This window comes from Streptomyces aurantiogriseus (assembly GCF_014649375.1).
Taxonomy (GTDB): domain Bacteria; phylum Actinomycetota; class Actinomycetes; order Streptomycetales; family Streptomycetaceae; genus Streptomyces; species Streptomyces aurantiogriseus.
Map to the genome: position 1 here is coordinate 1 of NZ_BMSX01000009.1, position 57,671 is coordinate 57,671.

Sequence of the window (57,671 nt, forward strand, 5' to 3'; positions counted from 1 at the left end):
CTCCGCCCCCAAACCCCCGCTGCGTGCCGCCTGGGGCGGCACGGGTGGGCGCAGGCGGCGCCCCGTCAGCGCCGGGCTGCGCGACCCACCCCCCGGCACCGACCCCGGGCAACCAGACACCCACACCGCACCCCCACCCTCACCTCACCCACCCTCACCCCACGCCCGCTACCCCACCAACGCCTTCTCCACCGGCGTCCGAAACCGAGGCGTCACCCTCGTCGACCCCACCCACCCCCGCAACCGCTCCGCCTCCGCTGCGATCGCCGTCTCCGCGTCCCGCCCGACACCTTCCCCGTCCAGAATCCGCCAGACGATCTCCCCGTCGGCCCGCTGGGCCCAACCGCCGACCACCCGCCCGTCCCACCACACCGTCGGCCCCACGTTCCCGCTCCGGTCGAACAATGCGGACCGCAGCTCAGGGGCGAGATACCAGTCCCGCTCCTGCCACCCCATCGCTGTCGGGTCCAACCCGGGCAGGAGAGCCGCCCAGGGCTCGTCCGGCGGGGGCACGGGATCGACGTCGCCCGCGACGACGTACCCCGTGCCCTCGTCCAGCGACACCGCCCGTGCCCCGATCGCCGCCAGTGCCCGCCGTACGTCCGTCACCCGCCATCCCGTCCACCACTTCAGGTCGGCCTCGGTGGCCGGCCCGCAGGCGGTGAGCCAGTGGCGCAACAACTCCGCCTGGGCCTCGGCCGGGTCGAGTTCGGGGTGTTCGGGGGCGAGGGCCCAGCGGAACTGGCTCGACGTCCAGGAACCCAGCGGGCGCCCCCGGACCACCTTCCCCTCCACGCCCAGCACCTTCAGCAGCCGCGTCGAGACCGAATGAAGCCCCTCGTAGCTCTTCCCGGCGGCGTACACGAACTGCTCCCGCAGCCGCGGCTCCTCCCGCGCCAGTTCGGACGCCGTCGCCTGCCCCAGCCGTCCCAGCGCGGCCAGCGTCGACTCCTCGACCTCCTTCAGCCAGGTCGCGTCCGGTGCGCCGGCCTTCGCCATGTCCTTCACCAGCGTGGCCCGTTCCCGCGCGGCGACGGCGAGGCCGGTCGAGGCGTGCACGACCGCGGTCAGCGCCGTGGGGAACACGAACACCGTGTGCCGCATGCCGTGCATGCGGACGAGTCTTCGGTCGTCCCCGTACAGCGCCCGGTCGGTCGCCGCCACCGTCCCCGACGCCTCCGCGAGCCGCGCCCCGATCGCCAGGTACACCGTCGCCGGGTCCGAGCCGTGCAGCGCGACGAGTGCGTCGGCCACCTCCTCCGGGCTCGTGGCCCGTGCCGCCGGCGTCAGCCGGTGCCGCAGGGCCAGCCGGGCCCGCCGCTCCGCCACGCCGATGTACCGTTCCTCGCCGCCCATCCCCGCCTCCAACCGTCGCGCCGGTCGCACCCGTCGCACGGGTCGCGTCCGTCTGTTGCTCGTCCCTGCCCGCCATCCTCCTCGACCCCACTGACAATCGGCCCCCCGCCCGGAAACCGGCTCAGGCGTACGCCTCCAGCAGGCCCGCCACATACGCCTCCAGCCGTCCGCCCAGCACCTGAGCCGTCAGGTCGGTCCGGCCCAGCTCGCGCCACGGCCCGGCGAGCTTCGCCGCGTCGGGGGAGTAGCCCAGGGCATCCAGGAGCCGCCAGTACAGGTGATCGGGGCCGTCGGCCAGGCGGCGGCCGCCCTGTGCCTCGTAGCGCTCGCGGAAGCCGAGGCCGTACTCCGGGCCGTGGAGCAGCGCCAGGGCCGTCGAGCAGTGGGCGACGTCCAGGTCGGCGGGGCCCCACGACGTCTCGACCCAGTCGACGACGCCCGTGATGCGGAGCCGGTCGTCATCGCCGTCGCCGCCCGCCCCGTCGCCGTCGAACAGCACGTTTCCCGGGTGGAAGTCCCGGTGCAGGAAACAGCCCTCGTAGGACGGGGGGTCGCGGCGGATCACGTCCACCGCACGCTCCCACAGCGGTCCCGCCGGCGTCCGTACGCGCTCTGGTGACGTCCACGCCTGGTAGGGGCGCGGGCGTGCGTCCGGTACCACCTCGTGGATCCGTACGAGCTGGGCCGCCAGCAGGTCCAGGCGGTGATCCAGGTCCTTCTCGTCGACCCGCACCCGGCCGGGGAGCGAGGTCATCAACAGACAGGGGTGGTCGCAGTGTTCAGCAGCCGCGTCCACGGCGACCAGCCGTGCGGACGGAATGTCCTGCTGCCCGGCGAGCAGTGTCAGCACGGACGCCTCGCGGGTCAGCAGTCCCGGGGCGTGCCCGCGGAAGAACGGCTTCACGAACGTCCGCAGCACCAGCTCCGTGTCGTCGTCGAGGGTCAGCCGGCGCATCTGCGAGCTCCAACCGCCCTTCAGCCGACGGGTGTCGCGGACGGTACGACCTTCCGGCAGCTGCTTGGCCAGCCAGGCGCGGGTCGCCGTCCAGCCCCGCTCACCCAGGCCGGTCAGCACGGAGCTCACGAACTCCCGCCGGTCCTCGGCGTGATCGCGGAACCAGAGTCCCAAACGGTGCTCAGCGTCCGGCAGTTCGAGACGGGTGAACTGGGCGCGGGCCGCCAGTGCGTCCTGGACGGCCTCCGTCACCTCCGGCGGGATCACCGTGTCCGTGCCCGGCACGGCCAGCACCGCCCGGCCTTCGTACGCCCGCAGCACGTCCAGCGCCGGCGCCTCCCGCCAGCTGTCCGGCGTACGGATGATCGTGCTGAACCGCCCTTCCCCCTCTCCGAACGGCACGTCCCACGCCCGTGCCGCGTACACCGCGGGCGCGCACAGTCCCAGCGCGGCCACCCGCTCCCCGTAGTGCCCGGCGAGGTCCGCCACCGTCTGGCCGCTCATGCTGAAACCGACCAGCACCAGCGGCCCGTCCGCCGGCACATACGCGTCGATCACCGCCACCGCCTGCTCGAAACGCCGCCGCAGGCTCAACTCCGGCAGTGTGCCGGTGCTTTCGCCGTGTCCGGAGAAGTCGAAGGCGAGTGCGGGGCAGCCCTGCGCCGCGAACTCGGCGAGCAGCGGCAGCAGCCGCTCCTTGCTGCCGTTGCCCGCGCCGTGCAGCGCGACGGCGGTGGCCGCTCCCGGGCCACCGCCGCCGTCGCCGTACACGCCACTGAGGCGTTCACCGTCGTACTCGTGCGTGAAGGGGGACAGCTCGATCATCTCCCCATTCATTCACGGCACTTGCGCCGGGCGGGCGGAAAACGAGATGCACGGGGAGTGACGGCCTCCCTACTCTGAAGAAGCCACCCCATCCACACCACACCGCTCAGTCACCCATCCATGCCCAGGAAGGAGGCACGCCATGGGCACCGTCGTTCTCTCCGGGACCGTCGTCCTGGTGGTCCTGGGATTCGGAAACCCCCTCTACTGGCTCGCCGCGGTCGCCGTGCTCTACCTGTACGTGCGGTACGGGCGCGACTCGACCTCGGCGACCACGCCGGGCCCCGTCGGGGGCACCGCGCCGACCTCGTACAAGGCCTACCGTGAGCGTCGCGACCAGCAGGCCAAGTGGGAGCGCCGCTACCGTCGCGAGCGCCCCCTGGAGTACCGCCGGCAGGAGCACGAGCGCAGCAAGTAAGGAAGGCGCCCCCGGTTCCTCACAGGCCGGGGGCTCCCCACACCGGGAACCAGCGGCTCAGGTCCGGCTCGATCCGCAGGTCGCCGGCGAGGGCGGCCTTCACCTGCAGCTCCAACGCGTTGTCGCGCCGCTGTCCGGCACCGGGCAGCGGCGCGAACGGGTAGAAGGAGCCCCGCTTGTACAGGTACACCAGAGCCAGCCGCCGGCTGACCCCGCCCCCCGGCCCCTGCTTCTCGAATCCCGCCAGGGAACACAGCAGCTGGGGCCCGAACCCGTTGACCTCCATCGCGCTGTTCACCGCGTGCAGGTCGTTGACCAGAAGGTGGAGTTCGTCGGGGGTGCGGTGGGAGAGCAGCCAGGAGTAGCCGTAGTCGTCGCGCAGGAGCCGCACCGGGGGGCCGGTGCGCTCGGAGTCGGCGTCGAGGAGGGCCTGGACCTCGCGGTGCGTCTGCTCGAAGGCCCCGCCCTCGACCGTCGCGAAACACACCGCACCCTGCCCGGTCGGCGTGAACCCGGCCGCCGCCTGCAGCGTCACCGCCGCCGACGGCAGCGCGAACAGCTGGTCCAGGTCGGGCGCGACCGGCTTGGTCCGGCCGAGCAGGATGTCCAGCAGCCCCATGATCAGCCCGCCTTCCCGGGGGTCGCCGCCTCGCCCAGTTCCGTGGAGATCCGCCCCAGCTGGTCCAGCCGCTGCTCCAGGCTCGGGTGGCTGGAGAAGAGGCCCGCGATTCCGGGCTCGGAGCCCAGCGCCGGGGTGAAGTAGAACGCGTTGAACGCCTGCGCGGTCCGCAGGTCCTTCGAGGGGATCCGGGCGATGTCACCCGTCACCTTCGTCAGCGCGGACGCCAGCGCCGAGGGCCGCCCGGTGAGCAGCGCGGCCGCCCGGTCGGCGGCCAGCTCCCGATACCGGGACAGCGCCCTGATCAGCAGGAAACTGATCGCGTACACGGCTGCCGACACGCCCATCACGGCGGCGAACACGACGGCGGTGTTCTGATCCCGTCGCCCCCCGCCGAACAGCTGACTGTAGAGGGCGAACCGCACGATCAGCCCCGCGATCACGCCGAGGAAGGACGCGACCGTGATCACGGCGACGTCCTTGTGCGCCACGTGCGACAGCTCGTGCGCCAGCACGCCCTCCAGCTCGGCGGGCTCCAGCCGCCGCAACAGCCCTGTGGTCACGCACACCACCGCGTGGTCGGCGTTCCGCCCGGTCGCGAACGCGTTCGGCATGCCCATCTCGGACACGGCGACGACCGGCTTGGGCATGTCCGCGATCGCACACAGCCGGTCGACGACGGCATGCAGCTCGGGATACGCCTCCCGCTCCACGACCCGCCCGCGCATCGCGAACAGCGCGACCCGGTCGGAGAACCAGTACTGCGCGCCCAGCATCCCGGCCGCGACCACGACCACCAGCACCCACGACTTCAGCAGCGCGACCAACGCGGCGACGAAGCCCACGTACAGGAGACCGAGCAGGAACATGGTGACCGTCATCCGCACGGTCAGCCGCCGGTCGCTCTGGAAACGGCTCTGCATCTGCATCACCCCGCAGTTCAGGCACTCGCCCCACTGCCATTGTGCGCCCGGGCCTCCCATAGGCAGATCCCGATCAGTCCTACGGGGAGCAAAGGAATGCGCACACCCCTTCCATCCCGTCGGGACGCCGCCCGGCCGTCAGAAGTTCGAGATCACGCTGGTGATCACCTGCTCGATGGTCTCGGCTCGCTTGGCGTCGTACGCCTGCCCACCGCCGGCCTGCGCGATCTCCTGGAGCACGGTCCTGCCGCCCTTGTCCTTCTCGTCGGCCTCGCTGCCGTACGCGATGGTGAAGATGCGGATCTGGGGCTTCGACGGATCGTTGATCCGCCGCAGCAGCTCTTCCTTGGACAGGCTCCTGCTGTCCTCGTTGCGGCCGTCGGTGAGCAGGACGATCGCGTTGATCGCCCGGCGGTCGTAGTCGTCCCGCATGGCCTGCACCGCGGCGTCGAGGGTGTCGTACAGCCCGGTCGCCCCCTCCGGCTCCAGACTCCTGACGTTGCTGGACAGCAGCTCCGCACGGGTGCCTCCGGGCAGCTTCTCGGTGTACGGGCCGAGCGCCACCAGTTCCTTGTAGTCGCGCTTGCCGCCGAGGGCGTAGGCGTCGGAGAACTTCCACAGACCGACATGATCGGTGCCGGTGAACTCGCCGAACAACTTCGGTTCCGCCTGCTTCAGACGCTCGATCTTGGTGTCGCCAGTGCCGGGGATCTCGCCGTTCATCGACTCCGAGGTGTCGATGACGATGCGCACGTTGGCCCGTCGGCGCAGCGTGGGCCACACCTCGGTCAGATGGCCGAGCACCTCGCCCCGGGGCATCGGCATGCTGATGAACTGCCCGTCGGGCAGGACGCCGTTGCGCTCGGTGAGCACCTTGGAGCCCGTGACGACCGTCCCCTCATGGGTGCGGAAGCCGTACGGGGCGAACTGCTCGGCGTAGACCTCGGGGTTGTGCAGGTACCGGAGGAAGTCGTCGGCCACCGCCTTCCGGGCGGCGCTCATCCCGTTCAGCTCGATGTACGGATGGTCGGAGAACGGGACGCCGTCCTTCGGATAGAACGAGACCAGCGGGGTGTCCGGCGCACTGGTCTGCGCACACGCCTGGTCCGCGTTGAGCGCGCCGCAGGGATAGCCGGCGTTGTAGGCCGCCACGGTGCTCTCCTCCAGTGTGACGGCGGAGATGTACGACATGGCCTTCTGCGGGCTGCTGCGATCCGCCTGGCGCAGGTTGGAGGTGAAGGTCAGCGTCGTGTCGCCGTAGTGGACCGCGGCCTGCTCGATGCTCTTGACGAACGCCCGGTTGCCGGCGTCGTCGATGTGCGCGGTGCTCAGCTCCGCGGAGGTGCCCGTGGTGGCGAAGAAGGCGGCGACGGTCGCGTTGAGCCCGGAGGTCGAGTAGCCCGGATTGGTCTTGCCGAGCTTGAACGCCCCCCACTCCGGTCTGCCGTGCTGCGCCCAGAAGCCGTCGGCGTTCTTTGCCCAGTCGGCCAGCTGGCTCCAGGTGAACCGCCGCTCGGGCCAGTCGAGGGCCTCGGCCATCGGCTTCGGCATCGCGATGGTCAGCGGGCTCTGCACGATCGGTTCCGCCTTCTCGGGGAACTGCTCTGCGTTCTTCCCCGTCGCGGCGGCCTTCGCCAGGGACAGCCAGGAGCTTCCCGCAGGTGCCCATACGTCCGGCTTCGTCCCGTCGGACTCGTCCCAGCCGTCGACCAGCGTGCGCATCGCCTCGCCCGAGTTCCGGTCCTCGACCTTGACCTGCACGCACTTGCCGTCCGCGGCCCGGTTGCCGAAAGCCTTGGCCGCGCGCCGCAGCGGCTCCGACTTGTCGACGGAGGCGGCGATGGTCAGGCGGGTGTCCGCCTGGTCGCAGACCGCCAGTGATGAGGAGGGGGCGCCGGTGGGCGGCTCGGGGTCGCGGGGGCCGGGGCCGTCGCCGGCGCACGATTGCAGGACGGTCCCGAGGGCCACCGCCGCCGCGACGAGCGGCAGCCAGGTTGTCTTCGCGCGGCCCTTCCACCAGGGACTCCCGGTCGCCGGCGGGGGAGTGCGGCGGGTCGGCGGCGGACTGCGGCGGGCCGACAGTCTCGGGTTGCGGCGCGGAGGCCGGGAGGCGCCCGTGCCGTCGGGCTGATGCTCCATGAGGACGGCGACCGCCACCTCGGCCGCGTTCTCCGCCGCCGGTTTCTGGCCGCCGGCCGCGTCCGCCGCGCCCTTCTCACCGTCGGCCCGGTCGCTGATCCCGCGGATGACCAGCGCCTCCGTGCGGTGGCGCTGCGCCGCCTTGCAGAAACCGAAACCTTCCATCTCCAGGGCGGCGGCATCCTCGTAGGTGTTGCTGAGCCGGGTGCGGATGTCACCGGTCCTGGTGTCGAGCACCACATCGCCGGAGGCGATCGGTTTGAAGTGGGTCCTGCGCCGGACCTCCGCGTGCAGAGCCGTCTGCCACAGGGCGAGCGAGGTGTCCACCGCGTCGGGACGCGCGCCGCGGCCGGCGGTCGTCACCTTGGCGCCGTGGATCTCGTACACCTTGGTGGCGACCACGACATCCCCGGGCAGGACGTCGTCCTTCAGGCTGCCCGCGATCCCCACCAGGAGCGTGACATCCGGATCCAGCACCGCCAGCAGGCCGTGCGTCCCCAGAGCGGCGACGACGTTCGTCATGCCCACCTGGGCCACATGAATGGTCCAGGAGGCGTAGGCGCCGTCGAGCCGGAACGTCTGCACCACGGTGGCGTTGACCCTCCGCCGACCGATGTGCTTGGCGTTCTCGGCCGTGAGACGCTCCTTCAGAGCGTCGAACTCCACCGGAAGCGCTGTCACCACGACTGCGGTGCGCGAAGGACGGGCTGTTGTCACCAGACCAACCGTTCTTGTGTCGACCTCGATACCGACGGTGAGCCAAGAGGCACAACGTAGCACCGCAGACCCCAACGGCCTTGGCGGAAAGGCGTATTGCCACCCAATCTCGGGGGACGGCTAGTACGGCGCCATGAACCGCGTGTACCCCAGCCCCACGATCACCGCGGCCACGCACCCCAGCACGATCACCGTCGACAGCCACGACGACCTGCGCGGCGCGACCGGCCCCGGATCACCCCGGAACGGCACCGGCTCCGGAGGGTTCTCCTTCCACCGCGCCGCCAGCATCCGGGCCCGCGCGGAGGGCTCCTTGTGCTCGGCGCTGTCCGCCCACCTGAGGTCGAACTCCCGCTGGTCGTCGTCCTGTTCGGGCATCCCCGTCTCTCCCCGTCACCTCTGTCGAACAGCTGTGCAAGAAACCATACGACGGCGCCCCCGCCCTGAGAAACAGGAAACGGGGGCGCCGCAGGCCTCACGCGTGCAGCACGCGCGGTCCGATCACACGTCGAAGTACAGCTCGAACTCGTGCGGGTGCGGACGCAGCTGCAGCGGAGCGATCTCGTTCGCGCGCTTGTAGTCGATCCAGGTCTCGATCAGGTCGGCCGTGAAGACGTCCCCCGCGAGCAGGAACTCGTGGTCGCGCTCGAGGGAGTCGAGGACGGCCGGGAGGGAGGTCGGGACCTGCGGGACGCCCGCGTGCTCCTCGGGGGCCAGCTCGTAGAGGTCCTTGTCGATCGGCTCGGCCGGCTCGATCTTGTTCTTGATGCCGTCGAGGCCGGCCAGCAGCAGCGCCGAGAAGGCCAGGTACGGGTTGCCGGAGGAGTCGGGCGCGCGGAACTCGACGCGCTTGGCCTTCGGGTTGGAGCCCGTGATCGGGATACGCATGGCCGCGGAGCGGTTGCGCTGCGAGTACACCAGGTTCACCGGCGCCTCGAAGCCCGGGACCAGACGGTGGTACGAGTTCACCGTCGGGTTGGTGAAGGCCAGCAGCGACGGGGCGTGCTTGAGGATGCCGCCGATGTAGTAGCGGGCGGTGTCCGACAGGCCCGCGTAACCGGCCTCGTCGTAGAACAGCGGGTCGCCGTTGGCCCACAGCGACTGGTGGACGTGCATGCCCGAGCCGTTGTCACCGAAGATCGGCTTCGGCATGAAGGTCGCGGTCTTGCCGTTGCGCCAGGCGACGTTCTTCACGATGTACTTGAAGAGCTGGAGGTCGTCGGCGGCGGCGAGCAGCGTGTTGAACTTGTAGTTGATCTCGGCCTGGCCGGCGGTGCCCACCTCGTGGTGCTGGCGCTCGACCTGGAGACCGGCCTTGCCCAGCTCCAGGGAGATCTCGGCGCGCAGGTCGGCGAAGTGGTCGACCGGCGGGACCGGGAAGTAGCCGCCCTTGTAGCGGACCTTGTAACCACGGTTGTCCTCGAGGGCACCGGTGTTCCAGGCACCCGCCTCGGAGTCGATGTGGTAGAAGGACTCGTTCGCGCTGGTGGCGAAGCGAACGGAGTCGAAGACGTAGAACTCGGCCTCGGGACCGAAGTACGCGGTGTCCGCGATACCGGTCGACGCGAGGTAGGCCTCGGCCTTCTTCGCCACGTTGCGCGGGTCACGGGAGTACTGCTCGCCCGTGATCGGGTCGTGGATGAAGAAGTTGATGTTCAGCGTCTTGTCGCGGCGGAACGGGTCCACCCGCGCGGTGGACAGGTCCGCGCGCAGCGCCATGTCGGACTCGTGGATGGCCTGGAAGCCACGGATCGACGAACCGTCGAAGGCGAGCTCCTCGTCCGGGTCGAACGCCTCGACGGGCACCGTGAAGTGCTGCATGACGCCCGGCAGGTCGCAGAACCGGACGTCGATGAACTTGACGTCCTCGTCCGCGATGAACTTCTTGGCCTCGTCGGCGTTCTGGAACATCCAGCTCCTCCTACTCCCGGCGGTCGGGCCGGGGTGGTAGTTCGTTCGTGCGGCCAGTGCGGTGGCACACGCTGACCCCGACCCTAGGGACGGGTGATTTCTCGTGCGTGACCCATTTGTTTCGCAGAAGTTAACCGGCCTGGGTTCCACGGTAGCTCCGACACCCCCCGCCGCACCCCCACCGTCCGCCGGGCATATGGGTGCGCAGTACCGTGGACGGGTGGACAACAGGCAAGCAATCGGATCGTGGCTCTCCGGCCCCCGCGCGGCCATGGAAGAAGCCGGTGCCGACTTCGGATACCGGGGCCAGCAGCTGGGTCTGCCGGAGGAGGGACCGGGCTCGATCGCCCGCCCCGGCCGACGGCTCGGAGCGCTGGCCGTGGACTGGGGTCTGTGCCTCTTGATCGCATACGGTCTGATCACCGACGGCTACGGCCAGGCGACCAGCAACTGGGCGCTGCTGATCTTCTTCGCGACGAGCGTCCTGACCGTCGGCACCGTCGGCTTCACCCCCGGTAAGCGCCTCTTCGGTCTGCGCGTGCTCGACCTGGGGACCGGCACGGTCAACCCCCTGCGCGCCCTGCTGCGCACGGTCCTGCTCTGCCTCGCCCTCCCGGCTCTGATCTGGGACCGCGACGGCCGCGGCCTCCACGACCGGCTGGCCCGCACGGTCGAGGTGCGGATCTAGCACCCTCGTAGCCCATACGACGACGCCGTCGTAGCCGATACGACGAAGGGGGCGCCCGGCATGATCCGGGCGCCCCCTTCGTGTGTCATAGGGGTCAGCGGGCCTTCGGCCCGCCCTTCGGCAGGCGCATGCCCTTGGGCATCGGCCCCTTCGGCAGGGGCATGTTGCTCATCAGGTCGCCCAGGGCGCGCAGCCGGTCGTTGGTGGTGGTCACCTGGGGGCCGGTCAGCACCCGCGGCAGCTTCAGCATGGTGGTCCGCAGCTTCTTCAGCTCGACCTGGCCCTCGCCGGTGCCGACGATCAGGTCGTGCACGGGGACGTCCGCGACGATGCGGTTCATCTTCTTCTTCTCGGCGGCCAGCAGGCTCTTCACCCGGTTCGGGTTGCCCTCGGCGACCAGGACGATGCCGGCCTTGCCGACCGCCCGGTGCACCACGTCCTGGCTACGGTTCATCGCCACCGCGGGGGTCGTCGTCCAGCCCCGGCCGATGTTGTCCAGCACGGCCGCGGCGGCGCCCGGCTGGCCCTCCATCTGACCGAAGGCGGCCCGCTCGGCCCTGCGGCCGAACACGATCGCCGTCGCGAGGAAGGCGAGCAGGAAGCCCAGGATGCCGAGATAGATGGGGTGGCCGATCAAGAAACCGATCGCGAGGAAGACACCGAAGGTGACGATTCCGACAGCCGCGAGTACAAGACCGATCTTCTTGTCGGCCTTGCGGGTCATCTTGTAGGTCAGGGCGATCTGCTTCAGTCGCCCGGGGTTCGCGGCGTCTGCCGCCGTGTCCTTCCTCGCCATGCCACGCAGTCTACGTGGCCCCCGGGAGTACCGACGACGGCAGTCCCGGGCCGGGGAGGGAGGGCGGGTCAGGAGCGGGCGGAGGTGACCTCTTCGAGGACGCGCTGCGCCTCGACACGGTCCTTGGCGCGGCGGCGGTCCTCCAGCACGGAGGTCCAGGCGTTGCGTCGGGCGGTGCGCTGGCCGCCGCTCATGAGCAGGGACTCGACGGCGCGCAGGGCGTCGGTGACGGACGGGATCGCGGTGGCGCGAACGGGCGCGGCCTGCATGTGGAGGTCCCCCTCGGGCGGCATTGGGCACGGATCTACGTGGTGTGACACCAGCGTCACTGATTGGTGTTACCAGGGCGTGACCGACCGGTCAAACACCAATGAAGCCTTGATGCAGGGGGCCGAAATGCTGACGCGGCCCTGACGTACGCCCTCATCTGCGAGGACGGTCAGGACCGCGTCATATCGGCCGCTACTGGCGGGTAGCTGCTTGTGCGCGAATTCACACGCTTGCCTCGCCGAGTGCGGGGCAAGGCGGTTGACGGAGTGTCAGACGGCCTGGGCGGCGATGAAGGAACCGCGCTTCTCGACGGCCATCTGGTAGAGACGCCCGGCACGGTAGGAGGACCGTACCAGCGGGCCGGACATCACGCCCGAGAAGCCGATCTGCTCGGCTTCCTCCTTCAGCTCGACGAACTCCTGCGGCTTGACCCAGCGCTCCACGGGGTGGTGGCGCACGGACGGGCGCAGGTACTGCGTGATGGTGACCAGCTCGCAGCCGGCGTCGTGCAGCTGCTTCAGCGCGTCGCTGACCTCCTCGCGGGTCTCGCCCATGCCGAGGATGAGGTTCGACTTGGTGACCAGACCGAAGTCGCGGGCGGCCGTGATGACCTTCAGGGAGCGCTCGTAGCGGAAGCCGGGCCGGATCCGCTTGAAGATCCGCGGGACCGTCTCGACGTTGTGCGCGAAGACCTCGGGCCGGGAGGAGAAGACCTCTTCGAGCTGCTCCGGGACGGCGTTGAAGTCGGGAGCGAGCAGCTCCACCTTCGTCCGCCCGCCCTCGCGCCCGGCGGTCTGCTGATGGATCTGCCGCACGGTCTCGGCGTACAGCCACGCGCCGCCGTCCTCGAGGTCGTCGCGCGCGACACCGGTGACGGTGGCGTAGTTCAGATCCATCGTGACGACGGACTCGCCGACCCGTCGCGGCTCGTCCCGGTCCAGCGCCTCGGGCTTGCCGGTGTCGATCTGGCAGAAGTCACAGCGCCGGGTGCACTGGTCGCCACCGATGAGGAAGGTCGCCTCGCGGTCCTCCCAGCACTCGTAGATGTTCGGGCAGCCGGCTTCCTGGCATACGGTGTGCAGCCCCTCGCTCTTCACGAGGTTCTGCATCTTCGTGTACTCGGGACCCATTTTCGCCCGCGTCTTGATCCACTCGGGCTTGCGCTCGATGGGGGTCTGGCTGTTCCGGACCTCCAGGCGCAGCATCTTGCGTCCGTCGGGTGCGACTGCGGACACATCGGCTCCCTGTAGCTTCGATTCTTCGGCGTACACCAGGGTACGCCCGTGGTTGTCGGCCTCTGCTTCCAGGCCAACCTGCGGGCCCGCGGGCCCATTCCCCCGTCAGGCGGTCGCCTTCTCGATCTCCCGCGGCTTCAGCTCGGCGTTCCCCAGTACGTCGGCCAAGTGCCGTTCGACGACCGGCAGCACCTCGTCTATGGTGATGTCCCGCCCGAGTTCGTCGGCGAGTGAGGCGACGCCCGCGTCACGGATCCCGCACGGGATGATCCGGTCGAACCACTTGTTGTCGGGGTTCACGTTCAGCGCGAAGCCGTGCATGGTGACGCCCTTGGCCACGCGGATGCCGATCGCGGCGATCTTGCGGTCCTCGCGGCGCTGGCCGGCGTTGGAGGGGGCGTACTCGGGGCCGTTCAGGCGCGGGTCGAACTCCTCGTCGTGCAGACGGGGGTCGAAGTCCAGGGACAGCCCGCCGAGGGACGGCCGCTGCTCGACGGGGTCACCGAGCACCCACACCCCGCTCCGGCCCTCGACCCGGGTCGTCTCCAGACCGAACTCGGCGCAGGTGCGGATCAGCGCCTCCTCGAGCCGCCGGACATGCGCCACGACGTCCACCGGGCGCGGCAGCTTCTGGATGGGGTAGCCCACCAGCTGGCCGGGCCCGTGCCAGGTGATCTTGCCGCCGCGGTCCACGTCCACGACCGGTGTGCCGTCCAGGGGCCGCTCGCTGTCGGCCGTCCGCCGGCCCGCCGTGTACACCGGCGGGTGCTCCAGGAGCAGCACGGTGTCGGGGACCTCGTCGGCGAACCGCGCCGCGTGCACCCGGCGCTGCTCGTCCCACGCCTCCCGGTACTCGACGGCGTCAGCTCCGAAGCCCATGCGAACGAACCGCAACTCACTCACGGCAAGCGCCTCCCCAGTCGACAACTGCGTCAGGCACGTAACGCGCCCACGCCACTGTACGTCCGTCCGCCACGCGTCAGCCCGGCGGCCAATCCTCACACGATCGGATGAATGAGGGTCGAGATGTGCGACCGCCCGCTTACGCTCCGCTACATTCGCGCCGTTCACGAGGCCATTAGGGCTGCTCACAGGCAATCCGGGCACCACGCGGTCTCGCGTGGGGGCCCGGGCAGGCAGGAGACCGCACCGCAGATGACGGAACGACCCGCGCAGCGCACTCCCAACCGCCAGCTCGCCGCGCTCATCGCAGAAGCGGGCTTCTCCAACGCGGGTCTGGCCCGGCGCGTCGATCAGCTCGGTCTCGAACACGGGCTGGATCTCAGATACGACAAGACGTCCGTCACGCGGTGGCTGCGCGGACAGCAGCCCCGCGGCACCACCCCGGCCCTCATCGCCGAGGTCTTCACCAGGCGCCTGGGCCGCCGCCTGACCGCGCAGGACCTCGGCCTGGACGCCTGCGCCCCCGTGTACGCGGGGCTGGAGTTCGCCGGCACGCCCGAGGAGGCCATCGACATCGTCGGCGGGCTGTGGCGCAAGGACTCCGGGAGCCAGGCCGAGCTCCGCAAGATCGCCTTCACCCCGGCGGGGCTCGTCGTCCCCAGCAGGGACTGGCTGATCGGCCGGGCCGACGAGAAGGTCGCCCGCGAGCAGCCCGACCGGGCACCGGCCCAGGGCCGCCCGTCACCCAAGCCCTCGTCGGCCACGCCGGCGTCCGCCAAGCCCGCGCCCGGCCGGTCCACCGCCCCGCCCGCCCCGGGCACGCCCACCGTGCCCCGGCAGCGCGGCACGGCCGAGCGCGGCCCCGGCCACCGGGTCACCGGCGGCGACATCGCCGCGCTCCGCTCGGTCGGCGAACTCTTCCGCACCCTCGACAACATGTACGGCGGCGGCCATGCCCGCCAGGCCCTCGTGCGCTATCTGGAGCACGAGTGCGAGCCGATGCTGCGCGGCACCTACGGCGAACAGACCGGCCGCCGGCTCTTCGGCGCCGCCGCCGACCTCACCCGCCTCGCGGGCTGGACCTCCTTCGACATCGCCGCGCACGGCCTCGCCCAGCGCTACTTCGTCCAGGCCCTGCGTCTCTCCCAGGCCGCCGGGGACCGTGCGTACGGCTCCTTCGTCCTGGTCACCATGAGCCGCCAGGCCGTCTACCTCGGCCATGGCCGTGAGGCGGTGCAGCTGGCGCGCGTGGCGCAACAGGGCGTCGGCACGAACGCCCCGCCCGTCGTCCAGGCGCTGCTGCACGCGGCGGAGGCGCGTGGGCACGGGGTGCTGGGCGAGGTGCGTGCCTGCACCGCGTCCCTCGTGCGGGCGGAGCGGGCGTTGGAGGCGGCCAAGGCCGGCGACGAGGTGCCGTTCTGGGCGCGGTTCTTCGACGAGGGGCAGCTGGCCCACGAGTTCGGGCACTGCCACCGGGACCTCCAGCAGTTCCGTGCCGCCGCCCAGCACGCCGAGCGCTCGCTGCAGCTGCGGCCCGCCGTCTACGCCCGCAGCCGCCTCTTCTGCCGCGTCGTCCTCGCCTCCGCCCGCCTCGGCCTGGGCGAACTCGACCAGGCCTGCCAGCTCGCCGCGGAGGCGGCCGGGCAGGCGGCGGAGATGCGGTCGGTGCGGGCGCAGGAGTACGTGAGGGACTTCGAGCGCAGGCTGGAGCCGTACCGGGACGCGGCCCCGGCGCGGAACTACCGGGACAAGGTGGCGGCACTGGGCTAGCCACCGGACCACGTCCCCCGCCCCCGCCGCCCCTCCCCTTCCCGACCTCCAGGGGCTCCGCCCCTTCGACCCTTCCAGGGGGCTCCGCCCCCTGGAACCCCGGCGCGGCTGCCGCCGCTGCACCCCGGGTGGGGGTCCGTCCCTGCGGTCCTGCCGGGGCTCCGCTCCCTGGGCCCCGGTGGGCTGCCGCCCCTGCACTCCGGGTGGGGGTCCGTCCCTTCGGTCCTGCCGGGGGCTCCGCTCCCTGGACCCCGGTGGGGCTGCCGCCCTGGACCCGGGGCGGGGGCTGTGTCCTTGGCCCCTCGGCGGGGCTGCGCTTCTGCATCCTGGGCGGGGATCCGTCCCTTCGATCCCGCCGGAGGGGCCGCCCCTTGGACCCCGGCGTGGCGGGGCTGCCGCCCCTGGCCCGCCGCGGGGCTGCGCTTCTGCACCCGGCGGGGCTTCGCCCCTTCAACCCGCCGGGGACTTGCTCCCAGGAACCTGGCGGGACTGTGCCCCTGGACCCCGGCCGGGGTTACGTCCTGCACCGTCGGCGGGCTGTGCCCGCACCCCCGGGCGGCTTGCGCCCCGGCACCCCTGGCGGGGCCCCGCCCCTGCACCCCCCCACAGGGGTGCGCCCTGTGCCCGTGCGCCCCGGGCGGGGCCGTGGTCCGGCACCCCACGCGGCCCGGTGTTTCGGGATGTCACAGGCGAGGTTGCTGTCTCGTCGTACGGGGTGCAGGCAATTCTCGATCAAGGAGTGGATGATGAACCTCGCGCTGTGGATCGGTGCCGGGCTGCTGGCCGCAGTTGCTCTGGTCGGCGGTGTCAGCAAGACGTTCGTGCCCAAAGAGACGCTGGCTGCGGCCCATGGTGGGGGATGGACCGAAGGTGTCGGCGTCGGCTTCGTCAAGGTTCTCGGTGTCCTCGAACTGCTGGCCGCGTTGGGCTTGATCCTGCCCGCCGTGGTCGACATCGCACCGGTTCTGGTGCCGGTGACCGCCGTCTGCTGGGTCCTGCTGATGGTCGGCGCGATGGTCACCCATGGCCGACTCGGCGAATCGAAGTTCGTGGTGCTGAACCTGGTGTATCTCGCGCTTGCGGCATTCATCGCGTGGGGCCGCTTCGGCCCCGAGTCCTTCACCGGCTGACCTGCGGCAACGCACAGTTCCCGTCCGGGAGTTGAGAGTCCATTGTCGATCGTGGAGAGTGATGATCACGCGAGCGGTCACGATGACTGCCGAGGAGCTCGGCTTCTCCCGCGCCAAGGCCCAGCGGGAACTCGACCGACAACAGCGCCACCCCTCGTGGCGCCAGGGTTTCAAGGAGGAGCCGGTATGAGCAGGACCGAGGAGTTCCAGGAGTTACGGCCGCTGCTGTTCTCGATCGCCTACCGGATCCTGGGCAGTGTGAGCGAGGCCGAGGACGCGGTCCAGGAGACCTGGCTGCGCTTCGAGGCCTCCCCGACCGAGCCCAGGTCGGTCAAGGCCTTCCTCTCGGCCACGGTGACCCGGCTCTCGATCGACGTGCTGCGCTCGGCCCGCGTCCGGCGGGAGGAGTACGTCGGGCCGTGGTTCCCCGAGCCGCTGCTCGCCGACCCTTACGAGGATCCGGCGCGGTCGGCGGAGCTGGCGGACTCGGTGTCGATGGCGGCCCTGTTGCTGCTCGAGCGGCTCAGCCCGCTCGAGCGGGCGGTCTTCGTCCTGCGGGAGGTGTTCGACTTCGGCTTTCCCGAGGTCGCGTCGGCAGTCGGGCGCTCGGAGTCGGCGTGCCGCCAGCTGGCGGTGCGGGCGCGGCGCCATATGGCCGCGGGCCGGCCCCGCTTCGAAGCGGACCGCACAGAGCGGGAGGAACTCGCGTCGCGGTTCTTCGACGCCCTCCGCGAAGGCGACGTCGCCGGCCTGCAGGACCTGCTCGCCGCCGACGTGTCGATGGTCGGCGACGGCGGCGGCAAGGCCCCGCAGCTGGCCAGGGCCGTCATGGGCGCCGCGAACGTGGCCCGGCTGCTTGCCTCCGTCTTCCCCCTCATGGCCCGGGTCGACGTGACGTTCGAGCCGCACGAGGTCAACGGTCAGCCGGGCGCGATCTTCCGCGACCGGGACGGCAAGGTGCTTCACACCCTGGCGCTCGATGTACTCGACGGGAAGATCCAGACGATCCGCTCGGTGATCAACCCCGACAAGCTCGGGCACGTGGGTCCGGTAGCGGACGCCTGGGCGATCGACCGCGAAGTAAGACAGGCACGTCGGCCCACGGAATGACCGCAACAGCAGACCGCACCTCGAACTCCCTGCGAGCAGCTCGACACCTTCACCGGCAGGAGCACTTCGCCGACAGCCGGGGCAGAGCCCCCGGCTGTTCGCTCACGCCGCCCTCCGCATCGTCGGCAACGGGTCCGCCACGTGCATCGACCCCGCCGCCCCCAGGTCGGACAGGATCGCCGCGGCCGCCCGGTGGGCCGAGTGCAGGGCGCCCTGGACGGTGCTGGTGTCCCGGTGGTCGCCGCAGACGTAGAGGCCTGCCAGGAGTCGTACCGGGCGGCGCAGGTCGTGCGGGGCGCGCATCGCCGGGACCGCCTCGGGGGTGTGGTGGACGGCCAGTGTCTCCCAGCGGGCGGTCGAGGTGCCGTAGAGGCGGGAGAGGTGCATGCGGACGGCGGTGTCGACGCCGGGCGGGGGCGTGCCCAGGACCGTGGTCGAGATCAGTGTGCGGCCGGCCGGGGCGCGGCTGGGGTCGATGCGGCTCGTCACCGTCGTGTGGGCGACCGGGCCGCCGCGGTCGGCGTCCAGCAGCAGTGCCGCGCCGGTAGTCGGCGGGTCGTCCGTCGTGTGGTGGAGCACCGTCACCGGGTGGAAGTCGGGGACCCGCAGCCCGGGCAGCAGCTCGGCGGCGGTGCGCGCGTCGGTGGCGACGAGGACGGCGCGGCAGCGGAACTCGCCGTGCTCGGCGGTGGTCACCGAGGTCGTGGAGACCGCGGTGACCCGCACCCCGGTGTGCACGGTGCCCGGCGGCAGGGTCCGGGCGAGCAGCTCCGGCAGCACCTCCGCCCCGCCCTCCGGCAGACACAGCCGCCCGGCCGCGAAGGCGCGCAGAGCGAGGTCGGCGCAGCGGCTGGAGGTGGTCAGGTCGGGGTCGCAGAGCAGGGCGGCCAGCAGCGGCCGCAGGAAGCCGTCGATGGTGCGGGCGGGCACACCGCGGGCCGCGAGGGCCTCGGCGGCCGGCGCCTCCGGACGGCGCAGCAGCCGTTCGGCGGGCGTGGCCGCGATCCGGGTGAGCGCGGCACCGAGCCGGGCCTGGTCCACGGCGGTGCCCAGCGGGGCGCCCGCACGGACCCGGGGCGGTGCGGCCACCGCGTTCGCGCGCACTCGGGGCAGCGCCCCCGGCCGGGGGGCGCTCGCAAGGGCGCGTACGGCGTGGAGTGCGCCCCTCGCGCCCCCCGCGCCCGCTTGCGCGCCCGCGCGGTGATGGCGCCCGTCGCTGTGCAACAGCACCCCGGGCGCGAACGGGCGCAGGACGAGCGCGTCCAGCCCCGGAGTCGACGCCAGTTCTGGATACGCCGTGGACAGCAGCTGTCCGATGCGGTCGAGCCGGAAACCGTCGACCTTCTCGGTCGCCATGCGGCCACCCACGCAGGGGGCGGCCTCCAGGACCGCCGTCGTCACTCCTGCGCTGGACAGCCGATGGGCCGCGGAGAGGCCGGCGACCCCGGCTCCCACCACGACGACGTCTGCCTGGTACGCGGGCTCAAGCACGTGCCCCTCCTCGCCTCGAGGTTGCGCGGCCGGTGGAGACGTGATGCCCCCAACTGGCGTCCGGGATACCCGAGTTCGGATCGAGAGTAAGGCTGTGATCGGTCGGGAACAGTCGCGCATGAACAGGGCACGGTCGCACGGCGGTCGCATGCTGTCATGAAGGTGGTCGCATGCCGTCACAAAGGTGGTCGCACGCCGTCATGAAGACGGTCGCGTGCCGTCATGACGGCGGTCGCATGCGGTGATGAACAGGCTCGGGCGCGGTGCTGACAAGGCGTCAGGCTGCTCGGAGCGCATCCTCGATCCCGGGGAACGCGAAGGTGAACCCCGACTCCAGCAGCCGCTTCGGTACCACCCGCGCGCTGCCCAGCACGTCCCCGGCCATCTCGCCCAGCACCGCCCGCAGCACCGGCGCCGGCACCGTGAACAGCGTCGGCCGGTGCAGCACCCGCCCCATCGCCGCGGTGATCTCACGGTTCGTCAGCGGCTCGGGGGCGGTCAGGTTGAACGGCCCCGACAGGTCGTCGCGGTCGATGAGATGCCGGATCGCCGCGACCTCGTCGTGCAGCGAGACGTACGACCAGTACTGCCGCCCGTCGCCCATCCGCCCGCCGAGGCCCGCCGTGAACAGGGGGAACAACCGCCCCCAGGCCCCACCGCCGCGCGCCACGACCAGCCCGGTCCGGGTGAACACCGTCCGTACGCCCGCCTGCTGGGCGGGAGCCGCGGCCGCCTCCCACTCCACGCACAGCTCCGGCAGGAAACCGTGCCCGGCGGGCGCGCTCTCGTCGACGACCCGGTCGCCCGTCTCGCCGTAGATGCCGATCGCGCTGCCGTTGACGAACACCCGCGGCCGCTCGTCGAGTTCGGCGACCGCCTGCGCGAGCGCCGCCGTCCCGTGCACCCGGCTGTCGTGGATCCGTCTCTTGTACTCCTCGGTCCAGCGCCGGTCGCCCACCCCGGCCCCCGCCAGATTGACCACGGCGCCGCACCCGGCGAGCCCGGCCGTGTCCACCCGCCCCCGCTCCGGATCCCACCGCACCTCGTCGGCGCCCCGGGGCGCCCGGCGCACCAGGCGCACCACCTGGTGTCCGTCCGCGGTCAGGGACCGCACCAGGGCACTGCCGATGAGACCGGACGAACCGGCCACCGCGATTCGTGTACGTTCCATGCGGTCATCCTGCCGCCAGGCCCGTAAAACCCCCGTCGGGACACGGCGCCCGGGACGTAGGGTGACGCCCATGTCCGAGCCCCCCGCCCTCCGCATACGCACCGCCCGGCCCGCCGACGACGAGGCGCTCGCCCTGATCGACCGCCTGACGTGGTCGCATCTGCACGCGGTCATGCCCGAGCCGCAGCCGCCCTACGACCCCTTCTTCAGCGAACGCCACGCCCCCGAGGACTGCCTCGTCGCCGAGCTGGGCGACCGCGTCGTCGGCTACGTCCGCCTCGGCTTCCCGACCTCGCTCGCCTGCAACGCGCACGTCCGGCAGATACAGGGCCTCGCCGTCGCCGACGAGGCACGTGGCCGGGGCGTCGGGCGCACGCTGATTCGCGCGGCCCTGGAGGAGGCCCGCCGGCGCGGCGCCCGCCGTGTCACCCTGCGCGTCCTCGGCCACAACACCCCCGCCCGCAAGCTCTACGAGTCCGAGGGGTTCGTGGTGGAGGGCGTCCTGCCGGAGGAGTTCCTGCTCGGCGGGGAGTACGTGGACGACGTCTTCATGGGCCGGTCCCTGTAGCCCCTCCGGCGGCTACGACCGGCGGCTACGAGGTGACCAGCTCGCCCGTGTCCACCGGCGCCGTGGCCGTCGCCGCGCGCTCGGCGTCGTCGGCGACCTCGGCGGCCGTCAGGACGTAGCCCGTCTCGGCGTCCGAGGTGGAGCGGGCGAAGACGACGCCGAAGACACGGCCGTCGGTCGTCAGCAGCGGGCCGCCGGAGTTGCCGGGTCGGACCGTGGAGCGGATCGAGTAGATCTCGCGGGTGACGGCCGCGTCGTTGTAGATGTTCCGGCCGGTCGCGTCCAGCCGGTTCGCGACCGTCGCCGCCTGCAGGTCCAGGCCGCCGTCCTGCGGATACCCGGCGACGACCGCCGCGTCCCCGCGCGAGGCGTCGTCGTTGAAGCGCAGCACCGGGGCGCGCAACTCGGGCACGTACAGCACGGCCACGTCCTTGGCCGGGTCGAACAGCACCACCCGCGCCTCGTACGACTGCCCCACACCCCCGACCCGCACGGTCGGCTCGTCGATGCCCGCCACCACATGGGCGTTGGTCATCACGTGCTCCGGCGCGTACACGAACCCGCTGCCCTCGCGGCCCTGGTCGCCCGCGAGGCCCTCGATCTTCACCGTGCTCAGCTTGGCCGCGTTCGTCGCGGACGCCGTGACGCTGTCGCCGGAGGGCTTGGCGACCTCGGCCGTCGACTCGTTCTCGAACGGGTTGAAGACCTGGGGGAAACCCGCCTCGGTCAGCGCGGACGTGGCCCGTGAGAACCACGCCGGGGTGGTGTCCGGCATCGTGTCCTGCACCGCGCCCAACAGCCTGGAGTCCCGGATCGCCGAGGTCACCGCGGGCGAGGAGGACGCGCCCAGCACGCTCGCCGCCACCCACGCCACGATCAGCACGGCCACCGCGTTCGCCACCGCACCGCCGGCCCCGTCGGCCACCCGGAGCGGTCCCCGGTCCAGCTCCCGGCGCAGCCGCAGCGCGAGCCGCCCCGCCAGCCCGTGCCCCACCGCCGCCGGGACGATCACCGTCAGCACCGCGGTCACCGTCGCCGACGTCGTCCCCGGAGTCACCAGGTTCATCACCCACGGCAGGATCCAGACGCCCACCGCCGCGCCGCCCACGAACCCGGCCAGCGAGACACAGCCGGCCACCAGTCCGCGCCGGTACCCGGAGCCGGCGTACGCCAGGATCACCAGTACCAGCAGGATGTCGAGCAGGTCCACGCAGCCGCCTTTCTCTCGGATCCTCCAGTACGTACGGGACGGGCCCGCTGATCAGCTGTGCATCGGCCATGCGCGCCTGCCGCACGGAACCAGCCACGCGTGCGTTCAGGGCCGGTCCGGCGGATCGCGCCGCGGACGCGGGGCCTGGCACGCCCATCCGCCGCGTGCCGTCGGCCCGCGCCCCCCGCTCGAACAACCTCGCGCGGGAGGTGCGCCGTCACTTTCCTGCGACCTGATCCACCGGCCAGGCCCTACCCCGGAAAACGTCGCGGACCGGGACGATGGTTCCACCGGGTGGCACAGCACACATCGCGGACGGACCGGAACCGGCCGACAGTGGGACCATGCGTCCCGTCGGACAGGTCTCCCGCCTGGTGCGGGAGGTGCGCGGCCGGCGCCCGGCACGTCTGCCGGGCCCGCTCCTGGTGGTCCTGGGATGCCTGCCCGGGATCGCCGCCGCCATCGCCCTGGCGCTGTGCGCGAGCGGCGTCGAGCACGTCGCCACGGACGCCCTGGGCGCCCGCTCCCTCCCCCCGGCCGGCGACCGCCCCTCGGCCCCGCACACCGCCGCCCGTCCGCGCATCGTGCCCCGCTCGGCCTGGCTGGCCGGCGCCCGGCGCCCGCAGCCGCCCCCGCGCTACGACGACAAGGTCGTCGCCGTCTTCGTCCACCACACCGACTCGCCCAACGGCTACGCCTGCGCCGACGCGCCCCGCATCATCCGCTACCTGTACGCGGGTCAGACCGGCAGCCGCGACTGGGACGACATCGGCTACAACTTCCTCGTCGACCGCTGCGGCACCATCTACGAGGGCCGCGCCGGTGGCGTCGACCGCCCCGTCACCGGCGCGCACACCCAGGGCTTCAACCACCGCACGGCCGGGATCGCCGCCCTCGGCACGTTCACCGCCGGCGTCCCGGTCCCGCGGGCGATGCTCGACGCGATCGCCGCCCTGACCGCCTGGAAACTCGGCCGGTCCGACATCGATCCGCGCGCCGAGGTCCGCCTGACCTCCAGCCACAGCCACAGCCGGTACGCCGCCGGCGCCACCGCCACCCTCCCCGCCCTCGCCGGCCACAACGACGGCTACATGACCGACTGCCCCGGCGCGGCCCTCACCGCCCGCCTCCCGGAGATCCGGCGGACGGCGGCCCGCCTGCAGGGCCGCACGTTCACAGGAACGCCTCAGGTGGCGTTCAGACTTCTCCCATCCCCGCCTCCTACGGTCATGCACAACACAAGCCGACCGGAGGTGGGGAACATGAACAGCACCCGGACCGAAGACAAGGCCGCCGGCTGGACCAGGGCCGCCCGCAGCCCCTGGACGGTCGTCTGCGCCGTCGCCGCAGTCGTCCTGGGTCCGGCCGCGACCACCGCGTCCGCCCTGGAGCAGGCCAACAAGGCGCCGCTGCACCACGCGGTGAGGGCCGAGCAGCAGCAGGCGTACATCCCGACGGACACCACCCGCCGCCGCGCCGCGGCCTGAGCCGACCCGAGCCTGGAGCAGTCACTCGGCAGTCACTCCTTGAAGCGCTCCCAGAGCCGCGGATACCGCTCCGCGAGCGCCCGCTCGTTCTCGAAGTCGATCGGCGTGCCCTCGGGTTCCGCCGGCGCGGGCGCGATGCCCAGGTCCGGGGCGACGGTTCCGGTGAGCTGCTCGTAGGCCTCGTCGGCCGCGTAGCCCAGCTCCTCGCCGTCGCCGTCGATCTCCTCGTCGAACTCGTCCAGCAGATCGGCGAGCGAGTCCGGGTCGTGCACACCGCCCTCGTAGACCTCCCGGCCCTGCCCGATCAGCCAGCACCGGAAGAAGTCGAAGGCGTCGTCGCTCGCCCCGTCGAGCAGCACCCAGGCGGCGCCCCACAGATCCCAGGTGTACGCGCGGTTGTAGCGGGCCTCGAAGTGACGGGCGAAGTCCAGGACCAGCTCCGGCTCCAGCTGCAGGAGCCGGTCGAGGAGCAGGTCGGCCTGTTCCTCCGGGTCGCCCTCGGCGGCCTCACGCGTGGCGTCGACCAGCTCCCAGAACTCCGTCTCGTCCATCACGCGTCCCAGCATCGTGCCTGGACGGGTGGGCCGCACCTGGAGTGCGGGGGTTTTTCCTGGCCCGTCCGGCGGTTCCCGCCCGCCCCGCGACGCCCGGCAGGCGCGCGCCCGGCCCTATGCCCGGTACAGCGCCGCGAGCCGCTCGGCGTCCTCGGCGAAACGGCGCCGCAGTGACGCCGGGGAGGCCACCTCGGCCTCCGGCCCCAGCGCGGTGAGCTGCGTGTGCGCCACGTCCTCGGACTCGACCCGCAGCACGACCGTCACCCAGCCGGCCGCATCGGGCTCCCCGGCCTCCGCCAGCGCGTCCCGCGCGGCGACCGGATCCACGGCGTACGGCAGCCTCCGCAGGCCCGTCTCCGAAAGCCGTACGACGACCTCGGCCCGCAGGATCGAGCGTGCGAACCGCTCGGCCTGTTCGGTCCAGTAGCCCGGCAGATCGAAGCCCTCGTCCCGGCTGAAATGTTCCTCCAGCGGCTCCACGCCGGTGAACCGGTCGATCCGGTACGTCCGGAAGGACCCCGCTGTGGCCACGCGGGCGCAGAGGTACCAGACGCCCGCCTTGAGCACGAGCCCGTACGGCTCCAGCTCGCGCTCCGCTTCGCTCTCGCCCCGGCGGTAACGGGCCCGGACCCGCCGGTCGTCCCACACCGCCTCCGCGACCAGCGGCAGCAGCTCGGGTGCCTTCGGCTCCTGGAACCAGGCCGGCGCGTCCAGATGGAACCGCTGGGCCGCCGTGCGGGGGGCGTCGCTGAGGGAGGGCAGCAGGGCGGCGGACACCTTCAGCCGGGCCGCCGAGGCCGCGTCCTCCAGGCCCATCTCGCGCAGGGCGCCCGGTACTCCGCTCAGGAACAGGGCCTCGGCCTCACCGCGGGCCAGGCCGGTCAGCCGCGTCCGGTATCCGCCGACCAGCCGGTATCCGCCGGCCCGGCCGCGCTCGGCGTACACCGGCACGCCTGCCTCCGACAGCGCTTGCGCGTCCCGGGTGACCGTCCGCTCCGACACCTCCAGCTCCTGGGCCAGCTCGGCGGCGGTCATGGTGGGGCGGGACTGCAGGAGCAGGACCATTTTGATCAGCCGGGCAGCACGCATGGGGCCATGATGCCGGGACGGTGGGGGAGGGGGGTTTCGCCCCCGCCGCCCCTACCCGTCCCGTCCCTGGGGGCTCCGCCCCCAGACCCCCGGCCTATGCCCACCCACCACCCGACTCGGTCGGCCAAGAGGAGCCCCAAGCCAACCCGTCCGGCGTCAGCGATCGAGCGCCGGTCCAGGCGATCCAGCCCGTCCGGCGTCAGTGATCGAGTGCCGGTTCAGGCGATCCAGCCCGTCCGGCGTCGGCAATCGAGCGCCGGTCGGGGTGATTCAGCCCGTCCGGCGTTTGAGGACGAGGCCCGTTCAGGGCCGAAGCGGGATCGGGGCGGCAGTCCCGCCGGGGGTCCGGGGGCGGAGCCCGCGGAGGGTCGGGGGCGGTAGCTCCGTGTGAGGTGCACGGGCACCGCCAGGGGCCCCGGGGGCGTAGCCCCGCCGGGGTCCAGGGGCGGAGCCACCGGCGGGGGCGGAGGGGCGGGGCCCCTGGGGACTGGGGAGGGTGAGGGCGGCGGGGGCGGAACCCTGGTGGGTTACAGGCCGTACCGCTCGCGTGCCTCCTTCACCGACGCCGCCTGGACCTCTCCGCGCCTGGCCAGCTGGGCCAGGGCCGCGACGACGATCGACTCGGCGTCGACGCCGAAGTGACGGCGGGCCGCCTCACGGGTGTCCGAGAGGCCGAAGCCGTCGGCGCCCAGCGAGGAGTAGTCCTGCTCGACCCACTGCGCGATCTGGTCGGGGACCTGGCGCATGTAGTCGGAGACGGCCAGGACCGGACCCTCGGCGCCCTGGAGCGCCTGGCGCACGTACGGGACGCGCTCCTCGCCGCGCAGCAGGGCCGCGTCGGCCTCCAGCGCGTCGCGGCGCAGCTCGGTCCAGGAGGTCGCGGACCACACGTCGGCGGCCACGCCCCACTCCTCGGCGAGCAGCTTCTGCGCCGCCAGGGCCCAGTGGATCGCCGTACCGGAACCGAGGAGCTGGATGCGGGGCGCGTTGGCCGCCGCCACGTCCACACCCGCCGACTCCGCCGTGTTGAAGCGGTACAGGCCCTTGACGATGCCTTCGTCGATGCCGGGGGCGGACGGCTTGGCCGGCTGCGGCAGCGGCTCGTTGTAGACGGTGAGGTAGTAGAAGACGTTCGGGTCCTCATCGGGCGCCGCCTCGCCGTACATGCGGCGCAGACCGTCCTTGACGATCGTCGCGACCTCGTACGCGAACGCCGGGTCGTACGTCAGCGCGGCCGGGTTCGTCGCCGCGATCACCGGCGAGTGGCCGTCGGCGTGCTGGAGGCCCTCGCCCGTCAGGGTCGTACGGCCGGCCGTCGCGCCCACCAGGAAGCCGCGGCCGAGCTGGTCGCCGAGCTGCCACATCTGGTCGGCCGTGCGCTGCCAGCCGAACATCGAGTAGAAGATGTAGAACGGGATCATCGCTTCGCCGTGCGTGGAGTACGCGGTCGACGCGGCGATGAAGTCGGCCATCGAACCGGCCTCGGTGATCCCCTCGTTGAGGATCTGGCCGTTCTTGGCCTCCTTGTAGTACATCAGCTGGTCGCGGTCGACCGGCTCGTACGTCTGGCCCTTGGGGGAGTAGATCCCGAGGGACGGGAAGAGGCTCTCCATGCCGAAGGTGCGCGCCTCGTCCGGCACGATCGGCACCCAGCGCTTGCCCGTCTCCTTGTCGCGGACGAGGTCCTTGATCAGGCGGACGAAGGCCATCGTGGTCGCCACGTTCTGCGAGCCCGAGCCCTTGTCGAAGGAGGCGAACGCCTTCTCGGCGGGCGCGGGCAGCGGGGCCACCGGGTGGACGCGGCGGGCCGGGGCGGGGCCGCCGAGGGCCGCGCGGCGCTCCTGGAGGTAGCGCACCTCGGGGGAGTCGGCGCCGGGGTGGCCGTAGGGGACGACCCCGTCGACGAAGTCACTGTCCTTGATGGGCAGTTCGAGCAGGTCACGCATCGCCTTGAACTCGTCCACCGTCAGCTTCTTCATCTGGTGGTTGGCGTTCTTCGACGCGAAGCCCGCACCGAGGGTGTGGCCCTTGACGGTCTGCGCCAGGATGACGGTCGGCGCGCCCTTGAAGTCGAGGGCCGCCTTGTACGCCGCGTACACCTTGCGCGCCTCGTGACCACCACGCGAGAGGTGGAAGCACTCGAGGATCTTGTCGTCGCTCAGCAGCTTCGCCATCTCGACGAGCGCGGGGTCGGCGCCGAAGAAGTCCTGGCGGATGTAGGCGGCGTCGCGGGTCTGGTACGTCTGCACCTGGGCGTCGGGTACCTCGCGCAGGCGACGGACGAGCGCGCCCGTGGTGTCGAGCTGGAACAGCTCGTCCCAGGCCGAGCCCCACAGTGTCTTGATGACGTTCCAGCCGGCGCCGCGGAACTGGGCCTCCAGCTCCTGCACGATCTTGAAGTTGGCGCGGACCGGGCCGTCGAGGCGCTGCAGGTTGCAGTTGATGACGAAGGTCAGGTTGTCCAGGCCCTCGCGGGAGGCCAGCGCGAGCGCGGCCGTCGACTCGGGCTCGTCCATCTCGCCGTCGCCGAGGAAGGCCCACACGTGGGACGCGGAGACGTCCTTGATGCCGCGGTTGGTGAGGTAGCGGTTGAAGCGCGCCTGGTAGATGGCCGACAGCGGGCCGAGGCCCATCGACACCGTCGGGAACTCCCACAGCCAGGGCAGGCGGCGGGGGTGCGGGTAGGACGGGAGGCCGTTGCCGCCGGCCTCCTGGCGGAAGTTGTCGAGGTGCTGCTCGGTCAGCCGGCCGTCGAGGAAGGCGCGGGCGTAGATGCCGGGGGAGGCGTGGCCCTGGATGTAGAGCTGGTCGCCGGAGCCGTCGGCCTCCTTGCCCTGGAAGAAGTGGTTGAAGCCGGTCTCGTAGAGCCAGGCGGCGGAGGCGAAGGTGGCGATGTGGCCGCCGACGCCGTGTTTGCTGCCCCGGGTCACCATCGCGGCGGCGTTCCAGCGGTTCCAGGCGGTGATCCGGGCCTCCATCGCCTCGTCACCCGCTACGGCGGGCTCGGCGGCGGTGGGGATCGTGTTGACGTAGTCCGTCTCGAGCAGCTTGGGCAGCGCGATGCCGTTGCCCTCGGCGCGCTCCAGCGTGCGCCGCATCAGGTACGCGGCACGGTGCGGCCCGGCCGCCTTGGCGACCGCGTCCAGGGAGGCCTGCCATTCGGCGGTCTCCTCCGGGTCCCGGTCGGGGAGCTGGTCGAGCGCGCTCGGCTGGATGGCGTTGGGGTCGGTCATGTCGCCGCCTTCCTCAGTCGAAGGGGGTTCCCTCATCGGTAAGGGTTCGGGGGTGCCCTTGGTCTTTGGCAGGACAGGGCGTAGGGCTGGTGCGGTGTCGTTGTGCGGCTCCGCCGCGCGGCCCGTCGGCGACTGTAACTCCCTGATCGATGATCGATCAAAGGGTTGAAGGGCAAAACCTCTCGATTGCGAGAAAGTCGGCACGCGGTGCCTCGGGTGGGGGCACGGGGTGTCGTGGCCCGCCACGGTTTCCGCAGGTGGGGAGCGTTTGAGCGGGGGCCTGCTCCAGTGTGAGGGGGCGGGTCGCGAAACGAGGAGGGGTCCGAACGCCGTTCGGCGTCCGGACCCCTCCGGCGTGACACGCTGCGAACGCGTCAGGCCATCGCCGTCTGGCTGGGCCTGGCGGGTTCCGTGGTCCGGCCCTGGGGCTCGGCGCCGGCCTGACGGCGCTGCTCCTCCTGCTCTGCGCGCTTGCGGGACGCCTGCTCGCGGGTGATCACTTCGGTGGCGGCTCCGACCGCGACCGCGACCGGCCACTCCAGGACTCCGGCGACGGTCATGCCGCCCAGGAGTCCGTAGTAGGCCAGCTTGCGCGGCGAGGGGAGCTTCGAGGTGGCGGCCCGGGCGCCGGTGAACATGTCACCCGGAGTCACGTACGGAATCGAGACCCGCGGGTGCGCGGTGTGCAGATGCACGACCTTGCCGCCCATCGGCCCCTCGTGGCCGCGTGCCTCCTCCTCGCGCCGCTCCATGGGTGCCTGCTGCTCGGTCGGTGCGACCGGCGGGGCTGTCCGGGTCGCCTCGGGCCGGGTCGTTCCGGTCTCGGCCCTTTCGGTCTGGGTCGTCTCTCCCCGGGCCTGTGGTGGTTCTTGCGGGGTCTGTGGCTGCGATTGCGGGGAAGTCATCTGCGTCCTCCCGTACGGGGAGCGTGAGTGAATGGGTCTCCCCGCACCGCCTTCCAACCCTGAGCCTCGATAAACGCCCAAATCGTACGAAATGGCAATGAAGTGGGCTGTCTGTGCTCGGTGTTGGGTCAGGCGTAGGCGGTCGCCGGACGCCCGCCGGCGGTGAGCGCCTTCCACAGATGGAGGGAGAGGCGGATCAGGGCGGCCTCGACCACGGCGATCGCCGCCTGGGTCAGGATGTGGGTCAGGATGTGCGGCACGGTTCAGCCGCCTTTCGTGCGTATCGTGCGGTGACTGCTCCTTTGTGCGGGTTCAGGCCTTCCGGGAGGCGGCACCAAGATGTCCTGCAGGTGAACTTTCCCTTTCCGGAAGGGTGCGCCGTACCGCGGCGGGCAGCACGACGGAGCCTGCCGCCGACCCCAGGGCGATCGTCCAGCCCACCGGGCCCAGGGGCCGGCTGCCGAAGAAGTGGCTGAGTCCCGGTACGGTCACCACGACGGCCAGCGCCATCAGGGACCCCACCACGGCCGCGGCGACCACCGGATCGCGGCCCGCGTCCGCCATCGTCTGCAGCAACTGGGAGGACACGAGGGCGACCAGGGCGACGGTGTCGGCGCGCCCCCGGGTTCCGGTCGCCCGGGCGACCACCCAGGCAGTGGTGGCAGCCGCCGTGGTGACGACGGCCCGCAGCCGGATGTGGCGGGTGAGGGCCGCCCCGAGCGAGGCCTCGGGCCCCTCCGCCAGCACCTTGTCGGCGTGGTCGGCCGGAGGCCGGGCGGCGATGGCCATCGCGGGCAGCATGTCCGTGAGCAGATTGACCAGGAGCAGCTGGCGCGCGTTGAGCGCACTGCGCCCCGTGAGCAGACTCGTCGCCAGGGTGAAGACGATCTCCCCGACATTGCCGCCGAGCAGGACGCCCAGCGCCTTGCGCACCGAGGCCCACATCGCCCGGCCCTCGACGATCGCGTCCACGATGGTCTCGATGCGATCGTCCGTGACCACCACGTCGGCGGCGGAGCGGGCCGCCGGGGTCGCCCGGGAGCCGAGGGCGATGCCGACGTCGGCGATCCGGATGGCGGGCGCGTCGTTGGCACCGTCACCCGTGACGGCGACGGTCCGCCCGGCCGAGCGCAGCGCGGTCACGATACGGACCTTGTGGGCCGGGGTGACCCGGGCGAACACCGTGATGTCCGGCAGTGTCCGGGTGAGCGCGGCGTCGTCCAGGGCGTCCAGCTCCGTGCCGGTCATCAGCCGCGGCTCCTCCTCGGGCCGCAGCTCCCTGGCGATCGCGGCGGCCGTGCTCGGATGGTCCCCGGTGACCATGACGATGCGCACCCCGGCCTTGGACAGCCGGCGCACACTCTCGGCCGCGGTCGCCCGCACCGGGTCCGCGAGGCCCAGCAGGCCCAGTAGACACAGCCCGTCGAGACCCTCGTCGCTGACGTCCGCGAGCCCGGCGAGCGCGGTGTCGTCCTGCGGCGCACCCGGCGGCAGGACGTCCTCGGCGACCGCGAGGACCCGCAGGCCCTGCCGGGCCAGCCGCCCGACCTCCGCCTCGAACTCCTCCCGGCGCCGGTCGTCGAGGGGCTCGCTCCCGCCGTTCCGGCGGATCCGGTCGCAGCGGGCCAGGACGACCTCGGGCGCCCCCTTGACGACGATCCGCGCCCGGGTGCCGGAACGGCCCAGCACGGCGTGATAGCCCCGCCCGGGCTCGAACGGCAGCTCCGCCACCCGGTCCCAGGTGTCCGAGGCGAACCCGGCGGCCCGGGCGGGAGCGGCCCCGAGCAGCTGGGCCCCGGCGGCGATGGCACGGTCGGTGGGGTGGGCGAGCTCCGCCCCCGATCCCACCGGACCCGCCAGGGCGGCCGTGCCGAGGACCCGGCGCAGCGCCGGGGTGAGCCGGTCGGGCGGACGCTGCTCCAGCCCGTCGGACACCTGCTGGAGGCTGATCCTGCCCTCGGTGAGCGTGCCGGTCTTGTCGAAGCACAGCACGTCGGTACGCCCCAGCGCCTCGATGGTGGAGGCGCTGCGGACCAGGGTGTCGCGGCGGGACAGCCGGCGGGCCGCGGCCAGCTCCGCGACCGTGGCGACGAAGGGCAGCCCCTCGGGCACCGCGGCGACGCACAGACTGACCGCGGACCCCAGGGCGGCGCCCAGGGGCCGCCTGCGCAGCAGGTCGAAGGCGAAGAGGGCGACTCCCGCGGCGACGGACAGCGGCAGGAACCACCGGCCCAGCGCCTTCAGCCGCCGTTCCACACCGCTCTCCGGCGGCCCGTCCTCGGGGCCCGACTCCGCCGCGCTGCCCGCCTCGGTGGCCGAGCCGGTGGCGACGACCACGGCGAGCGCGTGGCCGGCCGCCACCGTCGTCCCCTGATAGAGCATCGAGGTCCGGTCCGCCACGGCCCGGGCCGCGGTGGGCGCGGCCGTCTTCACGACCGGCAGCGACTCGCCCGTCAGGCTGGACTCGTCGGCCTCCAGAGCCGACGCCTGCACCACCCGGCAGTCGGCCGGCACCGCGTCACCGGCCTGAAACTCGACCACATCGCCGGGGACCAGCTGCTCGGCGGCCGTCTCGACCGCCTCGGCCCGGTCCGCGCGACGCACCCGCACCCGCACCGAGGTCGCCTCGACCAGACGCCGCGCCGCATGGTCGGCCTTCTGCTGCTGCACCCCGCCCACCAGCGCGTCCACCCCCAGCACCCCGCCGATGAGCACCGCGTCCACCACGGAACCCAGCGCCGCCGAGATGCCGCCGCCGATGGCCAGGACGGGGGTGAGGGGATTGGCCAACTCCTCCGCGACCCTGCCGACGAGGGTGACGGCACCGGCGCGCCGGTCCCGGCCCCCGGACGGCCGGCGCCGGGCGGCCTCGGCCTCGTCCAGCCCACGGGAGGAGGTCCCCAGACGGGTCATCACCTGACGTACCGTCATGGAGTGCCAGGGCGTACGCTCGGTGACCGCCGGCGCCGGGCGGCCGCGCAGCCGCCGGCCCGCCCAGAAGCCCGTCGTCATCGCCGTGACCGTCACCCCGTCCGTCACCAGGCGCACCCGCGCCCAGGCCCGCCGAGGGACGAGGAGAGCGAGAGCCGCGCCCGTGAGCGCGCCGGCGCCCTCCAGACGGTTGCAGAGCACGTCGACCCGCCGGGCCTCCGGCAGGGCGGTCAGCAGCAGATGGACGACATCGGGCGGGGCGGCGACATGGGCGTCCCACGGGACATGGCGCGGACCGGTGATCACGCCGAGGCCCAGATCCGCACGGGTCAGGGCACGCCGGGTCCGTGCCGAGACCACCGCGACACCGCGGCCCTGCGCCTGGAGGGAGCGGACCAGCGCGGCCGTACGGCGGTGCCCGGTCGGCAGCGCCGGGGGAAGGCCGAACCTGTGGTGCAGCCCGGGCGGCCCGCCCACCAGCCGCACCTGGCCGCACGCACCCGCCGCACGCACCAAGTGGTGGGCCAAGGCGTGCAGTTGGGGGGCCACACCGGCCACGGCGACCGGCGTTCCCTCCCGCAGGACGAGCAGGACCTGCGCCCCCTCCTCGGCCCACCGCGCCGCCCGCGCGGCCGTCTCCTCGGACACCCCGGGGGCAAGGTCCGCGCCGGGGAACGGCCGCAGTTCCCAGCCCGCCCGCCGCGGCGGCGGCACCGGACCGCGGCCACGCCCGGGCCGCCACCGCGACGTCCGGCCCGGCTCGATCAGCTCATGGATCCGCGCGTGGATCTCGTCGTCGCCCGGGCCGTCCTCCGCGCCGTCCTCCGCCTCGCCCGGCCGTTCCCCGGACGGCGCCAGCCGCACCACGTTCTCGACCGTCCAGCCGCCGGTGGCCAGCACCCGCGCGTCGAGGACGACGGTGTCGATCCGGTCGAGACGGCGCAGCGCCTCCGGCCGCAACACCAGCGCTCCCCGCTCGGACGCCGCCCGTGCCACCGAGGACGCGAACGCCTCCTTGCCGAACCGGGGCCCCCTCGGTGTCCCGGCGGCCAGCAGCGCCAGCCCCCGGTCATGGCTGAGCGTGCCGAGGGCGGTGAGCCCGTACGCCGCTAGGGACGCCGGAACCGCCACGTTGGCGTACCGCTCGGCCGGCCCCGGCGGCAGCGGGACCGGCCGCTCGTGGGACGGCACCGCGTCATGGCGGTACGTCCCCTCGTGCGCGGCCAGCCTGCGCGCCCACTCCTCCCACGCCCTGCGGCGGGCCTGCGCCTCCGCGTACCGGGCCCCGGCCAGGACGACACCCACCGCGGCACCGACCGGCCGGAGCGTCAGCGTGTTCAGCACAAGGTTCGCCGCGGCCCAACTCCGCTCGGCTGCCCCCTCACCGATCCGTCGGGCGACCCCCTCACGCAGCCGGGGCGTCGCCTCGGCGAGCTGGATCACCGAGAGCACCACCGGTGGCAGACCGCGCAGCCGCAGCAGGTTGCCCACCGACGCCGCGCCGACCGCCGCCATCCCCGCACCGATCTGGACGGCCCCGTCGATCAGCGGCCCCGCCGCCCCGGGGAAGCCCACCGGGCGCCGCACCCGCCGCGCCCCGGCACCCGGCTCGCCCTCGCTGTCGCGGCCCTTCTGCGAAGCGGCGGCGTTCACGTCCGCCTCGGCGACCAGGGCGGCGACGCGCTCCAGGTCGGTCTCCTCCGGCTCGCAGCCGACGTACACGCAGCCCAGCGTGCCGTTCACCTCGGCGCGACGCACCCCCGGCAGCTCGCGCAGCGCCGACTCGACCCGGCGTGCCGCGCCGGCCGTCCCCGGCCCTCCCAGCCACCGCACCTGAACCTGCACACCGCCCTCGGTCCGCCAGAGCCGAGGTCCGGGGGGCCGCAGCAACCCCGCGGCGGAGCGGAGCGTCCCGGCCAGCACGGGCCGGGAGAGTACGGACGAGGAGAGCACTGGCCAGATCACGCGGCCTCCACCAAGGGCCGACGGGGGTCGACAGAGGCGCCCCGGAGAACACACGGCTCCCTTCAGTATGAGCGGCTCCAGGTGCCACGTCCTGCGCAGATGCCCCGGACGGCCCTACGGCCAGGGAAGCAGCCTTACGCCAGGGAAGCAGCCGCACGGCCCGGCGAAGCCGGTCAGGCGGCGCCGGCCGCGCGGGGAGCGCAGCCCAGCACATGCTCCTTGACGAGGCGGCCGATGTCCGGATCCCGCCGCTTGAACGCCTCGACCAGCGCCTGGTGCTCCTCCGCGTACGACTGCTGCACCGTCCCCAGCCAGCGGATCGACAGGGCCGTGAACACCTCGATGCCCAGGCCCTCCCAGGTGTGCAGCAGGACGGAGTTGCCGGCCGCGCGGACCAGCTCGCGGTGGAAGCCCACCGTGTGCCGCACCTGGCCCGTGCCGTCCGCCTTGCGGTCCGCCTCGTACAGGGCGGTCACGTGCGGCTCCAGCGCCGAGCAGTCCTCCGCCAGCTTCTGCGCCGCCAGCTCCGCGGCGATCGCTTCCAGACCGGCCCGGACCGGGTAGCTCTCCTCCAGGTCGGCCGCGGTCAGGTTCCGCACCCGTACGCCCTTGTTCGGCGCGGACTCGATCAGCCGCAGCGACTCCAGCTCGCGCAGCGCCTCCCGGACCGGGGTCTGGCTGACCTCCAGCTCGGTGGCGATCCGCCGCTCCACGATCCGCTCACCCGGCTTCCAGCGCCCGCTGACGATCCCCTCCACGATGTGCTCGCGGATCTGCTCGCGCAGCGAGTGGACGACGGGCGCGGTCATGAGGGCTCCTTAGGGAGGGGCCGCCCATCGGCCCCTAGGGCGTTCGACGTTTAGACAATAAGGCCGACGGCACCTCCCGCAGAGGCGCGCGGGGGCGCTTTCCCGCAGGTGAGACGAGACTTACACGACCCCGAAACGTACGAAGCCCCCGCCCGGAGGCCCGAGGGCTCCGAACGGGGGCACCGTACGGTACGTACCGAGAGACTTACAGACCGAGCTCGACCTCGAACTCGCCCGCCTCCAGGATCGCCTTGACCGCGGTCAGGTAACGGGCCGCGTCGGCGCCGTCCACCAGACGGTGGTCGTAGGACAGGGTCAGGTACGTCATGTCGCGGACGCCGATGACCGTGCCCTCCTCCGTCTCGATGACGGCCGGACGCTTGACCGTGGCACCGATGCCGAGGATCGCGACCTGGCCCGGCGGCACGATGATCGTGTCGAAGAGCGCGCCGCGCGAACCGGTGTTGGAGATGGTGAAGGTCGCGCCGGACAGCTCGTCCGGGGTGATCTTGTTGGCGCGGACCTTGCCCGCCAGGTCGGCCGTGGCCTTGGCGATACCGGCGATGTTCAGGTCGCCGGCGCCCTTGATGACCGGGGTCATCAGGCCCTTCTCCGAGTCCACCGCGATACCGATGTTCTCGGAGTCGAAGTAGGTGATCGTGCCCTCGGCCTCGTTGATCTTGGCGTTGATGACCGGGTGGGCCTTCAGCGCCTGGGCCGCGGCCTTGACGAAGAACGGCATCGGGGAGAGCTTGACGCCCTCGCGGGCCGCGAACGAGTCCTTGGCCTGGGCGCGCAGACGCATCAGGCGGGTCACGTCGACCTCGACGACCGAGGACAGCTGGGCCTGCTCGTGCAGCGCCTTGACCATGTTGTCGCCGATGACCTTGCGGATGCGCGGCATCTTGACGGTCTGGCCACGGAGGGGGGAGACCTCCAGCGCCGGGGCCTTCTTCGCGGCGGCCGGAGCTGCGGCGGCCGGAGCCGGAGCGGCGGCGGCGGCCTTCGCGGCCTCGGCGGCGGCGACGACGTCCTGCTTGCGGATACGGCCGCCGACGCCGGTGCCCTTGACGGTGGCCAGGTCGACGCCGTTCTCGGCGGCGAGCTTGCGCACCAGCGGGGTGACGTAGGCGCCCTCGTCGGTGGGCTGCGCGGCGGCGGGCGCCGGAGCGGCCGGAGCCGGGGCGACCGGGGCCGGAGCGGCCGGGGCGGGAGCCGGAGCCGCGGGCTGGGCCGGGGCCGGAGCGGCGGCGGCCGGGGCGGCCGGAGCGGCCGGGGCCGGAGCCGGGGCGGCGGGCGCGGCCGGGGCGGCCGGAGCGGGCGCCGGGGCAGCCGGGGCCGGGGCAGCCGGGGCCGGGGCAGCGGCGGCGGGCGCCGGAGCGGCGGGGGCCGGGGCAGCGGCCGGAGCCGCACCCGGTGCGCCGATGACGGCCAGCTTGGCGCCGACCTCGGCGGTCTCGTCCTCGCCGACCGTGATCTCGAGCAGCACACCGGAGGTGGGCGCCGGGATCTCGGTGTCGACCTTGTCCGTGGAGACCTCGAGCAGCGGCTCGTCGGCCTCGACGGTGTCGCCGACCGACTTCAGCCAGCGGGTGACGGTGCCCTCGGTGACGGACTCGCCGAGCGCGGGCAGGACGACGTCCGTGCCCTCGGCGGAGCCGCCGCCGGCGGCGGCCTCGGCGGTCGGGGCCGGAGCGGGGGCGGCCTGCTCGGTGGACGGCTGCGCGGCCGGGGCCGGCTCGGGAGCCGGCGGGGCGACCTGCTCGGCGGCCGGAGCCGGAGCGGCGGCCGGGGCACCGGTGCCGTCGTCGATGACGGCCAGCTCGGCGCCGACCTCAACGGTCTCGTCCTCGGCGACCTTGATGGACGCCAGGACACCGGCGGCAGGGGAGGGGATCTCGGTGTCGACCTTGTCGGTCGACACCTCCAGCAGCGGCTCGTCGGCCTCGACGCGCTCGCCCTCGGCCTTCAGCCAGCGGGTGACAGTGCCCTCGGTGACGCTCTCGCCGAGCGCCGGAAGGGTTACGGAAACCGCCATGGTTTCGGTTGCTCCTTACGAATTGCGGAAGTCTGTGTCGTCGCTTCGACGTGTTTCGACCGAGGGTCAGTCAGTCGTGCGAGTGGAGCGGCTTGCCCGCGAGGGCCAGGTGGGCCTCCCCGAGCGCCTCGTTCTGCGTCGGGTGGGCGTGGATGAGCTGGGCGACCTCGGCCGGCAGCGCCTCCCAGTTGTAGATCAGCTGCGCCTCGCCGACCTGCTCGCCCATGCGGTCGCCGACCATGTGGACGCCGACCACGGCACCGTCCTTGACCTGGACGAGCTTGATCTCGCCGGAGGTGTTCAGGATCTTGCTCTTGCCGTTGCCCGCCAGGTTGTACTTCAGAGCGACGACCTTGTCCGCGCCGTAGATCTCCTTGGCCTTGGCCTCGGTGATGCCCACGGAGGCGACCTCGGGGTGGCAGTACGTCACCCGCGGGACACCGTCGTAGTCGATCGGGACGGTCTTCAGCCCGGCCAGACGCTCCGCCACCAGGATGCCCTCGGCGAAGCCGACGTGCGCGAGCTGCAGGGTCGGGACGAGGTCACCGACGGCCGAGATGGTCGGCACGTTGGTGCGCATGTACTCGTCGACCAGGACGTAGCCGCGGTCCATGGCGACGCCCTGCTCCTCGTAGCCCAGACCCTGCGAGACCGGGCCGCGGCCGACGGCGACGAGCAGGATCTCGGCCTCGAACTCCTTGCCGTCGGCGAGGGTGACCTTGACGCCGTCGGCGGTGTACTCGGCCTTGGAGAAGAAGGTGCCGAGGTTGAACTTGATGCCGCGCTTGCGGAAGGCGCGCTCAAGAAGCTTCGAGCTGTTCTCGTCCTCGACGGGGACGAGGTGCTTCAGACCCTCGATGACCGTGACGTCCGAGCCGAAGGACTTCCACGCGGAGGCGAACTCGACGCCGATGACACCGCCGCCGAGGATGATCGCGGACTTCGGCACGCGGTCCAGGACGAGGGCGTGGTCGGAGGAGATGATCCGGTTGCCGTCGATCTCCAGGCCCGGCAGCGACTTCGGCACGGAGCCGGTCGCCAGCAGGACGTGGCGCCCCTGGACGCGCTGCCCGTTCACGTCGACGGAGGTCGGGGAGGACAGTCGGCCCTCACCCGCGATGTACGTCACCTTGCGGGAGGCGACGAGACCCTGGAGACCCTTGTACAGGCCGGAGATCACGCCGTCCTTGTACTTGTGGACCCCGGCGATGTCGATGCCCTCGAAGGTGGCCCTGACGCCGAACTGCTCGCTCTCACGGGCCTGGTCGGCGATCTCGCCCGCGTGCAGCAGGGCCTTGGTGGGGATGCATCCCCGGTGCAGGCAGGTGCCGCCGACCTTGTCCTTCTCGATCAGGGCGACGTCGAGGCCCAGCTGAGCCCCGCGCAGGGCCGCGGCGTAACCACCGCTGCCGCCGCCGAGGATCACTAGGTCGAAAACGGTGCTGGCGTCGTTCGCCACGTCACGTCCTCCATGCATGTGCGCCACGCCGGTCAGCGGTGACCGGTCGGCGGCTGGTGTCCGGCCGCTCTTTCTTCGGCCCTGTGGTGGGGGCCCTGTCCTGCCGAGCCCCATCTTTGCACTTGTGGGAGGGCGACGAGACGCGGGGCTACTGTGTGAGACGCCCCACTCGGCCGGCCTGGGGGCGCGGGGAACTGCGCGACCAGCCACCCACGGTCCGCACCCGCCACCAGACGGAACGGCCCGAGTGATCAGGCGCACAGTCGCCCCGCGCGACCGAGAAGCGGGCGTCAGCCCAGGTCACCCGCGGCGGTCAGCTCAGCCAGCCGCACCAGCGTCCGCACCGCCGTACCGGTCCCGCCCTTCGGCGTGTACCCGAAGGGACCCCCCTCGTTGAAGGCCGGCCCGGCGATGTCCAGGTGCGCCCAGGTGATCCCCTCGCCCACGAACTCCTTCAGGAAGAGCCCGGCGACGAGCCCGCCGCCCATCCGCTCACCCATGTTCGCGATGTCGGCGACAGGAGAGTCCATGCCCTTGCGCAGGTGCTCCGGCAGCGGCATCGGCCAGGCAGGCTCACCCACCTCCTCGGCGGCCTCGAACACCGTGGAGCGGAACGCGTCGTCGTTGGCCATGACCCCGAACGTCCGGTTGCCCAGCGCCAGCATCATCGCGCCGGTCAGCGTCGCGACGTCCACGATGGCGTCCGGCTTCTCCTCGGACGCGGCCCACAGCGCGTCGGCGAGGACCAGCCGCCCCTCGGCGTCGGTGTTGAGGACCTCCACCGTCTTGCCGCTGTACATGCGCAGCACGTCACCCGGCCGGGTGGCGGAGCCGGACGGCATGTTCTCGGCGAGGGCCAGCCACCCGGTGACGTTGACCTCGAGTCCGAGCCGCGCGGCGGCGACGACGGCGGCGAAGACCGCCGCCGCACCGCTCATGTCGCACTTCATCGTCTCGTTGTGCCCGGCCGGCTTCAGCGAGATGCCGCCCGAGTCGTAGGTGATGCCCTTGCCGACGAAGGCGAGGTGCTTCTGTGCTTTGGAGGAGGTGTACGACAGCTTCACCAGGCGGGGGGCCGACGCCGAGCCGGAGCCGACGCCCAGGATGCCGCCGTAGCCGCCCTTGGCCAGGGCCTTCTCGTCGAGGACCTGGACCTTGATGCCGTGTTCCTTGGCCGCGGTCTGCGCGATGGCGGCGAAGGCCTCGGGGTTGAGGTCGTTCGGCGGCATGTTGACGAGGTCACGGGCGCGGTTGAGTTCCTCGGTGACGGCGGTGGCGCGGGCGAGCGCGGCCTTGTGGGCGGCGTCGCGCGGCTTGCCGCCGAGGAGGGCGGCCTCGGCGAGCGGCGCCTTGCCGTTCTTCGCCTTGGCGTCCTTGCCGTTGGCCTTGTAGGTGTCGAAGGAGTAGGCGCCGAGCACCACGCCCTCGGCGACCGCGCCGACGTCGGCGGCGTCCGTCAGCGGCAGGGCGAAGGCGGCCTTCTTGGACCCGGCGAGGGTGCGGGCGGCCACACCGGCCGCCTTGCGCAGCGCCTCGGCGTCGTACGACGCGTCCTTCTCGGGCTCCCCGCCCAGCCCCACCGCCAGCACGAGCGGTGCCTTGAAGCCGGCCGGGGCGGGCAGCTTCGTCACCTCGCCCTCGGCGCCGGTGGCACCGAGGGTGTCCAGGACGCCGGCGAGCCGGCCGTCGTAGGCCTTGTCCACGGCCTCGGCGCCCGGAGCGGCGACCGGGCCCTTCGCGCCCTTGGCGACACCGATCACGATCGCGTCGGCCCGGAGGCCCGGCGCCGCGGCGGTGCTGAGAGTGAGAGCAGTCACGGTGGTGAAATCTCGCTTCCGATGTGAAGTTGCTGTGGCCGATGTGCGTGGCTCGACCGGGCCCGACAGCCGACCCTAGATCCGGGCTGGGGGCGCGGTCGCATCCGGGGTCGGCCCCACCGGCGCGGCGAACCGGCACGGCGAACCCCGGAACGAGCGTACGCGTGCGTGTGCGGGCGCTCATGCACGCGAGTGTTCACCTGTCGGCAGCGTCGTCGCCACTCCTCGATCCTCGCACGCCAGGAGCTGGGTCATACCGCCCCTAAACGCCCAGGCACAGCACCACCAGCGCTGACGTCGCCGCCGTTTCCGCGAGGCCGCCGAAGACGTCGCCGGTGATCCCGCCGAGGCGGCGCGTGCAGTGGCGCAGGAGGAGTTCGGCGGCGGCGAGGGCGAGGAGGACGGCGGCGGCCGTACGGACGGCGTCGGACGGGCCGAGGAGGGCGCCCCAGGCCGCTGCGGCGGCGGTCACGGCGGCCGTCACCGCCAGCGCCCACCGCACCGGGACCACCCCGGCGACCGCCGCCCCGAGCCCGTCCGGGCGGGCGGCCGGCACCCCGGTGCGGGCGGCCAGGGTGAGCGCCAGCCGGGCCGCGACCGCCGCGGCGACGACCGCGCACGCGCCCCGCGCCCAGGAGATGTCGTACAGCTGGGCGAGCGCGGCCACTTGGGCGAGCAGGACGAAGACCAGCGTGAGCACGCCGAACGGTCCGATGTCCGACTGCTTCATGATCCGCAGCGCATCCTCGGCGGGCTTGCCGCTGCCCAGCCCGTCTGCGGTGTCGGCCAGCCCGTCGAGGTGCAGCCCCCGGGTGAGTACGGCGGGTACGGCGGCGGAGGCGACGGCGGCGAGCAGCGGCCCCGCGCCCAGGAACAGCGCCAGCAGCCCGAGCCCCGCCGCGCAGCCGCCGACGACCAGCCCGACCGCCGGGGCGCCGAGCATGCCCCCGCGCGCGGCCTCCCGGTCCCAGCGGGTCACCCGGACCGGGAGCACGGTGAGGGTGCCGAAGGCGAAGCGCAGCCCGTCGAGAGGGGAGGGCGGGGGAGAGTTCGGCGTCGTGGACACCGGCGCAGGTTACCCGCCGGTCGGACGGGCGCCCCCGGGAGGCGGAGACGAAAATGCGCATATGGGAGATTGGTGGCAGCGGAACATCGTCGAGCCGGGCAAGCTCCCGCTGCTGCTCGCCCTCACGGCCTTCGTCCTGACCTTCGTGATCACCCGCGGCATCACCCGGCTGATCCGGGCCGGGAAGGGGCCGTTCGGCAACGTCAGTTCGGGCGGGCTGCACATCCACCATGTCGTCCCCGGCGTCGTACTCACCGTCATCGGCGGCTTCGGCGCGGTGGCGAGTGCCCGGCACGGCTTCGGCTCGGCCGCCTTCGCGATCGTCTTCGGCATCGGGGCGGGGCTGGTCCTGGACGAGTTCGCGCTCGTCCTGCACCTCGACGACGTGTACTGGACGGAGGCGGGCCGCAAGAGCGTGGAGGTCGTCGTCCTGACGGCTGCCCTGGTCGGGCTGATGCTGGTGGGCTTCTCGCCGTTCGGCGTCAACGACCTGAGCGAGGACGAGCTCGAGGACCGGGGGACCGTCATCTCCACCGTGGCGGTCAACTTCCTGTTCGCGCTGGCGGTCCTGAGCAAGGGCAAGGCCCGGATGGCGATCTTCAGCGTGATCGTCCCGTTCGTCGGCCTGATCGGCTTGGTCCGCCTGGCCCGCCCCGGCTCCTGGTGGGCCCGCCGCTTCTACCGCCGGCGGCCCCGAGCCCGCGCGAAGGCCGTACTGAGGGCCTACCGGCACGATCGACGCTGGGCCGGGCCCGGGCGGGCACTGGGAAACTGGCTGGGAGGCAAGCCGGACGCCGAACTCACCCGTGCCGCCGACCACCGCTGACGCGCCTCCGCCACCCCGCACAGCACCACCACCCCCGCGATCGCCGCCAGGTGCTCCTTGCCCGCCAGGTTCTCCTTCACCAGGACCTCGATCACCATCGCCAGGATCACCGCCCCGGCGGTGGCGTACGCACGATGGCGCCACCCGAGGAACACGGCGAGGCCGACCACCGCCGCCGACGGGCCGGTGTCCACGACCTGCGCGTCCTCGGCGGGCAGGCCCAGGAGGCCGCCGGGACCCAGGGCGACGCCCACGCGCGCGTACAGCGTGCCGGCGAGGGTGGCGGCGTACGCGACGGCGAGGGTCCGCCCGCGGCCCAGGCAGATCTCCGCGATGCCGAACACGACCAGGATCTGCGCGAGGGCGCCCCACACGGGCAGGTCGAGGGCCGGCACGTACAGCGACAGGGGAGTGCGCAGGAGGGCGAGCCACCACGGATCGTCGGCCCGTACCGCCCCCATGTTCTGGACCAGCTGGTAACCCCAGGACTGGTTCTGCACGACCTGTATGGCCGCCGTCAGGCACACCGCCCCGAGCGTCAGCGGGACCGCCCGCCACCGCCGCCTCACCAGCGGCTCGCGTACGGCGGCGTACAGCGGCCCCCATTCGGTCCGGGCCCAGCGGGCGATCCTGTTCATCGGCGGGTCTCCAGACGCGTGCGGTGCAGTGCCCTCGGCAGCCCCGGCGCCTCCAGGAACCCCTCCGCCCGCGCCGACGCGAGCCCGATGCGGGGCAGGTCGGCGCTCTTCTCGAAGAGCAGGAAGCGGGGCTCCCAGACGGGCCGGTACTTGGCGTTGGCGCGGTACAGCGACTCGATCTGCCACCAGCGGGAGAAGAAGCCGAGCAGCGACCGCCACAGCCTCAGCACCGGCCCGGCGCCGAGGCGGGCGCCACGTTCGAAGACCGACCGGAACATGGCGAAGTTCAGTGAAACCTGGGTGATCTGGATCTCCCGGGCACGCCGCAGCAGCTCGATGACCATGAACTCCATCAGCCCGTTGCCGGCGTCCCGGTCCCGCCGCATCAGATCGAGCGACAGCCCGTGCGGCCCCCACGGCACGAAGGAGAGCAGGGCGCGCAGGCGTCCCTCGGCGTCGGCGCACTCCACCATCACGCACCGCCCGTCCGCCGGGTCCCCGAGCCGCCCCAGCGCCATGCTGAACCCGCGCTCGGTGGCCCCGTCCCGCCAGTCGTCGGCGCGCCGTACGAGGTACGCCATCTCGTCGGCCGGGATGTCCTCGTGCCGCCGGACCCGTACGGCGTACCCGGCCCGCCGCACCCGGTTGTGGGCCTGGCGCACGGTCCGCATGGCCCGGCCCTCCAGCGTGAACTCGGCGACCTCGACGATCGCCTCGTCGCCGAGTTCGAGGGCGTCCAGCCCGTGCCGGGCGTAGACGGTCCCGGCCTCCTCGCTCGCGCCCACCACCGCCGGGATCCATCCGTGCGAGCGTGCCTCGGCGAGCCGTGGCTCGATCGCCCCCGGCCAGGCCTCCGGATCCCCGAGCGGGTCCCCGGACGCCAGCGACACCCCGCCGACGACCCGGTACGTGACGGCGGCCTTCCCGGTCGGCGACCACCGCACGCTCTTCTCCCGGCGCAGCGCGAAGTACCCCAGCGAGTCCCGCTCACCGTGCCGGTCGAGCAACTCCCGCAGCCGCTTCTCGTCGTCGGCGGTGAGCGGGTCGACGGCCCGGCGGGAGCGGAAGGCGGCGTACAGGACGGCGAGGAGGAGCACCGTGCTGAGGACGTTGACGGCGACGTCGACCCAGGTGGGAGGGGCGATCCCGGGGACCCGGTACTCGTCGGCGGCGACGGAGACCAGCCGCAGCGTGCCGTAGCGCCAGCGTTCGAGGAACGGGGAGGGGCCGGGCGCGCGGTCGGTGACGGTCACCAGCAGCGCGGCCAGCAGGGAGGCGCCGAGCAGCCCGCCGGCGCCGACGGCCGCGGCGAGTTTCGGGTTGGCCCGGTCGCCCTTGGCGTAGAACTCCCTCCGCCCGACGAGCAGCGCGGCGACGAAGGCGGTGGTGAGGGCGAGGGAGACCCAGTTCTGCGGGTACCGCCGGATCTCGGGGAACGCCATGGCCAGGGCGAACAGCGTCAGGAAGGCCCCGCTCAGCCCGAGGTTGAGGATCCACGCGGCCCGCTTGCGCCGCCGCATGGTGACGGCCAGGAACGCGGTGAAGACACCGGAGGCGAACCCGGCCGTCAGCAGGTAGGGCGTGAAGCAGTCCGCCTGGTTGTGCCGTCGCACGTCCTGTCCCAGGGAGACCCACACGGCACTGAGGAAGTTGACGAAGGCGACGACCCGCAGATACCAGACGGCGAAGGCGGCGGCCCGACGGGAAGCGACCCGGACATCTCCCATGACGGATGATCATATGGGTGCAATTCAGACAAACTGCTCTTTTGTCCCCCTTGCTTGTGCCGCCGTCCCCCTTGCTCGTGCCGCCTTCGCCGGCCGCCCGGCCCGCTCCTACTCCTCTGCGGGCTCCGTCCCGGACGCCTCGAACACGCCGGACTCCCCGGATGCCTCGGATGCCTCCGACTCCTTCTCGGACGACTCCTCGGGCTTCTCGGGCAGTTCCGCCGCGAGCGCCGCCGCGGCCTGCACCAGCGGAAGTGCCAGCAGGGCCCCGGCGCCCTCGCCCACGGTCACGCCCTGGTCCAGCAGCGGCTCCAGCGCCATCCGGTCCAGCGCCTTGGCCTGCCCGGGCTCGCCGCTGCGCTGCCCGGCCAGCCACCAGTCCGGCGCCCGGAAGGCGATCCGCTGCCCGACGAGCGCGCAGGCCGCCGCCACGACGCCGTCCAGGACGACGGGCACCTTGCGTACGGCGCACTGCAGCAGAAAGCCCGTCATCGCGGCGAGGTCGGCGCCGCCCACCGTCGCCAGCAGCTGCAACTGGTCCCCGAGCACCGGCCGTGCCCGGCGCAACGCGTCCCGGATCGCGGCGCACTTGCGCATCCACGCCAGGTCGTCGATCGCCTCGCCGCCCCGCCCGGTCACCACGGACGCGTCCGTCCCGCACAGCGCGGCGACCAGCACGCCCGCCGCCGTCGTGCCGCCCACGCTCACATCGCCGAGCACGACCAGATCCGTACCGGAGTCGGCCTCCTCGTCGGCGACGGCCACCCCGGCCCGGAAGGCGGCCTCGGCCTCCTCCGGGGTGAGCGCGTCCTCGATGTCGATACGGCCGCTGCCGCGCCGCACCCGGTGCCGTACGACGTCCTCGGGGAACGCGTCCGGCGCGCAGTCCAGCGCCATGTCCACGACCCGCAGCGACACCCCGAGCCGACGGGCCAGCACGGCTCCCGGACGGCCGCCCTCCAGGACCTCCCGCACCAGCTCCGCGGCGGTGCCCGCGGGCCGCGCCGAGACACCGAGCTCGGCGATGCCGTGGTCGCCGGCGAACAGCACCACCCGCGGCTGCCTGATCGGCCGCACGGGCACCGCACCCTGCGCCGCCGCCAGCCACTCACCCAGGTCGTCGAGGCGCCCCAGCGATCCGGGCGGCACGATCTGACGTTCCCGGCGCGCCTCCGCGTCGCGGCGCACCCCGCCGTCGGGGCGCTCGATCAGATCGGTGAAGTCGTCGAGATTAAGCGAGCTCATTCGCCGAACAGTACCGCCACCGATCGAACGGTTCCGCGCCACATCGCCACCACACCCCCACGACGTCTTTGCACCCAAGATCGCGATCCCATACGTTCCGTTTTACTACGAATTGCCGCACGTTCGACGCCTCCCACCGGAGCCGCTCATGCCCCCCAGGCCCATCCACGAGCCGCGCCGCGACGACTGCCCCTGGTGCGGCTCCAGACGTCTGCGCACCCGACTGCGCGCTCCGGACCTGCTGCACCACAGGCCGGGGACGTTCGTGGTGGACGAGTGCGGGGACTGCGCGCACGTCTTCCAGAACCCGCGGCTGACTCCGGAGGGGCTCGCCCTCTACCGCCGGGACCCCGGCGAGTACTTCGCGACGGGCCTCACGGACCGCGTCCTCGCGACCCGCACCAGCCGGCGTCGCCTACGGGCCACCGCCCGGGTCATGCTGCCCTTCCCCGAGCCGGAGAGCTGGCTGGACGTGGGCACGGGCCACGCGCTGTTCCCGGAGGCGGCGAAGGAGGTGTTCACGTACACGGCGTTCGACGGGCTGGACCCCACGTCGAGGGTGGAACGGGCGCGGGTGGCGGGCCGCGTCGAGGAGGCCCACATCGGCCACCTCACCACGCCCGGCATCACCGCCCGGCTGCGCGCCCGCTACGACGTCGTCAGCATCCTCCACCACCTGGAGCACACCCCCGACCCCCGCGCGGAACTCCGCGCCGCCCTCACCGTCCTGCGTCCCGGCGGCCACCTGCTCCTGGAAGTCCCCGACCCCCAGAGCGCGTTCGCCCCCCTCCTCGGCAAGTGGTGGCTCCCCCACAACCAACCCCGCCACCTCCACCTGATCCCCCTGCCCAACCTCCGCACGGAGCTGGAGAGGCAGGGCTGCACCATCCTCACGACAGACCGCCGAAGGCCGCACATCCCCTACGACCTGTCAGCAGCCCTCTCCCTGTCCCTGACCCGAGCCGTCCCCCCAGCCCACAAGCCCCTCCTCCGAGCGGCAACCCCGTTGCTGACGGCAACGCAGGCCCTGGACCACACCCTGTCCCCCCTCCTCCGCCACACCCGCTTCTCGAACACGTACCGGATCGTCGCGCGCAGCCCCTGAAACAGCGCCCTCCTCCGACCCTTTGCCCACCCACCCACCCGACTCGCTCGGCCAGGAAGTGACCGTCCTTCTGGGGGCTCCGCCCCCAGACCCCCGCATCGGCCCTGAACGGGCCTCGTCCTCAAACGCCGGACGGGCTGGATATACCTCCCCCCCCACAAGGGCGCCGGACATGCCGGAGTCGCCAGCCGGCGCCGAAAGTGACGCGCCACCACCCCGCCCAGCCGCGGTCAGCGGCCGTCCCCGAGCCGCAGGCTCACACGCCCCCTGGCCCCCGCCCAGCCGCGGTCAGCGGCCGTCCCCGAGCCGCAGGCTCACACGCCCCCCGGCCCCCGCCCAGCTGCGGGCATGCGTGCCGCCTGGGGCGGCACGGGTGGGCGCAGGCGGCGCCCCGTCAGCGCCGGGCTGCGCGACCCACCCCCCGGCACCGACCCCGGGCAACCAGACACCCACGCTCACCTCGTCCAACCTCACCCGCAACCCACCCACTCTCACCCCCGCAGCACCACCGCCTGCCCCGCCACCACCAGCACAACCTCCTCGCACTCACCCGCGACCGCCGTGTTCAACCGCCCCAACTCGTCCCGGTACCGCCGCCCCGACGCCGTGGCGGGCACGATGCCGGACCCCACCTCGTTGGACACCAGGACGACCGTTCGCCGAGCCGCCCGCAGGGCAGTCGTCAGTTCCGTGACCCGCGAGCGCAGCGCCCGCTCACCCCCGTCCGCCCACACCGCGTCGTCCCACGCCCCGACGGAGTCCATCGCGTCCGTCAGCCACAGGGAGAGACAGTCGATGAGCAGTGGGGGGCCGTCCACCGTCAGCAGCGGCACCAGGTCGCAGGTCTCCGCCGTCCGCCACGACCCCGGCCGCCGTTCGCGATGCGTGGCCACCCGCGCCGCCCACTCGGTGTCCCCGCCCCGCGAGCCGCCCGTCGCGACGTACAGCACGTCGGGGAAGGACTCCAGCCGCCGCTCCGCCTCCACCGACTTCCCCGACCTCGCCCCGCCCAGCACCAACGTCCGCCGTGGCACGTCCGGCACGTCCTCGTACACCCCCACCGTCAGGGTCGTCCCGTCCGGCACCGCGCGGGCCCCCGCCGCCGCGAGCCGTCGTCGCAACTCCGCGCCGGGCGGCACGTCGTGGTCCAGATGAACGGCGATGACGTCCGTCGTCGGCCCCACCGCACCCACCGCCCGCAGCTTCGCCAGCGCGTCCGGCCGGCCCACGACATCCGCGAGGACCATGTCGTAGCGATCGGCGGGCTCCGTACCGTCCTCCAGGCCGGCCGGCGCGCCCCCCGGCGGCAGGTACAGCAGCCGCTGCCCGTCCGGGCTGGTGATCGCGTACCCCGTCCCCGGCGCGTCCATCGCCACCGCCCGCACCCGATGCCCCGTCAGCAGCGCCAACTCCCGCCCGTCCGGCACCCGGCCGGGCTGCGGCAGCCCGGCCGGCACCTCCACCGGGGGCCCGTCGTGCGGATGCGACAGCAGCACCTGCCGTACTCCGCCCAGCGAATGGCCGGACCGGGCGGCGGCGAAGGCCGCACCGGGCGTGAGGTCGAGCAGCAGCGCCTGGTCCACGAGCAACGCGGTCGCCGCCCGCGCGTTCTCCCCGAGCGAGGTCGCACACACAGCACAGGGACAGTCGGGGCGGGGGAGTCCCGCGGGGGCACCGGTACCGAGCAGAGTCACTTCCACGCACCGATTTTCGCCGGTCACGTCACAACCCGCGCGCTCGGTACCTCCCTGATCGACGCCCCCCGTCTTCTGACGCCGCACCCCGCGGAGCGCATAGGCTCTGAGCTGGAGCCGGACCATGATCCGGCTTCTGCTCTGCAGGTGCCGACACGTTGGAGGCGTACATGGCGGCATGGACGTGGCGTTTCGAGAAGGCCGACGGGACGGAGGTCCAGCCCGCGGTGCAGCCCGAGGAGTTCACCACGCAGGGGGACGCCGAGTCCTGGATCGGGGAGCACTGGAAGGCCCTGCTCGAAGGCGGCGCGGACCAGGTGCGGCTGTTCGAGGACTCCACCGAGATCTACGGCCCGATGAACCTGCACGCCGAGGAGTCGTAGTCGTAGTAGTAGGAGCAGGCGTAGTCGAGTAGAGGCACACCGGGTCCGGGGGGCCGTATGACGGCCGCCCCGGACGCCGGCGCCTACTGCTCGTCCAGCGTCACCTCCACCGTCCTCTCCCTGCCCTCGCGCGTGAACGTCACCGTCGTCCGTTCCCCGGGGCGGTCCTCGGCCAGCGCCTCCGCCAGGGAGGTGATCGTGGTGATGTCGGTGTCGCCCAGCCCGGTGATGACGTCCCCGGTCCGGATCCCGGCCTTGTCGGCCGCACCCCCGCTGCGCACCTCGACGACGGCGACCCCGGCCGGCTGGAACTCGGCGTCGACGACGGTCCGCCCGGTGATGCCGAGCGCGGCCCGGCCGGAGTCGGTGACCCGGCCGTCCTCGACGATCTGGCCGGCGACCGTCCGCACCATCGACGCGGGGATCGCGAACCCGATGCCCGGCGCCGCGCTGTCCCCGAGCCCGGGGTCGGTCGCGGCGAGCGTCGGGATACCGATGACCCGCCCGTCGAGGTTGACCAGCGCGCCCCCGCTGTTGCCCGGGTTGATGGCCGCGGACGTCTGCACCATGTTGGCGATCGTCGCGCCCGTACCCCCGCCGGTACGGGCCTCGCTGACGGTCCGTCCGGTCGCCGAGACGATGCCCTGCGTCACGCTCGACGACAGCCCCAGCGGTGAGCCCATGGCGAGCACGATCTGCCCGACCTCGACCTTGGCGGAGTCCCCGAAGGCCGCCGGCTTCAGCCCGTCCGGTACCTGGTCCAGCCTGACGACGGCCAGATCCTGCTCCGGGTACGAGTAGACGAGGGTCGCGGCGAGCGGGTCCTCACTGTTGGCGGTCGTGACCCGGAAGGTCCTCTCGTCCCCGACGACGTGCGCGTTGGTGACGATGTGCCCCTTCGCGTCGTACACGACTCCCGACCCCAGCCCGCTGCCGGTCTGGATCTGCACGACCGACGGCAGGACGCTCTTGATCACCCGCTGGTAGGCGGTCTGCAGATCGTCCGCCTGGGCGACGGCCGCCGGCTCAGCGGCCTGCCGGGACGCGGTCTCCTTCTCCCCGGAGCCGGAGCCGGAGCCGGAATCGGAGAGGGCCGAGCATCCGGCGAGCAGGGCGGCGGCACACGCGAACACGGACACGGGGACACCCCACCGAACGGACACGGGGACACCCCACCGAAGGGCACGCGCGCGGGAAGCAGCCATGCCCCGAGTCTCTCCGCGGGGTGAATGTCCGGCTTGTGCTGCTCACCCGAACGAGGGGAGCAGGGGCATGGACCCGGTCCGTACCCCTGCGCCGTCTCAGCCCCGCACTCCGCACAGATGCAGCAGCGCCGCCACACCCCGGTACGGATCCGTCCGCCCCGCCCGCTCCTCCGCGGCCAGCAGCGTCTCCACGTCGTCCGGGATCTCCGCGCCGTCGGCGGCCGTGTCCGTGAACACCCGGACCCCGTACCAGGCCTGCAAGGGCGCGCCGATGCCGGCGAGGGTCGCGGTCAGGGTCTCCCGGCGGTCCGCGCGGACGCCCAGGCCGAGGCGGTTGCGGTAGGCGACGGTGTCGAAGGCGGCCAGGGTGCCCGCCCAGTCGCCGGACAGGCCCGGCCGCATGGCCAGCGCGTCGGCGTTGCGGACGAGCAGGGAGAGGAGCCCGCCCGGGGCCAGCACGCGCGCGAGGCCCGCCAGCAGCGGGTCCGGCTCCTCGACGTACATCAGCACGCCGTGGCACAGCACCACGTCGAAGCTGCCGGGCAGGAAGTGCACGCCGGTGTCCCGGCCGTCGCCCTCGATGATCCGCATCCGCTCGCGGATGCCCTCGGGCTCCCCGGACAGGGCCTCGCGGGCCGTGGCGATCATCGTCGCGTCCTGTTCGAGGCCGGTCACCTGGTGACCGAGCCGGGCCAGCCGCAGCGCCTGTGTGCCCTGGCCCATGCCCACGTCGAGCACCCGCAGCCGCTGCCCGACCGGGTACCGCCCGGCGATCTGTTCGTCGAGCTGCCGGGCCACCAGCTCCTGCCGCACCACGTCACGCAGCCCACCCAGCTTGTCCAGCCAGGCCTTCGCCGCACCCCCGGAGAAAGACGCAGTGCTCAGGGCCGCTCTCCGCGCTTGACCTGCGGCTTGGGCAGCCGGAGCCGACGCATCTGGAGGGAGCGCATGAGCGCGTAGGCCACCGCGCCCCGCCGGTTCTGGTCGGGGAAGCGCTCGGCGAGCCGCTTCTTCAGGCGGAACCCGGTGACGATCGAGTCCAGCACGATGAGCACGATCACCACGAGCCACAGCAGCAGCGCGATGCTCTGCAGCGCTCCCACCCGGATCATGCTCAGCACGAGGATGATCACGGCCATGGGCAGGAAGAACTCCGCCACATTGAACCGCGAGTCGATGAAGTCACGCGCGAACTTGCGGACCGGACCCTTGTCACGGGCCGGCAGATACCGCTCGTCACCGCCGGCCAGCGCCTGACGCTGGCGCTCCAGCTGGGCGCGGCGCTCCTCGCGCTGACGCTTGGCGGCGTCCTTGCGCGTCATCGAGGTGTTGGCGACGCTGCGGCGCTGGGACTGGGCCTCACTGCGCTTGGGCGTGGGCCGACCCTTGGGGGCCTGCGGGTCTCGGGGCTGCTTGGAGTCGGTCAACGGCGCCTTGTCGGCGACCGGGGCCTTCTCTTCCTTGGCACGGCTACGGAACACAAAACCCAAGGGTAAGCGCTCCCGGGCATGGACCCCAGCCCCGCGGGGAACGATCCGGCAACACCAGTCGTCTGAAGTGAAGACGGACCCGGGACAGAACGGGAAGAGGGGACAGCTGGTGACCTACTGCTCACCCTGAAGGTCACCTACTCCTTACGCCGGAGCAAGGCCTTGGTCAGTCGTCCTTGGGGAGGAGCGCATCCGTCCCCGAACAGTGCGTCAATGGAAGCAGGGCCCGTACTGTGGGTTCTGTCGCAGAGCTGGAGCTGGACGTCAGAAGGGGGCGCGCGAAGCCCATGAGCGGTGTCATGAAGCGTATGGGGATGATCTTCCGCGCGAAGGCGAACAAGGCCCTTGACCGGGCCGAGGACCCGCGCGAGACCCTCGATTACTCGTACCAGAAGCAGCTGGAGCTCCTCCAGAAGGTCCGCCGCGGCGTCGCGGACGTGGCCACCTCGCGCAAGCGACTGGAACTCCAGCTCAACCAGCTGCAGTCGCAGTCCTCCAAGCTGGAGGACCAGGGCCGCAAGGCGCTCGCGCTCGGCCGCGAGGACCTCGCCCGCGAGGCGCTCTCCCGCCGCGCCGCCCTCCAGCAGCAGGTCACCGACCTCGAGACGCAGCACGCGACGCTGCAGGGCGAGGAGGAGAAGCTCACCCTCGCGGCCCAGCGACTCCAGGCCAAGGTCGACGCCTTCCGCACGAAGAAGGAGACCATCAAGGCCACCTACACCGCGGCCCAGGCCCAGACCCGGATCGGCGAGGCCTTCTCCGGCATCTCCGAGGAGATGGGCGACGTCGGCCTGGCCATCCAGCGCGCCGAGGACAAGACCGCCCAGCTCCAGGCCCGCGCCGGCGCCCTCGACGAGCTCCTCGCCTCCGGCGCCCTGGACGACCCGACCGGCATGGCCAAGGACGACATCCAGGCCGAGCTGGACCGCCTCTCCGGTGGTACGGATGTAGAGCTGGAACTGCAGCGCATGAAGGCCGAGCTCGCCGGAGGCACCTCCTCGGGCCAGCAGGCCATCGAGGGTGGCACGAGCCAGCCGCAGACCCAGCAGCAGCCGCAGGACACCCCGCGCTTCGACAAGCAGTAGCCCGGCGCCGGGGACCGGAGCCGAGGAGGGCGACATGATCGTGCGGATCATGGGGGAGGGCCAGTGGAAGCTGGCCGACTCCCACTTCGTCGAGCTGAACAAGCTGGACGACGAGCTGCTCGAGGAGATGGAGGGCGGCGACGAGGACGGCTTCCGCCGCACCCTCGGCGCTCTCCTGGGCGCCGTCCGCCGCCTCGGCACCCCCCTGCCGGACGACGCCCTGGAACCTTCGGAACTGATCCTCCCGGCCCCGGAGTCGAGCCTGGAGGAGGTCCGGGAGATGCTGAGCGACGGCGGGTTGATTCCGGGCTGAGGCGACGGCCACTTCTCAGCGCCGGTCGGTGCGTCAGCCCGTTCGGCGACTGAGGACGAGGCCCGTTGCAGGGCTGAAGCGGGGGTCCGGGGGCGGCAGCCCCCAGCCAACGGCCACCGAAAGCGACGGTACCCAGACAGTGACCCCCCTCGCCCGAGCCCGGCGCCGGCTGAAAGCGCATCCCCTCGCCCTGGACGCCGCCCTCGCCGCCGCCGTACTGCTGTGCATGCTCGCGGGCTCCTTCGTGGACCCGCACGGCGAGCACCGGGTCAGCTGGAGCATCCGCACCCCGGACCTGCTCAGCCTGCTGCTGATGACCCTCGGTGCCGTCGCCCTCGTCTTCCGCCGCAGGGCGCCCATGGCGGTCCTCGCCCTCACCGGCACCTTCTCCGTGGTCGAGTCCGTCACCGGCGACCCGCGCGCCCCCGTCGCGATGTCCGCCGTCATCGCCCTCTACACCGTCGCCTCCACCACCGACCGCGCGACCACCCTCCGGGCGGGCCTGCTCACCATGACGGTCCTGACCGGCGCCGCGATGCTCGCCGGCACCCTGCCCTGGTACGCCCAGGACAACCTCGCGATCTTCGCGTGGACCGGCATCGGCGCCACCGCCGGCGACGCCGTCCGCAGCCGCCGGGCCGTCGTCCAGGCCATCCGGGAACGCGCCGAGCGGGCGGAGCGCACCCGCGAGGAGGAGGCCCGCCGCCGGGTCGCCGAGGAACGCCTGCGCATCGCCCGCGACCTGCACGACGTGGTCGCCCACCACATCGCCCTGGTCAACGTCCAGGCCGGAGTCGCCGCCCACGTCATGGACAAGCGCCCCGACCAGGCCAAGGAGGCCCTCGCCCACGTCCGTGAGGCCAGCCGCTCCGCGCTCAACGAACTCCGCGCCACCGTCGGCCTGCTGCGCCAGTCCGGCGACCCCGAGGCCCCGACCGAACCGGCCCCCGGCCTGGACCGCCTCGACGAACTCGCCGGCACCTTCCGCAGCGCCGGCCTCCAGGTCGAGGTCGCCCGCGACGACCACGACACCACGCTCCCCGCCGCCGTCGACCTGGCCGCCTACCGCGTCATCCAGGAGGCCCTGACCAACGTGCAGAAGCACGCGGGACCGGACGCCAAGGCCGAGGTCAGCGTCGTACGCGTCGGACCCCACATCGAGGTCACCGTCCTCGACGACGGCGCGGGCGACGAGACGGGCCCGCAGGAGGGCGGCGGCCATGGCCTGCTCGGGATGCGCGAACGCGTCACCGCCCTGCGCGGCACCCTCACCACCGGGCCCCGCTACGGAGGCGGCTTCCGCGTCCATGCGATCCTGCCGATCAAAACCCGTACCGCCGCTACGGGAGAACCGGGGGAGCCCGCATGACCATCCGTGTCCTGCTCGCCGACGACCAGGCACTGCTGCGCAGCGCGTTCCGCGTGCTCGTCGACTCCGAGCCCGACATGGAGGTCGTCGGTGAGGCGTCCGACGGCGCGGAGGCGGTCCGGCTGGCCAAGGAGCAGCGCGCCGACGTCGTCCTGATGGACATCCGCATGCCCGGCACCGACGGCCTCGCCGCCACCCGCCTGATCAGCGCCGACCCGGCCCTCGCGCACGTCCGCGTGGTGATCCTGACGACCTTCGAGGTCGACGACTACGTCGTGCAGTCGCTGCGCGCGGGCGCCTCCGGCTTCCTCGGCAAGGGCAGCGAGCCGGAGGAGCTCCTCAACGCGATCCGGGTCGCCGCCGGCGGAGAGGCCCTGCTCTCCCCGGCCGCCACCAAGGGCCTGATCGCCCGCTTCCTCGCCCAGGGCGACACGGACGACGACCGCGACCCCACTCGCGCGCAGCGGCTCGAGGCGCTCACCGTGCGCGAGCGCGAGGTCCTCGTCCAGGTCGCCGGCGGCCACTCCAACGACGAGATCGCCGAACGCCTCGAGGTCAGCCCGCTGACCGTGAAGACGCACGTCAACCGGGCCATGGCCAAGCTGGGCGCCCGCGACCGGGCCCAGCTCGTGGTGATCGCGTACGAGTCCGGGCTGGTCCGTCCGAAGGTGGACTGAACTCCACCCGGCCTACTGCGCCCGGAGTAGGCGCCGTATAAGGAAATCGACCTGGGGCTTACGGATCAGCCGTCCCTCGTGGCTCAGGGTGTAGGGGCGGGCGCTCATATGTGCCCGGCACGCTTCTGCCGCTCACAGAAGAGAGACCCTGAACTGATGTCCTGGCTGTCGAGATTCAGCCTCGCGCAACGTGCCCTCATAGGCCTGATGTCCATCATCGCGCTCGTGTTCGGCGCGATCGCGATCCCCCAGCTCAAACAGCAGCTGCTGCCGACCATCGAACTGCCGATGGTGTCCGTGCTCGCGCCCTACCAGGGCGCCTCCCCGGACGTCGTCGAGAAGCAGGTGATCGAGCCGATCGAGGACAACCTCGAGGGCGTCGACGGCATCACCGGTGTCACCTCGACGGCCAGTGAGGGCAACGCCCTCATCATGGCGTCCTTCGACTACGGCAACGACACCAAGCAGCTCGTCGCCGACGTCCAGCAGGCCGTCAACCGGGCCCGCGTCCAGCTCCCGGACTCGGTGGACCCGCAGGTCGTCGCCGGTTCCACCGACGACATGCCGACCGTGGTCCTCGCCGTCACCTCCGACAAGGACCAGCAGGCCCTCGCCGACCAGCTCGACCGGACGGTCGTCCCGGCGCTGAGGGACATCGACGGCGTCGGCCAGGTCACCGTCGACGGCGTGCGCGACCTCCAGGTCTCCGTCACGCCCGACGACGCGAAGCTGGCCCGGGCCGGGCTGGCCCCGCAGGCGCTCGCCCAGGCGCTCCAGGCGGGCGGCGCGACCGTCCCGGCGGGCTCCTTCGACGAGGCCGGCGCCAACCGCACCGTCCAGGTCGGCGGCGGCTACACCTCCCTGCGGCAGATCCAGGACCTGATGGTCCCGGGTACGGCGGGCAAGAAGCCGGTCCGCCTCGGTGACGTCGCCACCGTGCGGCAGGAGGAGGCCCCGGCCGACTCGATCACCCGCACCGACGGCAAGCCCAGCCTCTCGGTCGCCGTCACCATGGACCACGACGGCAGCGCGGTCGCCATCTCCGAGGCGGTCGAGGACAAGCTGCCCGGGCTGCGCGAGGACCTCGGCTCCGGTGCGTCGATCACGGTCGTCAGCGACCAGGGACCGGCCGTGTCGAAGGCCATCGACGGCCTGACGACGGAGGGTGCGCTCGGTCTGCTCTTCGCGGTCCTCGTCATCCTGGTCTTCCTGGCGTCGGTCCGCTCGACGCTGGTGACGGCGGTGTCCATCCCGCTGTCCGTCGTCCTCGCCCTGATCGTCCTGTGGACGCGCGACCTGTCGCTGAACATGCTGACGCTGGGCGCCCTGACCATCGCGATCGGCCGGGTCGTCGACGACTCGATCGTCGTCCTGGAGAACATCAAGCGCCACCTCGGCTACGGCGAGGAGCGGCAGACGGCGATCATCACCGCGGTCCGTGAGGTGGCCGGCGCGGTCACCTCCTCCACCCTCACCACGGTCGCCGTGTTCCTGCCGATCGGCCTGGTCGGCGGCATGGTGGGCGCCCTGTTCGGCGCGTTCAGCCTCACGGTCACGGCGGCCCTGTTGGCCTCCCTGCTGGTGTCGCTGACGGTCGTCCCGGTCCTGTCGTACTGGTTCCTGCGCGCCCCGAAGGGCACTCCCGAGGACGCCGAGGAAGCCCGCCGCGCGGCGGAGGCGATGGAGGCGAAGAGCCGTCTGCAGCGCTTCTACGTCCCCGTCCTGCGCTTCGCGACCCGGCGCCGTCTGACGAGCGTGGCGATCGCGGTGGTCGTCCTCATCGGCACCTTCGGCATGGCACCCCTGCTCAAGACCAACTTCTTCGACCAGGGCGAGCAGCAGGTCCTGACGGTCAAGCAGAAGCTGGAGCCGGGCACCAGCCTGGCGGCGACGGACGTCCAGGCGAAGAAGGTCGAGCAACTGCTCGCCGGCACCGAGGGCGTGAAGGACTACCAGGTCACCGTCGGTTCCTCCGGCTTCATGGCGGCCTTCGGCGGCGGCACGGACACCAACCAGGCCTCGTACCAGGTGATGCTGGAGGACTCGGCCTCGTACGAGGACGTCCAGGACCGTGTCGAGAAGGGCCTGGCCGGGCTCAAGGGCATCGGCACCACCACGGTCGCGGCCGGTGACGGCTTCGGCAGCCAGGACCTGAGCGTCGTCGTGAAGGCGGCCGACGCCGAGGTGCTGCGCACGGCGGCCGAGCAGGTCCGCTCCACGGTGGCCGGCCTGGACGACGTCACGGACGTCACCAGCGACCTGTCGCAGAGCGTGCCGCGCATCTCGGTCAAGGCCGACGCCAAGGCGGCGGCGGCCGGTTTCGACGAGCAGACGCTGGGCGCGGCGGTCGCGCAGG

At 72.5% G+C, this 57,671-nt stretch carries 47 protein-coding genes and 1 pseudogene (1 of these 48 running past the window's edge); 16 read left to right on the forward strand and 32 right to left on the reverse strand.

Annotation, left to right across the window (positions count from 1 at the left end):
* Nucleotides 1-168: 168 nt before the first annotated feature.
* Entirely contained in the window at nucleotides 169-1,356 is a 1,188-nt protein-coding gene (locus IE263_RS19770; RefSeq protein ID WP_189938344.1) for a winged helix DNA-binding domain-containing protein, read from the reverse strand.
* A 121-nt stretch (nucleotides 1,357-1,477) separates the two neighbouring features.
* Nucleotides 1,478-3,136 carry an alpha/beta fold hydrolase gene (locus IE263_RS19775; RefSeq protein ID WP_229911070.1) on the reverse strand — a complete coding sequence of 553 codons (1,659 nt, stop codon included), beginning with the start codon at nucleotides 3,134-3,136 and terminating at the stop codon, nucleotides 1,478-1,480.
* Nucleotides 3,137-3,278: 142 nt separating this feature from the next.
* Here IE263_RS19775 and IE263_RS19780 point away from each other — a divergent pair, with 142 nt between their 5' ends.
* A complete protein-coding gene (locus IE263_RS19780) occupies nucleotides 3,279-3,554 on the forward strand; it encodes a hypothetical protein (RefSeq protein ID WP_189938348.1) in 276 nt (91 codons plus the stop codon).
* A gap of 19 nt (nucleotides 3,555-3,573) precedes the next feature.
* On the opposite strand, the gene pspAB is transcribed toward IE263_RS19780, so the two are convergent.
* The 5 genes from pspAB to glnA form a co-directional block, all read right to left on the reverse strand.
* The gene (pspAB, locus tag IE263_RS19785) at nucleotides 3,574-4,173 is read right to left on the reverse strand and encodes a PspA-associated protein PspAB (protein WP_189938350.1); all 600 of its coding nucleotides are present in this window, start codon (nucleotides 4,171-4,173) and stop codon (nucleotides 3,574-3,576) included.
* Between the two features lie 2 nt (nucleotides 4,174-4,175).
* The gene (htpX, locus tag IE263_RS19790) at nucleotides 4,176-5,096 is read right to left on the reverse strand and encodes a zinc metalloprotease HtpX (protein WP_189938352.1); all 921 of its coding nucleotides are present in this window, start codon (nucleotides 5,094-5,096) and stop codon (nucleotides 4,176-4,178) included.
* A 138-nt stretch (nucleotides 5,097-5,234) separates the two neighbouring features.
* On the reverse strand, nucleotides 5,235-7,916 hold the full coding sequence (locus IE263_RS19795; RefSeq protein WP_189938354.1) for a phosphorylase family protein: 2,682 nt from the start codon (nucleotides 7,914-7,916) through the stop codon (nucleotides 5,235-5,237).
* A gap of 156 nt (nucleotides 7,917-8,072) precedes the next feature.
* Nucleotides 8,073-8,330, reverse strand: a complete 258-nt coding sequence (locus tag IE263_RS19800; protein WP_189938355.1) for an SCO2583/SCO2584 N-terminal domain-containing protein — start codon at nucleotides 8,328-8,330, stop codon at nucleotides 8,073-8,075.
* A 123-nt stretch (nucleotides 8,331-8,453) separates the two neighbouring features.
* Nucleotides 8,454-9,863 (reverse strand): type I glutamate--ammonia ligase, encoded by a 1,410-nt coding sequence (glnA, locus tag IE263_RS19805; RefSeq protein WP_189938358.1) that lies wholly within the window; start codon nucleotides 9,861-9,863, stop codon nucleotides 8,454-8,456.
* A gap of 220 nt (nucleotides 9,864-10,083) precedes the next feature.
* Between glnA and IE263_RS19810 the strand changes: the two genes are divergently transcribed.
* Entirely contained in the window at nucleotides 10,084-10,551 is a 468-nt protein-coding gene (locus tag IE263_RS19810) for an RDD family protein (protein WP_189938360.1), read from the forward strand.
* 94 nt (nucleotides 10,552-10,645) lie between these two features.
* Here IE263_RS19810 and IE263_RS19815 read toward each other — a convergent pair whose 3' ends face one another.
* The 4 genes from IE263_RS19815 to lipB form a co-directional block, all read right to left on the reverse strand.
* On the reverse strand, nucleotides 10,646-11,347 hold the full coding sequence (locus tag IE263_RS19815) for a DUF4191 domain-containing protein (protein ID WP_189938361.1): 702 nt from the start codon (nucleotides 11,345-11,347) through the stop codon (nucleotides 10,646-10,648).
* Nucleotides 11,348-11,415: 68 nt separating this feature from the next.
* The gene (locus IE263_RS19820) at nucleotides 11,416-11,616 is read right to left on the reverse strand and encodes an SCO2195 family GlnR-regulated protein (protein WP_189938363.1); all 201 of its coding nucleotides are present in this window, start codon (nucleotides 11,614-11,616) and stop codon (nucleotides 11,416-11,418) included.
* 270 nt (nucleotides 11,617-11,886) lie between these two features.
* On the reverse strand, nucleotides 11,887-12,852 hold the full coding sequence (lipA, locus tag IE263_RS19825; RefSeq protein WP_189938365.1) for a lipoyl synthase: 966 nt from the start codon (nucleotides 12,850-12,852) through the stop codon (nucleotides 11,887-11,889).
* Between the two features lie 105 nt (nucleotides 12,853-12,957).
* Nucleotides 12,958-13,755: a lipoyl(octanoyl) transferase LipB gene (lipB, locus tag IE263_RS19830; RefSeq protein ID WP_189938367.1), complete on the reverse strand. Its 798-nt coding sequence runs from the start codon at nucleotides 13,753-13,755 to the stop codon at nucleotides 12,958-12,960.
* A gap of 252 nt (nucleotides 13,756-14,007) precedes the next feature.
* Between lipB and IE263_RS19835 the strand changes: the two genes are divergently transcribed.
* The 4 genes from IE263_RS19835 to IE263_RS19845 all read left to right on the forward strand — a co-directional run bounded on the left by IE263_RS19835 (nucleotide 14,008) and on the right by IE263_RS19845 (nucleotide 17,765).
* A complete protein-coding gene (locus IE263_RS19835; RefSeq protein WP_189938369.1) occupies nucleotides 14,008-15,525 on the forward strand; it encodes an NsdA family TPR-like regulatory protein in 1,518 nt (505 codons plus the stop codon).
* Nucleotides 15,526-16,271: 746 nt separating this feature from the next.
* Nucleotides 16,272-16,655, forward strand: coding sequence for a DoxX family protein (locus tag IE263_RS19840; protein ID WP_189938956.1), 384 nt, complete (start codon nucleotides 16,272-16,274; stop codon nucleotides 16,653-16,655).
* Nucleotides 16,656-16,716: 61 nt separating this feature from the next.
* Nucleotides 16,717-16,845 carry a hypothetical protein gene (locus tag IE263_RS49530; RefSeq protein ID WP_268256044.1) on the forward strand — a complete coding sequence of 43 codons (129 nt, stop codon included), beginning with the start codon at nucleotides 16,717-16,719 and terminating at the stop codon, nucleotides 16,843-16,845.
* On the forward strand, nucleotides 16,842-17,765 hold the full coding sequence (locus IE263_RS19845) for an RNA polymerase sigma-70 factor (protein ID WP_189938371.1): 924 nt from the start codon (nucleotides 16,842-16,844) through the stop codon (nucleotides 17,763-17,765). The genes IE263_RS49530 and IE263_RS19845 overlap by 4 nt, the downstream gene beginning before the upstream one ends.
* 102 nt (nucleotides 17,766-17,867) lie before the next feature.
* On the opposite strand, the gene IE263_RS19850 is transcribed toward IE263_RS19845, so the two are convergent.
* The gene (locus IE263_RS19850; protein WP_189938379.1) at nucleotides 17,868-19,256 is read right to left on the reverse strand and encodes an NAD(P)/FAD-dependent oxidoreductase; all 1,389 of its coding nucleotides are present in this window, start codon (nucleotides 19,254-19,256) and stop codon (nucleotides 17,868-17,870) included.
* Nucleotides 19,257-19,533: 277 nt separating this feature from the next.
* A complete protein-coding gene (locus IE263_RS19855; RefSeq protein WP_189938381.1) occupies nucleotides 19,534-20,427 on the reverse strand; it encodes a TIGR01777 family oxidoreductase in 894 nt (297 codons plus the stop codon).
* 70 nt (nucleotides 20,428-20,497) lie between these two features.
* On the opposite strand from IE263_RS19855, the gene IE263_RS19860 reads away from it, so the two are divergent.
* Entirely contained in the window at nucleotides 20,498-20,995 is a 498-nt protein-coding gene (locus IE263_RS19860) for a GNAT family N-acetyltransferase (protein ID WP_189938383.1), read from the forward strand.
* A gap of 25 nt (nucleotides 20,996-21,020) precedes the next feature.
* Here the strand turns inward: IE263_RS19860 and IE263_RS19865 are convergent, their stop codons facing one another.
* Nucleotides 21,021-22,205 (reverse strand): MarP family serine protease, encoded by a 1,185-nt coding sequence (locus IE263_RS19865; RefSeq protein ID WP_189938390.1) that lies wholly within the window; start codon nucleotides 22,203-22,205, stop codon nucleotides 21,021-21,023.
* Between the two features lie 425 nt (nucleotides 22,206-22,630).
* Here IE263_RS19865 and IE263_RS19870 point away from each other — a divergent pair.
* A pseudogene (locus IE263_RS19870) lies at nucleotides 22,631-23,374 on the forward strand (peptidoglycan recognition protein family protein); the annotation flags it as partial.
* Nucleotides 23,375-23,724: 350 nt separating this feature from the next.
* Here the strand turns inward: IE263_RS19870 and IE263_RS19875 are convergent.
* From IE263_RS19875 to IE263_RS19920, 11 genes are all read right to left on the reverse strand, one after another.
* The gene (locus IE263_RS19875; RefSeq protein WP_189938958.1) at nucleotides 23,725-24,243 is read right to left on the reverse strand and encodes a DUF4240 domain-containing protein; all 519 of its coding nucleotides are present in this window, start codon (nucleotides 24,241-24,243) and stop codon (nucleotides 23,725-23,727) included.
* A gap of 117 nt (nucleotides 24,244-24,360) precedes the next feature.
* Nucleotides 24,361-25,335, reverse strand: a complete 975-nt coding sequence (locus tag IE263_RS19880) for a helix-turn-helix transcriptional regulator (protein ID WP_189938393.1) — start codon at nucleotides 25,333-25,335, stop codon at nucleotides 24,361-24,363.
* Nucleotides 25,336-25,862: 527 nt separating this feature from the next.
* Entirely contained in the window at nucleotides 25,863-28,568 is a 2,706-nt protein-coding gene (aceE, locus tag IE263_RS19885) for a pyruvate dehydrogenase (acetyl-transferring), homodimeric type (RefSeq protein WP_189938396.1), read from the reverse strand.
* Between the two features lie 374 nt (nucleotides 28,569-28,942).
* A complete protein-coding gene (locus tag IE263_RS19890; protein WP_189938398.1) occupies nucleotides 28,943-29,473 on the reverse strand; it encodes a hypothetical protein in 531 nt (176 codons plus the stop codon).
* A 128-nt stretch (nucleotides 29,474-29,601) separates the two neighbouring features.
* Nucleotides 29,602-29,733 (reverse strand): hypothetical protein, encoded by a 132-nt coding sequence (locus IE263_RS49535; RefSeq protein ID WP_268256045.1) that lies wholly within the window; start codon nucleotides 29,731-29,733, stop codon nucleotides 29,602-29,604.
* Between the two features lie 52 nt (nucleotides 29,734-29,785).
* Nucleotides 29,786-34,369: a cation-translocating P-type ATPase gene (locus IE263_RS49750; protein ID WP_308430633.1), complete on the reverse strand. Its 4,584-nt coding sequence runs from the start codon at nucleotides 34,367-34,369 to the stop codon at nucleotides 29,786-29,788.
* A gap of 173 nt (nucleotides 34,370-34,542) precedes the next feature.
* The gene (locus IE263_RS19900; protein ID WP_189938400.1) at nucleotides 34,543-35,178 is read right to left on the reverse strand and encodes a GntR family transcriptional regulator; all 636 of its coding nucleotides are present in this window, start codon (nucleotides 35,176-35,178) and stop codon (nucleotides 34,543-34,545) included.
* 205 nt (nucleotides 35,179-35,383) lie between these two features.
* Nucleotides 35,384-37,216 carry a 2-oxoglutarate dehydrogenase, E2 component, dihydrolipoamide succinyltransferase gene (sucB, locus tag IE263_RS19905; protein ID WP_189938402.1) on the reverse strand — a complete coding sequence of 611 codons (1,833 nt, stop codon included), beginning with the start codon at nucleotides 37,214-37,216 and terminating at the stop codon, nucleotides 35,384-35,386.
* A 70-nt stretch (nucleotides 37,217-37,286) separates the two neighbouring features.
* On the reverse strand, nucleotides 37,287-38,675 hold the full coding sequence (lpdA, locus tag IE263_RS19910) for a dihydrolipoyl dehydrogenase (RefSeq protein WP_189938404.1): 1,389 nt from the start codon (nucleotides 38,673-38,675) through the stop codon (nucleotides 37,287-37,289).
* Nucleotides 38,676-38,965: 290 nt separating this feature from the next.
* Nucleotides 38,966-40,492 (reverse strand): leucyl aminopeptidase, encoded by a 1,527-nt coding sequence (locus tag IE263_RS19915; RefSeq protein WP_189938406.1) that lies wholly within the window; start codon nucleotides 40,490-40,492, stop codon nucleotides 38,966-38,968.
* A 262-nt stretch (nucleotides 40,493-40,754) separates the two neighbouring features.
* On the reverse strand, nucleotides 40,755-41,558 hold the full coding sequence (locus IE263_RS19920; protein WP_189938409.1) for an adenosylcobinamide-GDP ribazoletransferase: 804 nt from the start codon (nucleotides 41,556-41,558) through the stop codon (nucleotides 40,755-40,757).
* A gap of 61 nt (nucleotides 41,559-41,619) precedes the next feature.
* On the opposite strand from IE263_RS19920, the gene IE263_RS19925 reads away from it, so the two are divergent.
* Nucleotides 41,620-42,384, forward strand: coding sequence for a hypothetical protein (locus IE263_RS19925; RefSeq protein ID WP_189938411.1), 765 nt, complete (start codon nucleotides 41,620-41,622; stop codon nucleotides 42,382-42,384).
* On the opposite strand, the gene IE263_RS19930 is transcribed toward IE263_RS19925, so the two are convergent.
* The 3 genes from IE263_RS19930 to cobT form a co-directional block, all read right to left on the reverse strand.
* Complete coding sequence (locus IE263_RS19930; RefSeq protein WP_189938413.1) at nucleotides 42,282-43,022, reverse strand: hypothetical protein; 741 nt, start codon at nucleotides 43,020-43,022, stop codon at nucleotides 42,282-42,284. The two genes, IE263_RS19925 and IE263_RS19930, sit on opposite strands and share 103 nt — an antisense overlap.
* Nucleotides 43,019-44,749 (reverse strand): phosphatidylglycerol lysyltransferase domain-containing protein, encoded by a 1,731-nt coding sequence (locus IE263_RS19935; protein ID WP_189938414.1) that lies wholly within the window; start codon nucleotides 44,747-44,749, stop codon nucleotides 43,019-43,021. The genes IE263_RS19930 and IE263_RS19935 overlap by 4 nt, the downstream gene beginning before the upstream one ends.
* Nucleotides 44,750-44,857: 108 nt before the next feature.
* Nucleotides 44,858-45,994, reverse strand: coding sequence for a nicotinate-nucleotide--dimethylbenzimidazole phosphoribosyltransferase (gene cobT / locus IE263_RS19940; RefSeq protein ID WP_189938416.1), 1,137 nt, complete (start codon nucleotides 45,992-45,994; stop codon nucleotides 44,858-44,860).
* Nucleotides 45,995-46,142: 148 nt separating this feature from the next.
* On the opposite strand from cobT, the gene IE263_RS19945 reads away from it, so the two are divergent.
* Complete coding sequence (locus tag IE263_RS19945; RefSeq protein ID WP_189938419.1) at nucleotides 46,143-47,099, forward strand: class I SAM-dependent methyltransferase; 957 nt, start codon at nucleotides 46,143-46,145, stop codon at nucleotides 47,097-47,099.
* Between the two features lie 491 nt (nucleotides 47,100-47,590).
* Here IE263_RS19945 and IE263_RS19950 read toward each other — a convergent pair whose 3' ends face one another.
* Nucleotides 47,591-48,799 (reverse strand): bifunctional adenosylcobinamide kinase/adenosylcobinamide-phosphate guanylyltransferase, encoded by a 1,209-nt coding sequence (locus IE263_RS19950; RefSeq protein ID WP_189938421.1) that lies wholly within the window; start codon nucleotides 48,797-48,799, stop codon nucleotides 47,591-47,593.
* A 164-nt stretch (nucleotides 48,800-48,963) separates the two neighbouring features.
* Here IE263_RS19950 and IE263_RS19955 point away from each other — a divergent pair, with 164 nt between their 5' ends.
* Nucleotides 48,964-49,176 (forward strand): hypothetical protein, encoded by a 213-nt coding sequence (locus IE263_RS19955; RefSeq protein WP_189938422.1) that lies wholly within the window; start codon nucleotides 48,964-48,966, stop codon nucleotides 49,174-49,176.
* Nucleotides 49,177-49,259: 83 nt separating this feature from the next.
* Here IE263_RS19955 and IE263_RS19960 read toward each other — a convergent pair whose 3' ends face one another.
* From IE263_RS19960 to IE263_RS19970, 3 genes are all read right to left on the reverse strand, one after another.
* Complete coding sequence (locus IE263_RS19960) at nucleotides 49,260-50,381, reverse strand: S1C family serine protease (protein WP_189938424.1); 1,122 nt, start codon at nucleotides 50,379-50,381, stop codon at nucleotides 49,260-49,262.
* Between the two features lie 96 nt (nucleotides 50,382-50,477).
* Nucleotides 50,478-51,179, reverse strand: a complete 702-nt coding sequence (locus IE263_RS19965) for a methyltransferase domain-containing protein (RefSeq protein ID WP_189938962.1) — start codon at nucleotides 51,177-51,179, stop codon at nucleotides 50,478-50,480.
* An 83-nt stretch (nucleotides 51,180-51,262) separates the two neighbouring features.
* Nucleotides 51,263-51,862 (reverse strand): DUF3043 domain-containing protein, encoded by a 600-nt coding sequence (locus IE263_RS19970; RefSeq protein WP_373312021.1) that lies wholly within the window; start codon nucleotides 51,860-51,862, stop codon nucleotides 51,263-51,265.
* Between the two features lie 317 nt (nucleotides 51,863-52,179).
* On the opposite strand from IE263_RS19970, the gene IE263_RS19975 reads away from it, so the two are divergent.
* The 5 genes from IE263_RS19975 to IE263_RS19995 all read left to right on the forward strand — a co-directional run.
* Complete coding sequence (locus IE263_RS19975) at nucleotides 52,180-52,956, forward strand: PspA/IM30 family protein (RefSeq protein ID WP_229911083.1); 777 nt, start codon at nucleotides 52,180-52,182, stop codon at nucleotides 52,954-52,956.
* 34 nt (nucleotides 52,957-52,990) lie between these two features.
* Nucleotides 52,991-53,269, forward strand: a complete 279-nt coding sequence (gene pspAA / locus IE263_RS19980; protein ID WP_189938428.1) for a PspA-associated protein PspAA — start codon at nucleotides 52,991-52,993, stop codon at nucleotides 53,267-53,269.
* A 139-nt stretch (nucleotides 53,270-53,408) separates the two neighbouring features.
* A complete protein-coding gene (locus tag IE263_RS19985) occupies nucleotides 53,409-54,638 on the forward strand; it encodes a sensor histidine kinase (RefSeq protein WP_189938430.1) in 1,230 nt (409 codons plus the stop codon).
* The gene (locus IE263_RS19990; protein WP_189938432.1) at nucleotides 54,635-55,315 is read left to right on the forward strand and encodes a response regulator; all 681 of its coding nucleotides are present in this window, start codon (nucleotides 54,635-54,637) and stop codon (nucleotides 55,313-55,315) included. The genes IE263_RS19985 and IE263_RS19990 overlap by 4 nt, the downstream gene beginning before the upstream one ends.
* A 156-nt stretch (nucleotides 55,316-55,471) precedes the next feature.
* Nucleotides 55,472-57,671 carry the 5' portion of an efflux RND transporter permease subunit gene (locus tag IE263_RS19995; RefSeq protein WP_189938435.1) on the forward strand. The gene runs 902 nt beyond the window's last position, so the window shows 2,200 of its 3,102 coding nt (coding positions 1-2,200); the start codon lies at nucleotides 55,472-55,474; its stop codon lies off the right edge, out of view.

Coding starts and splice junctions, on each gene's coding strand:
- IE263_RS19960 (WP_189938424.1), bottom strand. CDS start 50,381: ATGGCTGCTTCCCGCGCGCGTGCCCTTCGGTGGGGTGTCCCCGTGTCC.
- IE263_RS19975 (WP_229911083.1), top strand. CDS start 52,180: ATGGGGATGATCTTCCGCGCGAAGGCGAACAAGGCCCTTGACCGGGCC.
- aceE (WP_189938396.1), bottom strand. CDS start 28,568: ATGACCGACCCCAACGCCATCCAGCCGAGCGCGCTCGACCAGCTCCCC.
- IE263_RS49530 (WP_268256044.1), top strand. CDS start 16,717: ATGATCACGCGAGCGGTCACGATGACTGCCGAGGAGCTCGGCTTCTCC.
- glnA (WP_189938358.1), bottom strand. CDS start 9,863: ATGTTCCAGAACGCCGACGAGGCCAAGAAGTTCATCGCGGACGAGGAC.
- IE263_RS19780 (WP_189938348.1), top strand. CDS start 3,279: ATGGGCACCGTCGTTCTCTCCGGGACCGTCGTCCTGGTGGTCCTGGGA.
- IE263_RS19860 (WP_189938383.1), top strand. CDS start 20,498: ATGTCCGAGCCCCCCGCCCTCCGCATACGCACCGCCCGGCCCGCCGAC.
- IE263_RS19840 (WP_189938956.1), top strand. CDS start 16,272: ATGAACCTCGCGCTGTGGATCGGTGCCGGGCTGCTGGCCGCAGTTGCT.
- IE263_RS19990 (WP_189938432.1), top strand. CDS start 54,635: ATGACCATCCGTGTCCTGCTCGCCGACGACCAGGCACTGCTGCGCAGC.
- IE263_RS19835 (WP_189938369.1), top strand. CDS start 14,008: ATGACGGAACGACCCGCGCAGCGCACTCCCAACCGCCAGCTCGCCGCG.
- IE263_RS19925 (WP_189938411.1), top strand. CDS start 41,620: ATGGGAGATTGGTGGCAGCGGAACATCGTCGAGCCGGGCAAGCTCCCG.
- sucB (WP_189938402.1), bottom strand. CDS start 37,216: ATGGCGGTTTCCGTAACCCTTCCGGCGCTCGGCGAGAGCGTCACCGAG.
- IE263_RS19875 (WP_189938958.1), bottom strand. CDS start 24,243: ATGGACGAGACGGAGTTCTGGGAGCTGGTCGACGCCACGCGTGAGGCC.
- IE263_RS19815 (WP_189938361.1), bottom strand. CDS start 11,347: ATGGCGAGGAAGGACACGGCGGCAGACGCCGCGAACCCCGGGCGACTG.
- htpX (WP_189938352.1), bottom strand. CDS start 5,096: ATGCAGAGCCGTTTCCAGAGCGACCGGCGGCTGACCGTGCGGATGACG.
- IE263_RS19800 (WP_189938355.1), bottom strand. CDS start 8,330: ATGCCCGAACAGGACGACGACCAGCGGGAGTTCGACCTCAGGTGGGCG.
- pspAB (WP_189938350.1), bottom strand. CDS start 4,173: ATGGGGCTGCTGGACATCCTGCTCGGCCGGACCAAGCCGGTCGCGCCC.
- IE263_RS19770 (WP_189938344.1), bottom strand. CDS start 1,356: ATGGGCGGCGAGGAACGGTACATCGGCGTGGCGGAGCGGCGGGCCCGG.
- IE263_RS19845 (WP_189938371.1), top strand. CDS start 16,842: ATGAGCAGGACCGAGGAGTTCCAGGAGTTACGGCCGCTGCTGTTCTCG.
- cobT (WP_189938416.1), bottom strand. CDS start 45,994: ATGAGCTCGCTTAATCTCGACGACTTCACCGATCTGATCGAGCGCCCC.
- IE263_RS19775 (WP_229911070.1), bottom strand. CDS start 3,136: ATGATCGAGCTGTCCCCCTTCACGCACGAGTACGACGGTGAACGCCTC.
- pspAA (WP_189938428.1), top strand. CDS start 52,991: ATGATCGTGCGGATCATGGGGGAGGGCCAGTGGAAGCTGGCCGACTCC.
- IE263_RS19880 (WP_189938393.1), bottom strand. CDS start 25,335: ATGCGTGCTGCCCGGCTGATCAAAATGGTCCTGCTCCTGCAGTCCCGC.
- IE263_RS19820 (WP_189938363.1), bottom strand. CDS start 11,616: ATGCAGGCCGCGCCCGTTCGCGCCACCGCGATCCCGTCCGTCACCGAC.
- IE263_RS19900 (WP_189938400.1), bottom strand. CDS start 35,178: ATGACCGCGCCCGTCGTCCACTCGCTGCGCGAGCAGATCCGCGAGCAC.
- IE263_RS19855 (WP_189938381.1), bottom strand. CDS start 20,427: ATGGAACGTACACGAATCGCGGTGGCCGGTTCGTCCGGTCTCATCGGC.
- IE263_RS19935 (WP_189938414.1), bottom strand. CDS start 44,749: ATGGGAGATGTCCGGGTCGCTTCCCGTCGGGCCGCCGCCTTCGCCGTC.
- IE263_RS19955 (WP_189938422.1), top strand. CDS start 48,964: ATGGCGGCATGGACGTGGCGTTTCGAGAAGGCCGACGGGACGGAGGTC.
- IE263_RS19890 (WP_189938398.1), bottom strand. CDS start 29,473: ATGACTTCCCCGCAATCGCAGCCACAGACCCCGCAAGAACCACCACAG.
- IE263_RS19930 (WP_189938413.1), bottom strand. CDS start 43,022: ATGAACAGGATCGCCCGCTGGGCCCGGACCGAATGGGGGCCGCTGTAC.
- IE263_RS19945 (WP_189938419.1), top strand. CDS start 46,143: ATGCCCCCCAGGCCCATCCACGAGCCGCGCCGCGACGACTGCCCCTGG.